This is a genomic window from Paraburkholderia metrosideri, from assembly GCF_904848625.1.
Lineage (GTDB): Bacteria > Pseudomonadota > Gammaproteobacteria > Burkholderiales > Burkholderiaceae > Paraburkholderia > Paraburkholderia metrosideri.
In genome coordinates this window covers 1-45,887 of the sequence record NZ_CAJHCP010000025.1, presented here as the reverse complement: position 1 = coordinate 45,887, position 45,887 = coordinate 1, and the positions used below count along the sequence as shown (strand labels likewise).

At 59.7% G+C, this 45,887-nt stretch carries 39 protein-coding genes and 6 pseudogenes; 18 read left to right on the top strand and 27 right to left on the bottom strand.

Features of this window, described 5'->3' with window-relative positions; all coding sequences use genetic code 11:
• From LMG28727_RS32960 to LMG28727_RS32930, 7 genes and pseudogenes are all read right to left on the bottom strand, one after another.
• Positions 1 to 237, bottom strand: a pseudogene (locus tag LMG28727_RS32960) (ABC transporter substrate-binding protein); the annotation flags it as partial.
• Positions 238 to 778: 541 nt separating this feature from the next.
• Positions 779 to 1,978, bottom strand: coding sequence for an MFS transporter (locus LMG28727_RS32955; protein ID WP_268960570.1), 1,200 nt, complete (start codon positions 1,976 to 1,978; stop codon positions 779 to 781).
• 476 nt (positions 1,979 to 2,454) lie between these two features.
• The gene (locus LMG28727_RS32950; protein ID WP_201646489.1) at positions 2,455 to 2,985 is read right to left on the bottom strand and encodes a carboxymuconolactone decarboxylase family protein; all 531 of its coding nucleotides are present in this window, start codon (positions 2,983 to 2,985) and stop codon (positions 2,455 to 2,457) included.
• Between the two features lie 125 nt (positions 2,986 to 3,110).
• The gene (locus LMG28727_RS32945) at positions 3,111 to 5,150 is read right to left on the bottom strand and encodes a tripartite tricarboxylate transporter permease (RefSeq protein ID WP_201646488.1); all 2,040 of its coding nucleotides are present in this window, start codon (positions 5,148 to 5,150) and stop codon (positions 3,111 to 3,113) included.
• Positions 5,151 to 5,377: 227 nt separating this feature from the next.
• A complete protein-coding gene (locus tag LMG28727_RS32940) occupies positions 5,378 to 6,241 on the bottom strand; it encodes an amidohydrolase family protein (RefSeq protein ID WP_201646487.1) in 864 nt (287 codons plus the stop codon).
• A gap of 131 nt (positions 6,242 to 6,372) precedes the next feature.
• Positions 6,373 to 7,374 (bottom strand): Bug family tripartite tricarboxylate transporter substrate binding protein, encoded by a 1,002-nt coding sequence (locus LMG28727_RS32935; RefSeq protein ID WP_236592554.1) that lies wholly within the window; start codon positions 7,372 to 7,374, stop codon positions 6,373 to 6,375.
• A 375-nt stretch (positions 7,375 to 7,749) separates the two neighbouring features.
• A complete protein-coding gene (locus tag LMG28727_RS32930) occupies positions 7,750 to 8,730 on the bottom strand; it encodes a LysR substrate-binding domain-containing protein (protein WP_201646485.1) in 981 nt (326 codons plus the stop codon).
• Positions 8,731 to 8,947: 217 nt separating this feature from the next.
• On the opposite strand from LMG28727_RS32930, the gene LMG28727_RS32925 reads away from it, so the two are divergent.
• Entirely contained in the window at positions 8,948 to 10,051 is a 1,104-nt protein-coding gene (locus tag LMG28727_RS32925; protein WP_236592550.1) for an ABC transporter substrate-binding protein, read from the top strand.
• A 117-nt stretch (positions 10,052 to 10,168) separates the two neighbouring features.
• On the opposite strand, the gene LMG28727_RS32920 is transcribed toward LMG28727_RS32925, so the two are convergent.
• The 3 genes from LMG28727_RS32920 to LMG28727_RS32910 all read right to left on the bottom strand — a co-directional run bounded on the left by LMG28727_RS32920 (position 10,169) and on the right by LMG28727_RS32910 (position 14,394).
• The gene (locus tag LMG28727_RS32920; protein WP_236592548.1) at positions 10,169 to 11,299 is read right to left on the bottom strand and encodes a porin; all 1,131 of its coding nucleotides are present in this window, start codon (positions 11,297 to 11,299) and stop codon (positions 10,169 to 10,171) included.
• A gap of 654 nt (positions 11,300 to 11,953) precedes the next feature.
• Positions 11,954 to 12,925 (bottom strand): PhnD/SsuA/transferrin family substrate-binding protein, encoded by a 972-nt coding sequence (locus tag LMG28727_RS32915; RefSeq protein WP_201646484.1) that lies wholly within the window; start codon positions 12,923 to 12,925, stop codon positions 11,954 to 11,956.
• Positions 12,926 to 13,410: 485 nt separating this feature from the next.
• Complete coding sequence (locus LMG28727_RS32910) at positions 13,411 to 14,394, bottom strand: LysR substrate-binding domain-containing protein (protein ID WP_201646483.1); 984 nt, start codon at positions 14,392 to 14,394, stop codon at positions 13,411 to 13,413.
• A 460-nt stretch (positions 14,395 to 14,854) separates the two neighbouring features.
• On the opposite strand from LMG28727_RS32910, the gene LMG28727_RS32905 reads away from it, so the two are divergent.
• From LMG28727_RS32905 to LMG28727_RS32895, 4 genes and pseudogenes are all read left to right on the top strand, one after another.
• Positions 14,855 to 15,187, top strand: coding sequence for a hypothetical protein (locus tag LMG28727_RS32905; RefSeq protein WP_201646482.1), 333 nt, complete (start codon positions 14,855 to 14,857; stop codon positions 15,185 to 15,187).
• 172 nt (positions 15,188 to 15,359) lie between these two features.
• A pseudogene (locus LMG28727_RS34900) lies at positions 15,360 to 15,446 on the top strand (KUP/HAK/KT family potassium transporter); the annotation flags it as partial.
• A pseudogene (locus tag LMG28727_RS34895) lies at positions 15,445 to 15,528 on the top strand (hypothetical protein); the annotation flags it as partial. The pseudogenes LMG28727_RS34900 and LMG28727_RS34895, both read left to right, overlap by 2 nt.
• Positions 15,529 to 15,783: a MarR family winged helix-turn-helix transcriptional regulator gene (locus LMG28727_RS32895; RefSeq protein ID WP_201646480.1), complete on the top strand. Its 255-nt coding sequence runs from the start codon at positions 15,529 to 15,531 to the stop codon at positions 15,781 to 15,783. It abuts the pseudogene before it with no gap.
• Between the two features lie 30 nt (positions 15,784 to 15,813).
• On the opposite strand, the gene LMG28727_RS32890 is transcribed toward LMG28727_RS32895, so the two are convergent.
• Together LMG28727_RS32890 and LMG28727_RS32885 are read right to left on the bottom strand one after the other, a co-directional pair.
• Entirely contained in the window at positions 15,814 to 16,668 is an 855-nt protein-coding gene (locus tag LMG28727_RS32890; RefSeq protein WP_201646479.1) for an NAD(P)-dependent oxidoreductase, read from the bottom strand.
• A 36-nt stretch (positions 16,669 to 16,704) separates the two neighbouring features.
• On the bottom strand, positions 16,705 to 16,842 hold the full coding sequence (locus LMG28727_RS32885) for a hypothetical protein (RefSeq protein WP_201646478.1): 138 nt from the start codon (positions 16,840 to 16,842) through the stop codon (positions 16,705 to 16,707).
• 20 nt (positions 16,843 to 16,862) lie between these two features.
• Here LMG28727_RS32885 and LMG28727_RS32880 point away from each other — a divergent pair, with 20 nt between their 5' ends.
• Positions 16,863 to 17,012 carry a hypothetical protein gene (locus LMG28727_RS32880; RefSeq protein WP_201646477.1) on the top strand — a complete coding sequence of 50 codons (150 nt, stop codon included), beginning with the start codon at positions 16,863 to 16,865 and terminating at the stop codon, positions 17,010 to 17,012.
• A gap of 405 nt (positions 17,013 to 17,417) precedes the next feature.
• Here LMG28727_RS32880 and LMG28727_RS32875 read toward each other — a convergent pair whose 3' ends face one another.
• Entirely contained in the window at positions 17,418 to 17,738 is a 321-nt protein-coding gene (locus LMG28727_RS32875) for an EthD family reductase (protein ID WP_201646476.1), read from the bottom strand.
• Between the two features lie 70 nt (positions 17,739 to 17,808).
• Between LMG28727_RS32875 and LMG28727_RS32870 the strand changes: the two genes are divergently transcribed.
• Entirely contained in the window at positions 17,809 to 18,417 is a 609-nt protein-coding gene (locus LMG28727_RS32870; RefSeq protein ID WP_201646475.1) for a TetR/AcrR family transcriptional regulator, read from the top strand.
• A 283-nt stretch (positions 18,418 to 18,700) separates the two neighbouring features.
• Here LMG28727_RS32870 and LMG28727_RS32865 read toward each other — a convergent pair whose 3' ends face one another.
• From LMG28727_RS32865 to LMG28727_RS32855, 3 genes are all read right to left on the bottom strand, one after another.
• Positions 18,701 to 20,143 (bottom strand): MFS transporter, encoded by a 1,443-nt coding sequence (locus LMG28727_RS32865; protein WP_201646474.1) that lies wholly within the window; start codon positions 20,141 to 20,143, stop codon positions 18,701 to 18,703.
• Between the two features lie 116 nt (positions 20,144 to 20,259).
• Entirely contained in the window at positions 20,260 to 21,252 is a 993-nt protein-coding gene (locus LMG28727_RS32860) for a PDR/VanB family oxidoreductase (protein WP_201646473.1), read from the bottom strand.
• 36 nt (positions 21,253 to 21,288) lie between these two features.
• Entirely contained in the window at positions 21,289 to 22,632 is a 1,344-nt protein-coding gene (locus LMG28727_RS32855) for an aromatic ring-hydroxylating dioxygenase subunit alpha (RefSeq protein WP_201646472.1), read from the bottom strand.
• Positions 22,633 to 22,914: 282 nt separating this feature from the next.
• Here LMG28727_RS32855 and LMG28727_RS32850 point away from each other — a divergent pair, with 282 nt between their 5' ends.
• Together LMG28727_RS32850 and LMG28727_RS32845 are read left to right on the top strand one after the other, a co-directional pair.
• Positions 22,915 to 24,033 (top strand): FAD-dependent monooxygenase, encoded by a 1,119-nt coding sequence (locus LMG28727_RS32850; RefSeq protein ID WP_201646471.1) that lies wholly within the window; start codon positions 22,915 to 22,917, stop codon positions 24,031 to 24,033.
• A 40-nt stretch (positions 24,034 to 24,073) separates the two neighbouring features.
• Complete coding sequence (locus tag LMG28727_RS32845; RefSeq protein WP_201646470.1) at positions 24,074 to 24,856, top strand: IclR family transcriptional regulator; 783 nt, start codon at positions 24,074 to 24,076, stop codon at positions 24,854 to 24,856.
• 91 nt (positions 24,857 to 24,947) lie between these two features.
• Here LMG28727_RS32845 and LMG28727_RS32840 read toward each other — a convergent pair whose 3' ends face one another.
• Complete coding sequence (locus LMG28727_RS32840) at positions 24,948 to 25,184, bottom strand: hypothetical protein (RefSeq protein ID WP_201646469.1); 237 nt, start codon at positions 25,182 to 25,184, stop codon at positions 24,948 to 24,950.
• Between the two features lie 37 nt (positions 25,185 to 25,221).
• Here LMG28727_RS32840 and LMG28727_RS32835 point away from each other — a divergent pair, with 37 nt between their 5' ends.
• Complete coding sequence (locus LMG28727_RS32835; protein ID WP_201646491.1) at positions 25,222 to 26,292, top strand: porin; 1,071 nt, start codon at positions 25,222 to 25,224, stop codon at positions 26,290 to 26,292.
• A gap of 83 nt (positions 26,293 to 26,375) precedes the next feature.
• Positions 26,376 to 27,362 (top strand): AraC family transcriptional regulator, encoded by a 987-nt coding sequence (locus tag LMG28727_RS32830; protein ID WP_201646468.1) that lies wholly within the window; start codon positions 26,376 to 26,378, stop codon positions 27,360 to 27,362.
• 271 nt (positions 27,363 to 27,633) lie between these two features.
• Here LMG28727_RS32830 and LMG28727_RS34890 read toward each other — a convergent pair whose 3' ends face one another.
• Both LMG28727_RS34890 and LMG28727_RS32820 read right to left on the bottom strand, forming a co-directional pair.
• The gene (locus LMG28727_RS34890; protein WP_201646467.1) at positions 27,634 to 30,153 is read right to left on the bottom strand and encodes a diguanylate cyclase; all 2,520 of its coding nucleotides are present in this window, start codon (positions 30,151 to 30,153) and stop codon (positions 27,634 to 27,636) included.
• Between the two features lie 856 nt (positions 30,154 to 31,009).
• Positions 31,010 to 31,636 (bottom strand): annotated as a pseudogene (locus tag LMG28727_RS32820) (tyrosine-type recombinase/integrase).
• Positions 31,637 to 32,164: 528 nt separating this feature from the next.
• Here LMG28727_RS32820 and LMG28727_RS32815 point away from each other — a divergent pair.
• From LMG28727_RS32815 to LMG28727_RS32800, 4 genes are all read left to right on the top strand, one after another.
• Positions 32,165 to 33,151: a hypothetical protein gene (locus LMG28727_RS32815; protein ID WP_201646466.1), complete on the top strand. Its 987-nt coding sequence runs from the start codon at positions 32,165 to 32,167 to the stop codon at positions 33,149 to 33,151.
• 37 nt (positions 33,152 to 33,188) lie between these two features.
• Positions 33,189 to 33,395: a hypothetical protein gene (locus LMG28727_RS32810; RefSeq protein WP_201646465.1), complete on the top strand. Its 207-nt coding sequence runs from the start codon at positions 33,189 to 33,191 to the stop codon at positions 33,393 to 33,395.
• Positions 33,396 to 33,407: 12 nt separating this feature from the next.
• Entirely contained in the window at positions 33,408 to 34,346 is a 939-nt protein-coding gene (locus LMG28727_RS32805; protein ID WP_201646464.1) for an SEL1-like repeat protein, read from the top strand.
• 306 nt (positions 34,347 to 34,652) lie between these two features.
• The gene (locus LMG28727_RS32800) at positions 34,653 to 35,606 is read left to right on the top strand and encodes an HNH endonuclease (RefSeq protein WP_201646463.1); all 954 of its coding nucleotides are present in this window, start codon (positions 34,653 to 34,655) and stop codon (positions 35,604 to 35,606) included.
• Positions 35,607 to 36,031: 425 nt separating this feature from the next.
• Here the strand turns inward: LMG28727_RS32800 and LMG28727_RS32795 are convergent, their stop codons facing one another.
• Entirely contained in the window at positions 36,032 to 36,754 is a 723-nt protein-coding gene (locus LMG28727_RS32795; RefSeq protein WP_201646462.1) for a sulfite exporter TauE/SafE family protein, read from the bottom strand.
• 91 nt (positions 36,755 to 36,845) lie between these two features.
• Here LMG28727_RS32795 and LMG28727_RS34610 point away from each other — a divergent pair, with 91 nt between their 5' ends.
• Positions 36,846 to 36,977 (top strand): hypothetical protein, encoded by a 132-nt coding sequence (locus LMG28727_RS34610; RefSeq protein WP_268960569.1) that lies wholly within the window; start codon positions 36,846 to 36,848, stop codon positions 36,975 to 36,977.
• A gap of 318 nt (positions 36,978 to 37,295) precedes the next feature.
• Here the strand turns inward: LMG28727_RS34610 and LMG28727_RS32790 are convergent, their stop codons facing one another.
• The 6 genes from LMG28727_RS32790 to LMG28727_RS32760 all read right to left on the bottom strand — a co-directional run bounded on the left by LMG28727_RS32790 (position 37,296) and on the right by LMG28727_RS32760 (position 43,392).
• Positions 37,296 to 38,066, bottom strand: coding sequence for an alpha/beta hydrolase (locus LMG28727_RS32790; RefSeq protein WP_201646461.1), 771 nt, complete (start codon positions 38,064 to 38,066; stop codon positions 37,296 to 37,298).
• A gap of 165 nt (positions 38,067 to 38,231) precedes the next feature.
• Entirely contained in the window at positions 38,232 to 39,635 is a 1,404-nt protein-coding gene (locus LMG28727_RS32785; RefSeq protein ID WP_201646460.1) for an NAD-dependent succinate-semialdehyde dehydrogenase, read from the bottom strand.
• 97 nt (positions 39,636 to 39,732) lie between these two features.
• Positions 39,733 to 40,539 (bottom strand): helix-turn-helix transcriptional regulator, encoded by an 807-nt coding sequence (locus LMG28727_RS32780; protein WP_029969150.1) that lies wholly within the window; start codon positions 40,537 to 40,539, stop codon positions 39,733 to 39,735.
• 375 nt (positions 40,540 to 40,914) lie between these two features.
• Complete coding sequence (locus tag LMG28727_RS32770; protein WP_201646459.1) at positions 40,915 to 42,072, bottom strand: alkene reductase; 1,158 nt, start codon at positions 42,070 to 42,072, stop codon at positions 40,915 to 40,917.
• 162 nt (positions 42,073 to 42,234) lie between these two features.
• Complete coding sequence (locus tag LMG28727_RS32765) at positions 42,235 to 42,924, bottom strand: type 1 glutamine amidotransferase domain-containing protein (protein WP_201646458.1); 690 nt, start codon at positions 42,922 to 42,924, stop codon at positions 42,235 to 42,237.
• A gap of 162 nt (positions 42,925 to 43,086) precedes the next feature.
• Positions 43,087 to 43,392 (bottom strand): DUF4148 domain-containing protein, encoded by a 306-nt coding sequence (locus LMG28727_RS32760; protein ID WP_201646457.1) that lies wholly within the window; start codon positions 43,390 to 43,392, stop codon positions 43,087 to 43,089.
• A 169-nt stretch (positions 43,393 to 43,561) separates the two neighbouring features.
• Between LMG28727_RS32760 and LMG28727_RS32755 the strand changes: the two are divergent.
• Positions 43,562 to 43,741 (top strand): annotated as a pseudogene (locus tag LMG28727_RS32755) (5'/3'-nucleotidase SurE); the annotation flags it as partial.
• A 379-nt stretch (positions 43,742 to 44,120) separates the two neighbouring features.
• Here LMG28727_RS32755 and LMG28727_RS32750 read toward each other — a convergent pair.
• Entirely contained in the window at positions 44,121 to 45,551 is a 1,431-nt protein-coding gene (locus LMG28727_RS32750; RefSeq protein ID WP_201646456.1) for an IS1182 family transposase, read from the bottom strand.
• Between the two features lie 220 nt (positions 45,552 to 45,771).
• On the opposite strand from LMG28727_RS32750, the pseudogene LMG28727_RS34435 reads away from it, so the two are divergent.
• Positions 45,772 to 45,887: pseudogene (locus LMG28727_RS34435) on the top strand (sugar ABC transporter); the annotation flags it as partial.

The window sequence follows — 45,887 nt, the reverse complement described above, 5'->3', positions numbered from 1 at the left end:
GAAAATCGGCAGACCGACAAACGGCGCGCCGTATGCGCGGGCGATGATGTAAGTCGTCGGCGCCAGTTCGCAGACGTCGAATTCGACATCGCGCACCATCCGGCGGAATGCGCCGATTTGCGGCTGAACCGTAACGAACTCGGCATCCACGCCCTCGATGGGGATGGAACCGTTACGGATGGCAGACGTGTGCGGATGCTCAGCGATAGCGATTTTGAGCGGGACGTTTCTGGTCAACGATATCTCCTGTTTCAATAGGTTTGTCGATCATTCGGCCGCGATCGCAGGTGGGGCCGAACACGGACCAACTGCAACGGCTGCAAATGATCTCGTTGACCGTATGATCTTGCCGGCCTGCATGCCCGTCTATTGAAATAAGAGGCGTATGTCTTAACCATTTGGTAAAGCCTCTGACCTCCAGCGCCACTCCGAAGGCAGAGTGTGATGACGACAGATGTTGGTGGAGCGCCTTTTGCCAGGTGCGGTCGTGTGGTCGCGCAAGCATAGTGCACGCGTTCGTCGGGGAGCCGGGGTGGGTGACTTTTTAATCGAAGATGACACGTCGAAAGGAGAAGCTAACGTCACGACGACAGTCGTGCCTTACCGTTCTACTTCAACGTCACTTATCACTTGCCGGAACGCCGAAATGGCTTGAACGGACAGGTGCGATAAGAATCCAGGCTGGGCCCTGATCGGTTAGGTTGCCGCGCCAGCTTCACATGCATGACCCCGCAGTCGGTCGCCCCTGCACAGCTCTCGAACGCCTGCCTCCCAATACTCAGTGCAAGTTATCGCGGTCGGCCAGCGACCTGAAAAGACGGCTCCATGCCAGACTGACGAAAATCGTCGCGCATCCACCAAGCACAACTGACCCGATCACGCCGAACGCCGTGGCGGTCACGCCCGATTCGAATTCCCCGAGTTGATTACTCGCGCCAATGAACAGCGTGTTCACGGCGGAAACCCGGCCGCGCATCCGATCCGGCGTTTCCAGTTGAACCAGTGTCTGCCGCACGACAACGCTGATCGCATCGGCAGCGCCCGAGATCGCGAGCAGTATCAGCGAGAGCGGAAACCATCGCGACAACCCGAATGCGCTGATGCAAAGGCCATAGACTGCAACTGCAACCAGCAGTTTCTTGCCGACTCCGCGCCGAATGGCACGCTGCGACAAAACGAGGCCAACACATAGCGCGCCCACCGCCGGAGCGGAACGCAACAATCCCAGTCCTTGCGGCCCGACATGCAAGATCTCTCTCGCGTAGATCGGCAACAGCGCAGTGGCGCCGCCGAACAGAACAGCAAACAGATCCAGCGAGATAGCGCCGAGCAATAGCGGACTGCTCCACACGAAGCGCAGGCCGGCGAGGACCGACACTGCACTGACGGGTTCACGCGACGGCGGCAAGTAGTCGTAACGCACAAATGCACACGTCGCAGCGCTCACGCTGAAAAGCGCGGCGCAGGTTAAGTAGACCGAGTTGACTCCAATAGCGAACAATAGTCCACCCACCGCCGGGCCGCCCACAACGCAAATTTGCTGGACAACCGTGCTAAGCGCCATCGCGCGCGCGAGCAGCGATTGCGGAACCAGCATCGGCAGCAGCGACTGCTGCCCTGTCATCTGGAACGGCCGCACAGCGCCGAGGAAAAGCGAGAAACCCAGCAGGACGTCGCGCGTCACAGCATGCGTCACAGTCGCCCCAACGAGCAACGAAGCCGTCATGGCCTGAGCGGCAAGACAACCCACGACCAGCCGGCCGCGATGCATGCGATCGGCGCAGTGCCCAGCAACAAGCGTCATGGCAAGGCCTGGCATGAACTGGAATAGTCCGACGAGGCCGAGATCCCATGCGCTGGAAGTCAGGTCATACATGTGCCAGCTGATCGCGAGCAACAGCATCTGTTGGGCAGTGATGGAGCCTATCCGCGCTGTCATGAACCGCCTGAACGATTCACGGCCTATCAAGGCTGCCATGCCTGTGTCCACGGCGACTGAATTCGGCGTTGTTTCGGGGGCGCGCGTCATGGGAGATTCAACTTTCCTGTTTTACTAGCGCCGGTATTAAAGCGCCTGTACCTCAGCATTAGTGACTTTAGAAAACTCATGCTGCGGCATTCTTCAATCCATGTGATCGTATCTGCCTTCGAAATCATTCGCGCGCGAAATGCAATTGCTAAACAGCAACGCCAGTAATTGCGAAACGTTTTGGGGGCGAATATTATCTAACTCAGGTTCGCGTGTCCGGCCGTTGCGGCCGGGAAATTGGAGGATCAGAAATCCCCCCACAGATTGCTTCAAGGGTCCAGTTCAGGCGATCCTTGGAAGGCGTTTCTTCGTCGAGGGCGCGACCGACATCCCGAATCAGACTGCACCTGAGCCACACCCTCGGAGTCCTTTGAGTCAAGCAACCTCGCGCCAGGCGATCAGGTCTTCCAGCGTGGGGCTCAACATCACTTCTTGGGCTCGAGAGCGTGCAACGTCATCGCGAGCGACACCGAAGTGAAATAGCCGATGGTAATCAGCAATTCGGCGATCAACGCGCGGCCAAGTTCGCTTTTATAACGATCGAACCGGGCGTCATCGACCGAAGCACCCGCGAGTATGGCGGATACCGCTTCGCACACCACACCGAGCCGTCCTTCGACCGACTCGGGTCGACGCTTTTCGAGGATTGCAGAGACTACCGACTCCGGAATGCCGGATTTAAGCGCGTGCCGACGGTGGTTGGCGATCACATACGGGGAATTCCAGAACACCGCCGTCGAGAGAATCGCCACCTCCGTCTCCGCTTCGCTGAGCACCGGCGAGTGATCGACATGCGTACCGATGATTTCCATCCCTTCGGCAAGACGCGGATTGTGTAGCCAGATATTGAACGGCGTCGGAATACGCCCCCGCCCTTCGCCCAGTCGCGCGATCACTTCCCGTTGCTTATCGCTGGTTTTCTCCGGGTCGATCGCTTCGAGTCTTGTGTCCACCATGTTCTCTCCTTCAATTGAAACGACATGGAAGCAGGATCCGCATCCATATGGCCTGTTACCAATACGAATCCGCCCCGACGATTGTTTTTTTGCGTGCGCAACGCCCGTCACATCAAACGGGTCCATCACGCGCCACCCACTGCCAGCATAGGAAAATACTGACCGAGCAGACTGCCTGGCCACGGGATGTGGATGACCTGCTCGAAGATTCCGTAGACGAGTGCCGTCACGCAGAACGCGATAATCACGCTCAGTCGCCACGACTCGCGCCCCTCAACACGCATGAATGCGACGATGATCAGAGGGATCGTCGGGATCATGCCGATCAGCGCCATGCACACGAGAAACGCGACAAACCAGCCAAGGAACTTCGCCGCCCGCAGCAATACAGTCCTGTTGGTCAGCAGTTCGTCGTTGCTGCTGGCTACATCCATGTGTATACCACCCGCGTGAGCCACCCCAGAAGGAAGAGGTGCAGCCAGAACTTTATTGGCCAGACTGAGGGTTGCTGCAACCAGCAGGATGCCTGCGACCACCGTCGGTCCTATCCTGGCCATGAAGAGCCAGCCCTGGGCGCTCGTCAGCATGTACAGACCCACACCGATAAAAAACAGGTAGGTGAGATCCTCGAGCTTGAATGCGATTTTCCCACTCGGCTTAAACCGCGCAAGTCCGCCACTACGAACAAGTTTGAACAACGGGTTCAGAAAGATTGCGGCAGCGAGAATCAGCAGGATTGTCACGCCAGGCCGCAATAACCAGTGCATGCCATAACGCATGAACGAGATGGTCATATAACGCTCCATCAGCACGCCGAGCACGAGACCGAGAATCAGTGGCGGACGTGTCCATTTCATTCGCTTCATGGTCCAGCCAATCACACCTGCAATCAACAGCACGAACAGATCACCCCAACTGCGCGAACCCTGAAATGCACCCACATAGATGATGGGCATGATGACCGGCAGAATGAGCGTGTAACGCAGTGTCGAAATCTTCGCGAATTGCCCGCTCAACAGAAAGCACAGACCGGCGCCGAAGATATTGGCAAGTGCAATCGACCAGACCATCGAGTAAGTCAGGTCCAGATGCTTCGTCAACATGTCGGGACCGGGGATGAAACCATGCACCATCAGCGCGCCGAGCAGGATAGCCTGCGCTGCTCCGCCGGGAACGCCGAAAGCAAGCATCGGCACGAGGCTTCCACCCTCTCTCGCGTTGTTGGCAGCCTCTGGCGCAATGACGCCGCGCACGTCACCGGTCGTGAATGTTTCCTTGGCACCTTTCGAGGTTTGCATCGCATGACCGTAGGCGATCCAGTCCGTTACCGCACCGGTGATACCGGGGATCGCGCCGAGTGCAGCACCAAGCGCCCCCAGGCGAAGAACCAGGAACCAGTTCTTCAGCGTGTCGACGATCCCCTGACGCATGCCCTCGCGTGAACTGAATTGAACGTTCTCCGCAATCGCGGTACGTCGGATAGCGAGTTCGCACAGCTCAGGCAGCGCGAAGATACCGAGAATGATCGGAACGAGTGGAACACCGTCTTGAAGATAAAGAAGATCGCCGGTCCAGCGCATTTGACCGGTCTCCACATTCGTGCCGATCATGCCGACCAGAATACCGAAACACGCTGCGACGATACCCTTCAGCGGGGCATTACCCGAAAGTGACGCCACCATCGAGATGCCGAAGATCGTAAGTCCGAGCATCTCCGGCGTGCCGATCGACAAAACGAATGGCCTGACCAGCGGCAAAGAGACGCCGAGGATCACGGCTCCGATCAGTCCGCCTAGAAGCGACGACATATAGCACGCGCTGAGCGCACGCGAGGCTTCTCCGCGTTTGGTCATCGGCAATCCGTCGAGAACGGTCGCCTGCGAAGCCGCGTGGCCCGGGACGCCGAACAGAACCGCCGGTATCACGTCCGATGTCGTGATAACCGACGCCATGCCGAGCAACATCGCAAACGCCGCATACGGATCCATCGTGTAAGTGAAAGGCACTAATAATGCAAAGCCGGTCAGGCCGCCGATCCCTGGCAACAGTCCGATTGCGAGTCCCACCACGACGCCGAACACGAGAAAGGTAAGACGGTGGAACTGTAAGAGCGTCGACAGAGCGTGACCTGCTGCCAACAAGGTTGCATCGTTGAAGAATTCCATAGGTCATCCAGATTGGCGAGCAAGCTCCAGAGGCTTACTCTGTAAGGCGGCTGGGCAAAATTGAGGCATCGTATCAGACGGGCAAACGATGAAGTCTCAAGCTGAGCCACTGTCAACGGTATTGCCGCCCGATTGCTCATTCAGCACAGACACCACAGCTAAGCGGAGTATCCAGCGAGTGCCCGTCGTCTCCTCATACATTCCCGATGCCTGAATCTCCAACCCGATTACAAGCGCTCATCGGCCAGAGCGGGATAAAGAACTTTTGCCGTGCCGCCCCAGACCCACGCGCGCTCTTCGTCGCTGAGGGATGCGAAGCACGTGTGCCCCTGATCGATCAGCTTCTTCAACGGGCCCGCCGACGCCGGATAGTTGGAGCCAAAAGCCAGGTGCTCCGCGCCGAATACTTTCACGAGATGCGGGAAGAACGCGTCCGCTCCACCAAGCGCGGCCTGAGCGAGGTCGAACGTGCGCGGCGTGATCTTCATATAGACATTGTCGTATTTCGCCAGGTTAAACAGTGCCGCACAGGCGGCATACGGCGGCCCTTCTTCGAGAACTGGTCGCGCGCAATGATCGACCGCGATACGCACGTCTGGAAAGCGGGTTGCCAGTTCGGCCACCATCGGCACACCGGTCAGCGTTGTCTGTACCACCATCGTCATACCGATCTCTGCGCAACGCTCCCAGATCGGGAACGTTGCCGGATCGACCAGCCATCTCCCGTCCCCTTGATGGGTCGCGCCGCCCGTAAAAAGTCGAATGCCGCCCATGCCACGGACAAGCCAATAGTCGAAGGTTTCCAGTGCGTCTGCCGCCAGAAGATCGAACGAATACACGCCCGTGAAGCGCTCCGGCTGCTGTGCGACGCAGTCGGCGACATAGGCGTTGTTATGACCGTAGGTGGTCGAAGAATGCACGATCGCAGCCTTCGATACGCCCGCCTCATCCATCTCGGCGATCATCTGCTCGAACGTCACCGGACGCGTGGCGGACCAGTCCGAACGATGTCCATGCTGCGGAGCAATCGGGTAGCGGTCCGTGTCTTTTGACACTACATGGGGATGAATATCGACTATTTCTGTGTTCATCGGTTAGTACCTCTAAATACTGTGTAGTTAATTTTTGCCCGGATACATTCACCCGCCCGACTCGTGTCTATATCAGGGACAAGTGCAAGCGCGCGAACCTGAATTCTCGATCCGCGCGCTGCGGATTTTTTTCAACCAGGACTGAAGATGAGTTTGCGCGCGCTTTCCAATTGCGCCTCCGGTGTCGCGTAAAGCTTGTCGACGATCTGCTCTACCGCTGTGCCGTCGATCGGCTCAATCGGAAAACCAGCGTTTTTCATCATCGTCTGGAACTCAGGATCGGCGATCGTTTTGGCGAACGCTGAACGCAACGCGGCGAGTCGATCTGGGGGCACACCCGGAGGGACCGCAATCGGGCGCCCTGCTTCGAAAGGCAGCAGAAACAGATTGAAAACCGCCTTGACCTCCGGCTTGGTGATATACGCGCTCAGGTTCGGCGCATCAGGAAACTCCGGAGGACTTTTCCAGCCGAATTCCAGCAGTACTTTCATCTTTCCGTTGGCCAGAAGCCGCACCGGATCGCCCTGCTTCAGTCCATCGACCGTCGACGCCCAACCATCGACTTCACCGCGCTGCATGGCGAGATAAACCTCGCCTCGTCCTGTATAACCCGGCACGATGCTCAACTTCGTGCCGAGATACTCATTCAGTAGTGCAGGCAAGGTTCGGTCTTCGTTCGAAAACCCGGTTGCACCACTGAACATCCTCTTTTTGAACAGATCATCTGCGCTCGTTACGCCTGAGCGGGTCATTGCCACCATGCAGTAGTCGACCTTATTCAAACTACCGAGCCACTCCACCTTACGCGGGTCGAATCGGCTCTGTCTGGGATCCAGCAGCGGAATATAGAGGTTGTTGCGCTGAAGGAAGCCGACCACGGTGCCATCGGCGGGCTGGCGGGACTGAAGTGAAGACGCCGCCACCATGCCGCCTGCCCCGACCACATTCATCACCACGGCTTGCGGATGCCCGGGCATGTACTTCACGAAGAAGCGCGCAAATTGCCGCGCGATGATGTCGGTGGGCGTCCCTGCATCGGCACTGACCACGAGCGTGAGGGTCTTGCCGGTGTAAAACTGCTCGACTGACTGATCAGAAGCCGGGGCGGCAAGCGCAGTCGTGGCCATGCCCATCAGCACCGCGAAAGTGCGTAATGCGGTCCTGTAATTCATAGTTCTCCATGTCTCCGATTGTTTGCGATCCCTGATCACGGCAAGCCGTGCATGGTCGCCGCCACCGTTGGTCGCTCGTGTTGTCGCTCATGATTCGCGCATCAACGAATTGAATTTTTGCGAATACGCCGCTTTCCGTCAATTGATAAAAAGAGGGGTGCACTTGAGCAAACGGTCAATCCGCAAGTGAAGACATGATGGCAGGATTCCGCCCCTCCTGCAGAGCGGTTCGCATCATCGAGCGGGTAGCTTTGCGGGCAAGAAGGGTTAGCCCCATGGAATCGAGGAAGTAGTAAGACGTCGCGCAGATGTTATCGACTCGCGCCGAGAAAACGTTTACATCCCCTTGCGCGCCGCCGACACGCTGGGAACCGCCCTGTCAGATGCGTCCGACAGGCTCTGCGCAGCCTCGTCCAGACAGGTGAGCATAAGCTTCGCGCTGGGCGTCAGTCCGCGATTACGATTCCATAACACGCCAGCAGGCCGTAGCAGTTGCGGCAAACTCAGGGGCAAGGTATGAAGACGCTGCCCCGTATCGTTCACAGGCGTGCCAGCCATCACGGCAATGCAATCGGACACCTGCAGATGGGCGCGCGCGACGTGCATCGAAAGTGTCTCGATGTAGTTGTTGGTCAACGGCACATCGTGCGCTTCGAGCGTCCGTTCCAGCGGATCGCGAAGTATCGAACCGGGTGGCGGCAGGATCCACGGATAAGGCCGCAGGTCCGACCATTTCAACACCTTTTTGCGCGCCAGCGGATGGTGGCAGCCGGTCATCAACATCACGGGCTCTTCGACAAGCTCCTTTTCCTCGAAACTGCCCAGCGTGTCGGTCGGCGGCAGCCGACCGACGACGAGGTCGAGTTGGCCTTGCCAGAGTTCGGGAAGCAGCAAGGCCGTCGTCCCTTCGGTCACCATGACGTTGGTACCGGGCGAGCGCTGCTTCAGCAGGTTGAGCGCCGTGGACAGCAGCATCGACGCGGAAGCCGGCAGCATACCGATGTGAACCTTCCCCGCTGTTCCCGAGTTGAGCGCCTTCAAGTCGTCGCTGGCCCGATGCAGGATGGTCAGGATCGTTCGCGCGTGTCGAATCAGGCATTCGCCATACGGCGTCGGCACAATGCCGTGCGTGGTGCGCTCAAACAGCGTAAGGCCCAGTCCGCGTTCGAGCTCGGCCAGTGACTTGGACACCGCCGGCACGGACACGTGGGTGGCCTCTGCGACCTGCGTCAGATTGCGATAGGTGTCGATTGTGACGAGCAAACGTAGATGCCGCGCCTTCACGTTGATCTTAAGGTACCAATCGAGCTCTGACACGTCGTGTATCCCCTGCAGGTTTTACCATCTGGTTAAGTCCAAAGTTGATTTATTCAATCGACCCAAGGAGCGAGTCGGGCGCAAGATCCGGATCTTTCAGTAAACGTCGATCGCAGACTGGATCCTTGCGCCCGGAACAGGCTTGACGGCTATGCCGACATGAATTCCATCCGGCGACGTTACGAGAAGGATACCTATCGATGCATGGGTACTTCAATTGAATTCGACCGGCTACCGCTGTCGTGCTGTGCACGCAGGCGTAGCTCCTCAAGAAATGGCGCCGACAACATGGACGGAGACTCACATGACGCAAACTTTAAATCGCCGCCATTTCTTGCGCAACACGGGCCGCCTCGGCTTAGGCCTGTTGACGGCCTCACTAGCTGCGCCCTACGTCGCGAAGGCCAATGCCACCCAACTGAGGATCGTCAGCAACCCGGGCCTGGAGAATGCAACGCTCAACCTGTTGATGGAAAAACAGGACTACCTCAGGCAATTCGGCGCAAATGCGCTCATCGTCGAGGCAGCCGGCACGAGCGGACCATTCGACGCGATTACCGCAGGCGTCGCGGATATCTGCATGATATCGGGCTCCAATATGGTGCTGCCAAGAATTGCCGAAGGTGCGCCGGTGAAGATTGTCGGTGCTGGAATGCGCAGGTGTGCGCTGACCTTATTCGCGCGGTCTGGCGACATCAGTACGCTGACTGATCTGGAGGGCAAATCGGTCGCCGTGGGTCCTCCAAAAGGGTTGTTGCATATGTTGACGGTCCAGCTCTTGCGGGAAGCCGGCATCGACGCTTCGCAGGTGCACTTCATCGACAAGGGAGGCAATGACGAATGTCATGCAGCCGTCGTGAAAGGCGAGGTCGATGCTTGCTGCTCGAGCGTCTCACATCTGAATGACAACGACGGACTGGTGACCATCCGCGGTGCCGACATGTGGGAGGCGTTACCCCGATGCATCTTCCAGACCGCTTATGCATCGGAGTCCGCGCTTCTTAACCAGCATGCGAACATCGTCGCGGTCATGGCCGCTTATGGCTCGCTCTACGAATACCTGATGTCGCCCGCTGCACACGACGCTTTCTTCGAAGCCCGCAAGCAAGTGCAGAAGAAGTTCGACAACTCGTCTGCGCAGGCGGTCTGGAATTTCTATCAAACCCAGCAGCCTTACGCCCGCGATCTGTCGTTGACCAACGAAGAAATCAACTATCTGCAAGACATGGAGATCAACCTCGGCAACCTCACGCAGAGGCAGCCTGAACGCGCAATTGCAGACATGACAGCGGCGCACGACGCAGCTACTCTGATCCGCTGAAACAGCGTTAGTAAAGCAGGCTCACGCCTGCTCCTGGTCTTCGCACGACACCCCGTGGACTGTCTGTGCGAACTCGGTTTGCGTGTCACGATACGATCACGTTTTCGTCGTGTAGTTTCAGAATCGATGCTTGATGCCAGCGATAACCGAAAGTTGCGAGCCTCCCGGCGGCGGAGCTTCGACGGGCAGCATCGTGCTTGCTGCAAGAGCGAGATTGCCGCTGTTGTTTATATGATCCGCAGTTACGTAGAGCGATGTACGCTTTGACAGCGTATAGACGCCGCGCAGTACTTCAACCAGCGCCTTATTCGGCGAATGATCGTATCTGAGGTTGGCCACCATGCCATCGATAGAGATGTTGTGACCTACGGGGACCGTTCCTGTTACCCACACAAGATCGCTCCTCGGCGTCGCAATACCCAGGTTGATGCGCCTGATCCAACCCACGCCGAACCTAGCGCCGTCTACGTTGAGATACCCACCCAATACGTAGCGGCTATCCGTCAGTTCAGGGGATGTGAGGCCACCATATGTCGCCTTGGTCCCACCGTTGTTTCGCTCATAGGCAGTGGCCGCGCCCCAGTTGTTACCGGTATACTTGAGCAGCGCTGACCACTCTTTGCATTCCTGGTAGGGAGTGGTTTCTCCCGGGCAATTACTTCCGACCACGCTGACAGGCGTGGCAGCGACGCCATCGCGCCCGAAACTGTAGTTCACACCGCCTTCCAGCGCACCGAAGTGGACACGATAGCTGACCGCGTTGTCTGCACGAGGGTTGGCCACGCCATTGTCGAGCGTAGTCAGACCCTGTGCACCGTCGCCAAACGGATTGATCGCGGACATCGCGTAAAAGCGCATCGTGTATTGGCGCCCAAACGTCAGCCTACCGTACGGCCCGTCGAGACCGACGTACGCCTGCCGGCCGAACAGACGTCCGCCCTGACTCGATGTACCGTTCTGCGGCGAATAACCGCCCTCGAGATTCCAGATGGTCTGCACACCCGCGCCGAGATCTTCCGTCCCGCGCATACCGAAAAACGAGGTTGCCATGCCTGAACCTACCTGGAAGGCGTCGCCGGTCGTTTTACCAGTGGCGGCGTGGCTGAGGTATTGCACACCCTCGTCGATCGAGCCGTACAAGGTTACCGAGCTTGAGCTGATTTCCTGAGCCGACGCCGGTGCGACATTGATGAGCGCCACGCAAGCGCACAATGCGAGCTTGTGATTCATGTCTGCTTCTGTCTCCATGTATTAATCCGCAATCCATCGTCGTGGCGCGTCAAGGACGCGACCCGTTTCTAACGGATTGGGTTGTCTCCGGTTTTGCTTTTGAATCGAAGCACCGTAATTCTTGCTAGCTTGTCGCCGTAGGTCTATTGAAATAATCTGGTCGTGGCTTGAGGAAATCGTCAAGCCGAATGCGCAGAAAGGGCGTGGACCTCATCATGTGGATGGCGAATAGTGCGACGGGCATCGCGCGTTCCCTATTGCTCTCGATCACACTCGTCAAAAATCTAGAGCAACGCAAATACCCGCCTTCGCTTGCCCGGAAGCAGGTGGAGTGTAGCCATTTCGGAATGACTTGAAACGAACTGCAGGATGATGCAAAAAGAAGCGGGAGACTCAAGCGCTTTAGTTACTGCCCTCGCCTTGGATTCCCGATAAGACAGCTATAGCGGATTTGCCGTCCGCGGCCGCGATCGAGCGGCCGCGCAAAGGCTCTCGTGTCGTCTGGCAAGGAGCGTCCTCGCCAGACGCATCGCTAGCATCAACGGATCAACGGATCAACGGATCAACGGCCGATCATCTTCTTTTACTCGTCCGAATAGCCTCACTCAGGACCCGGATTGCTTTCGCCTCACCCCATAGAACTGACCCCGCTCGCTCAATGGCGGCCGAACTTCATACCCGCAGGTCGAAGAACAACTCTTCCATCGACATACGGCGCGGCGTAAGGCCCTGTTTGAAGGCCGTCGTTTCCAGTGCCTCGATAGTCTTGCGGTTTTCCTCAATACCGTAAGGCAGCGGATCGTGGCCGACGATCTTGCGCAGCTTTAGATATTTGTTGTCCCCTGCTGTAAGAGACTGGCCCGCGTCGAGGCGTGCCAACCACTCGTTTTTTGCCTGTGCAAACGCGTTATAAATAGACTTGCCGATCCACGGGTGCTCGGCCAGCACCGAATCTTTCACAACGATGGTGCCGTGCATCGGATAAACGCCGGTGCGTGCGTAGTACTCGGTCTCGAGTTCGGTCGCATTAGGTAGGAGATCCGGATAGTCGGCCTCGACTTCCTTCCATCCGCCCGTCGGCGCGCCAGTGCGCCCAATTCCCGCGTTAGCGCCAAAGCCCGCTGCCAGTTCGCCTTTGGCCATCATGTCGGCCAGCGAACTGCCCTCCGGTGCATGAATCACGTTCGATGGCAGCGTCAGTTGCGTGACGTGCTCTTCATCATCGACGACCCATGTCACCTTCGACGAATCCAGACCGAATTCATCCATCAGCACCTGGCGGGTCCACACGCCAGTCGTGACCGAGTAAGCACGGACGCCGACCTTCTTGCCTTCCAGGTCCTTCGGATGCTTGATGCCGGCGTCCGGACGCACCAGCAGGCCACCGTGGTGGAAACGGCGCACCACGAAGATCGGCAGTCCTACAAATGGTGCGCCATATGCGCGCGCGATGATATAGGTAGTCGGTGCCAGCTCGCATACGTCGAATTCAACGTCACGCACCATCCGCCGGAACGCACCGATCTGCGGTTTGACGGTGACGAATTCGGCTTCCACGCCCTCTATAGGGATCGAGCCATCACGAACGGCTGATGTTTGCGGATGATCTGCGATTGCGATCTTGAGATGTACCTTAGTTGACATGCGTCTCTCCTGAATAGTTAGCTGTGGCGCACGAACGCTCGCGCGATCTCCTGCGTGCGTGGCGGTGCAACCCGACCAATGCGCGGCGCACCGTCAGAAAACGTTCTGGCTACTCCGGAATGGTCCTGCTGTGGGTTGCCGGTAGGTTGAGATCTGTTCGCGCTCTATACCCATGCCCCGGTGCCAGGCGATCAGGATGTTGCCAGTGCATCGCCATCCGGTCGATTGAATAAAATTACGTCAGTCTTAACCAGATGGTAAAACTTAGGGAATACGAGGAGTGAAGAGTTGTTCGTTGATCACTCGAATCAAAACTCGCATTGACGCGCTTGCCGCTGTTTGTGCGTAAACGCAATATTGAGGCGGGTAACTGATCGTTTCAGCACGCGAGCTGGCTTACTCCGGCAGGACCAAAGGCCGCATCTGGATCCGTTTGCAATCGCGTTCTCTGTAAGCGGGCCGCGAGCAGCCGCGCTTATCGTGGATCACCGTACCTCGGTATCGACGAGCCCCGCTGAGTGTTCCGCCTCAGTCGACAACAGCAATGGGCTGACTTCTTCCAGGCAACTCAGCATCAGCATTGCACTGGGTACGAGCGGTTTGTCCGCCCGCCAGGCGGCGCCAAGCGGAGATCTGACAAAACCGGGATCCAGCGGCAGAACATGGATAGGACTGACTTCCGCGTAGGGATACTGGATATCGATTGTGTACAGCGCGATGGCGTCTTCAGATTGAATATAGGCACGGCTGAGATGGGCCGAAAGTGTCTCGATGTAGTTCAGCGGCATGGACATGCCGTTACGCGCGAACGTGCTTTCGATCGGCTCCCGTAGCAACGATCCAGGCGGAGGCAGCACCCACGGGAAGTCCTGAAGATCTTTCCATCGAAGCGTCTTTTTGCCGACCAAAGGATGATTCGGGCCCGTCACCAACCTGACCTGCGAATACATGAGCACCTTGCCTTGCAACCCGACCATCGCCGACTGATTCGGCAGGCGTCCGACCACGAGGTCCAGTTCGCCTCGTCTTAGCTCCTGCAGCAAGGTCGTCATCGGTCCCTCGAAGATCGACACATTGGCGTGCGGCGACTGCTGCTTGAGCCTGACGAGCGCCTTCGGCATGATCGTCGGAATCAAACTGGGCAGCGCGCCGATGTGCACTTTCCCGGCTTGCCCGGTTTGCAGCGCCTTGATTTCCTCGGCAACACGCCCCAATCCGCTGAGGAGAACGCGAGCGTGACGCACTACGCACTCACCATATGCAGTGGGTCGCAACCCATTGACGGTACGCTCAAAAAGCTTGACGCCGAGTGCGCTCTCTATTTCGCTCAGCGCCTTCGACACCGCAGACACCGTGATGAAAGAGTTTGACGCGACCTCACTTAAATTACCGAAATCATTTACGGCTAATATCAAACGCAAGTGGCGCGCCTTTAAATTTGCTGTCAGGTACCAGTCGAGTTGACTCATCAAGTCTCCGTATTCGTAACCGTTATGGTCGCGTAAGCTTTCTTGCATTTTACTCTCGTACTAGTAGGCGATCGGGCTCGAGGCTCCAGCTGGATTCAGATCAAACTACCGCCTGCGCGTAAGCGCGTCGACATACTTGCAATTACCTAAAACTGCAGACGATTCTTCATTCGGTCGGACTGCGCATCCGCAATTCTACGTTTCGCAATATCACAGAGCGTCGCAGGGATCTTCTGAACAGACTCGTGCTGTGCGTCGTAAGCCCAAGTCGAGTTGTCACCAAACGAAGGAAAGTCGTCAACCCCCGGTCTTGCGAATCGCACACGAAGGTGCGATCAGAAGGTGCCTCCATCGCGGAGTGGCAGACGTTCGATCCATCTTTTTCGCAGGGAATCATCCGTGCGCTCCTGTGCCGACGATGATTCACTTACCTTGAGTTCAAGAAAAGCTCGCGAACGTCATGGTCGGCTTTGGTCTCGCAAGCTGCGGTGGTTCCAACTCGATCGGCGCCACGCTCGCGACCGCCAACAGCTCGGTGACGTCAACCAGTCTGAAGGCGGGAGGCGCCCCCGAGATCGTCTTCCCGAGCGCGGTTGAAGGCTTCGGTGGCACCGTTCACGAAAACCCGCACGTCACAGTGATGGTTTTCGAAGCCAATAACACGGTCGCAATCGTTTCGGGGGTGCGGACAAAAAGCCTTTTGCTTCAACAGCGTCGGCTGAAAACAGCTGCGAAGCATCGGGATCAGGAGCCCTTTGATACGCGCCTTTTCTTCTGTACGCTGTCTCTGTGAGCTGGCCGCTGATCAGCCCATCGCGGCAAAACCTGCTTGACCACACGAGCCGACCGGCGCGTGCGGGCCGGCGGCGCACCGGTCGCAGGCTGAGGGTCGCGCCCGCTGAGAAGGAGCCATTCATGGAATCGTCTTCAGGCCCGCAAGCGGGCGCCCAGGCAACCATGGGTCGATGGCCGGGCTGGCACTGGGCGCCATCGGCATCGTGTTCGGCGACATCGGCACGAGTCCGCTCTACACCATGAGCACGGTATTCGATTCGGGGCTGCGACACGCCGGGCATCACGACGACGGCGCTCAAAGAACAGACACTGATTGAGAAGACGCTGCTGTCGAAACTGTTGTCGGATCTGATCGACAGAAAGCTGGTGCGGCGAACCATCCATCCGGACGATGCGCGGCACTTTCAGCTATCGGCGACAGCGGCGGGCGAGAAGACACGCGTCGCCAGCGACGAACTGGGACAGTCGCTGGAAGCGGAAATGCTGTCGATGCTGTCGCAGGATGAACGCGACGAACTCAATCGCATCGTCGACAAGCTGGTGGATGTGTTTCGCCGTTCGGCGAGTGGCGAGGATGCGAAACCAGCAGCATGAGGGTGAGCGCACCTCGCGCTCACGCGCGATTCACCGGTCCGTCGACTCGATCGTGAATTTCGCCATCGCCGACCAGTCCCGTTCACCGAATCCCGCCGCAATCGTGTCCGTCATCTGCCGATGCACAGCCGCGAGCATCGGCAACGAACGGCCCGCCTGCTGGGCGGCTTCGGATGCCAGCCGTAGATCCTTCAGGCCGAGCGTCGCCTTGAACCCAGGCTCGTAGTTGCTGTCTGCGATGTTGGCCGAATAGACCTGATACGAGCGACTGCCGAACAGCGTGTTCAGGATCACGTCGAAAAATCGCTCGCGAGGAAGGCCGTTGGCCTCCGTCAGCACGACAGCTTCTGCCATCGCCTCGATCGCCATCGTGATCATCATGTTGCAGGCGATCTTCGCTGCGTTCGCAGTCGGTGCGTCCGCGCCCATGTCCCAGATACGGCCTCCGATCACATCGAGCACAGGGCGCGCTTTCGCCACCGCATCGGGTGCGCCGCCAGCCAGTACGTTGAGTTCGCCCTTCGCCGCGACGTCCGGACGTCCGAGCACGGGGGCAGACACGAAACCGATGCCCGCTGCGTCGTGCAACGCGACCAGTTCACGGGCGAACGCCACGGAAATGGTCGAAGTCACGACATGCACAAGACCCGGTTTTGCGTGAGCCAGCACGTCGGGCTCGACGAGCGCCGTACGTATTACGTCGTCGTCGGAGAGCATCGTCAGTACGACATCGCCTTGGCATGCGTCGACGGGCGATGCGACCAACGTCACGCCTTCAACGTGTCCGCCGGAGCGGTTCCAGGCTTTCACGTCGTGTCCCGCGGCCGCCAGATTGCGCGCCATCGCGCGTCCCATCGCGCCAAGACCAATGATGCCGATTTCCATATGCGTGTTCTCCCAGGCAAGGTCGATTCAGTCAGTTCAGCCGGCGATGTCCGCTTGTTCCGTTTCGGTCTGCTGGATGAACCAGTCGAGCACGGGCGCGAGCGCCGCGTCGGAGCTTTTTTCGTAGATCAGTCCGTGGCCGTTGCCGTGCAAGCCGCGATCCGCGAGTTGCATCTATTCGGTCGACGCCCCGCATGCGTCGAAAAATGCCGCAGTCGGCGGACCGGCCGCCGCGAACGATGGACGCCGATCGCGCTGCCGCGCTGCTCGATCGTATCGGCCCCCCGGCGATGAATTCGTCCATCGCGGCTTCGTCGTCGGAGTCGAACGGCCACTGCGTGTGATGCGGGTCGTCGCCCGGAAAATAGATCTGCCGGCCGCCTTCGTACGAGAACACCGGCCCCATCGGCCCTACCGTATCCACGTGATACGGCGAGCGACGGTGACCCGGACGGTCGACCACGAGCACCGCGTATCCCGCCTCGACGAGACGCTGCGCCCAGCCTGGACGCCCGTCAGGCGTGTCGAACCATTCCGTGCCCTGAAACCCGCCGCCGCGCATCAGCACAACCGGCCTCCTGCGCTTGATCGTCTCGGGCGTTTCCCATTCGACGTACATCGGCGGCGTTTGATAAGTGTGCTCCCCAATCGTGACGCGGTCTCCCGGCACCCAGAAATGACCAGGACGGACCGTACGCGCGGGCGTGGTCATCCACGGTGCGAATCGATTGTTCATGCAGATCCCTTTTTTAGAGTGCCACTGCGCGCACGCGAATGGGCGCGATATCGGTGAAGTGCGGCACGTCGGCCATGACGGCGCGCGCTTCCGGCGATCCGAACGCGGCATCGACCGAGGCTGCGTTGCGAAAACGGCATTCGCAGATCGCGAGCGTCCCGGCCTGCTCGACTGCCGGAAAGAACGCCGCAACGCCGACGAGCCCGTATTGCGCCCAGTGATGCATGACGAGCGGCAAGTGATGCTCGACGTAATACGCGCGGTCGAAGGCCGCGCCGGCAGCGCCTTCGTAGGTCACATAGATCGTCACCGGTACGTCCTGTGTACGCGTCAAATCGGCCTCCTTGAATTAAATTAGCGATCACTATAAAATTCGCGCATCGGTAAATCAAGGAATTTGTGTAGTGACCACTACTTTAAATTCAAAGCCCAGGCCGGGACGTGGTCGGCCGCGCGCCTTCGATCCTGAAAAGGCGCTGGAGATCGGCCAGCGCCTCTTCCACGAGGCCGGTTACGACGCGGTCGGTTTGAGCGCGCTGACGGATGCGCTCGGCATCAAGCCGCCGAGCTTTTATATGGCGTTCGGCAGCAAGGCGGCCTTTTTTGGACAGGTGCTCGAGCGTTACGCGCGCAGCGAACTGTCGCTCGCGGAAATCCTGCGACCAGATCGTCCGCCGGCGGAGGCACTCGGGGAACTGCTCGAGCGGGCCGCGCAGACCTACTCGCGCGATCCGCAACGCACTGGATGTCTCGTGCTCGAAGCGGCGCGTGGCAACACGGAGAGCGAAAGTGCCGTACTGGCCCGCGAGATTGCGGGGCGAAGACGCGCGCAAGTGAGAGCGATCGTTGCTGCGACACATCCCGATGCAACCGATGCGGTGACGGATTTCGTTTCGACCGTCATGTCGGGGCTTTCGGGCAGCGCGCGCGAAGGGATGTCGGAAGCACGCCTGGTCGTGGTCGCGAATGCGGCGGGAGAGGCGCTGAAGTCCATGCTTCAGACGGGCGAATAGATCGCCTGGAAGCTCGCGTATGCATAGCGCCGCGCGCCCCACACGGGATGGATCAGCACTTTCTGGCCGGACACGGCGTTGCGTATGTCGTGTGCGCTCCTTAGTTCGTGGCGTTTAGAAGCAAATAAGCAACGAGCCCCGAACATAAAAAACGACGCTTTTGTCCGTCGGCCATTAGCAGCCAGCCGCCGCTCACGCCGCTCATTTGCAAGGCCGATAAACTGCGTGGTGCTGTAGACGCCGGGCCGCACCCTTGCGCGTGCCCGGCGCCGGCGTCGGCGTTTCATTGCCGATGCGAACGAACCGTCGTCTCGCCAGCAATCTCGTCGAGCGTTCTGCCGCGCGTTTCCATCGCGAACGCGGCGATCACGATCGCGCCGGCCAGCGACACAAAAGCGAAATAGCCAAACACGGCCTCGACGCTCATGTAAGTCAACAGCGCACCGATGATCATCGGACCGATCACCGACGACACACGCGTCACGGCTGACGCCGCACCCGCGCCTCGCGCGCGAACCCGTGTCGGATAGACCTCTGGCGCGTAGACGTAAATCCCGCACTGGACGATCGCGATCATCGCGACACTAAGCGACGCCAGCATCGAAACCTGCGCGGCGGGCACATGCGTGCCGCTGAACGCGAGATAAAGCATCGGCAACGCCGCGCCGAGAAACGCCAGCGCGAAGGTCTTCTTGCGGCCGAGCCAGTCGATCACAAAGACGCCGACCAGCGTTCCGATCAGCGTCGCGATCATGCTCACCATGCCGTATCGCAGCGCGACGTTCAACGGCAGGTGATAGACGGTGCGGTAGAGCGATGGCAACCACACGAGAATGCCGTACGTTGTCAGGCTGCCGCAGCACGCCATCAGCCACACTACCAGCGTGCGTGTGGCGAAGCCTCGCTGGAACAGGGCGCGAAACGGCGCCTTTCTCTGATCGACAGGTATTCCAGTGACCTGCGCTGCAGGCAGCAAGGCGTACAGATCGCGCGGCACGGACTGCTCGATCGTCCCGACGATGTGTTCCGCTTCGTCAGCACGGCCACTGATCGCCAGCCAGCGCGGCGACTCGGGCGCCATGCGCGGCAGGATTGCCGCGAGCACGATGGGCAACGCGCCGACGAGGAACATCACCTGCCAGCCATACGCAGGAATCAGCCACAACGCGGCGACAGCAGCAACCAGATTGCCGACAGCGAAGGTCGATTGAAGAACGAAGATCACGCGTCCGCGAATTTTCGCGGGACACAGTTCGTTCATGTAGGTAGCCGACACAGGCGACTCACCGCCCAGCCCAATGCCCTGAAAGAGCCGCAACGCGATGAACACGGCATAGCCCGGCGCATACGCGGACGCGAGGCTGCCCAACGCGAGAATCACGAGCAGCCAGCGCAGCACGCGCAGCCTGCCGAAACGCTCGGCGGCGGCGCTGAATAGCAGCGCGCCGATTGTCTGTCCGACATAGCCGCCCGATACCAGCAGCGCTGCATCGCCCGGCGACAGATGCCACAAGCCGATCAGCACGGGCATGACGAAAGCGATCGTCAGTGCATCGAACGCATCGGTCATATGCACGAAACCGACCACGCCCAGCACGCGCGCATGCCAGCGCGTGAACGGCAGCCGTTCGATACGCGCCGAAATCAGCGCGGCGTCCTGCGGATCGCCAGTGCGCGACATGGCGTTCGCGTCGACCTGTTTCACTGTGCTCGATAGATCCATCATGTCCTCAAAAGGGAAATTGCGGGGTCCGTAAGGGAGTGAGCCGCTTCGAAAACGAGCGGCTTCTGTTTTCAAGTCCGGCATTCACGCTGCAGGAACGCGCGCACACTGCGCTCGCGTCACGCGAGATCGAGCACGAGCGTCGAGCTTTGCGCGCCGGACACGCAGACCATCATCACCGCGTTCGCGGCGCGTTCGGACTGTGTCAGCACCGCGTCGCGATGCGCTGGGCAGCCGCCCAGCACGCGCGTTTCACATGCGCCACACAAGCCCTCTCGACAGCTATGGTCGATATCGACGCCCGCTTCGAGCAACACGTCGAGCAACGCCGCGCCCGCTGGCACGACCAGACGCCGGCCGCTTTTCGCGAGTTCGACTGTGTAGCCATCCTGCTGTCTTTCGACGATGGGAGCGCCCGCAGCGAAGCGCTCGATGTGTACATTGGCAATGCCCGCGTGTGCGCACGTGGCTTCAAACGCATTCAGCATTGCGTTCGGTCCACAGCAGTACGCGTGAACGTCGGCAGGCTGCTGTGCGAGAAATGCGGCGAGATCGAACGGACGGCCTGCATGTTCGGCGTCGAAATGCAGATGCACGCTGCCGTCGGATGCGTCGAGTTCATCCAGATAAGCGGCCTGCGAGCGTTCACGCGCGCAGTACACGAGACGCACCGTGCGACCAGCTTCGCGCAGGCGCCGATACATGCACAGCATCGGCGTGATGCCGATGCCGCCTGCGATCAGGACCGTCGACGCGGCGCTTTCATCCAGTGCAAAGTTGTTGCGCGGCGCGCCGATCGTCAGGACTGCACCGCAGCGCAACTGCTCGTGCACGTAGCACGAGCCGCCGCGGCTATTCGTGTCCGCGAGCACGCCGATCACATAGCGATCCACGTCGTCCGGCGAATTCACGAGCGAGTAGCTGCGCGTGATGCCAACCGGAAGGTGCAGATCGATATGCGCGCCTGGCGTAAAGCGCGGAAAGCTTCCGTTATCCACCGGCACCAGTTCGATGCCCAGCACACGCTCCGCTTCGTAACGAAGCGTGCGCACGCGTGCTTCGATGCGCGTCTGCGCGCGATTTGCGGTCGCATCGCCTGTTGGCTGTTGCATGGTTGCAGACTCTCGTTGGATTGATGACACGTGTGCTTACGATTCTTCGTCCACAGGCGCGACATCGCACGCGTCCTGCAAGGAAGCCTGCCGCGCGCCATGTACCGAGAAGAACCGCGCACGATTCACCTTCTGCCCGATGGCGGCCTCGTAGGCCTTGCGCACGCTCCCCGGCTGTCCGTATTGACCGATGAAATCGCGCAGATACGCGCCGAGCAACGGATGCGCGGACAACTCTGCGAGCGTCATGCCGTTGATCATTTCGTCGCGGCACGCCGAGGGCAAAAACACGTTGTGATTAGTCGCGCTGTCAGTGATGAGGCCCTTCGGCGTCGCGCCCGCAGCGACTGCTTCGAGCTCCTCGAAGAAGCGCCTGCGCAACATCACGATGCCGCGATCGCTTGCGCCGAGCGTTTCGCGCGTACGATCGGTGATCGCGCCCTGGCCAACCCATGCCGCAAAGTCCTGATTCGCGACATGACTGGTGATCCACTCGCCGTTCTCGTCGCGCAAAGGTCCATACCATGCCGGTATGTGCTGCTGGACATATGGTTCCTGCTCTTTCGGTACCTTGTTGTAAACCCACAGCACGCTCAGCGTGTTTTCGTCGTCGATTGGCACGCGCCATTCGAAATGATGTCCGAGATAAAAGGCGTTTGGCCACAGCGTGACGCGCCCCGTCGTCCACATCGGGTTCTGCTCGGTTTCGTGCGCGCGTAACCGTTTGTAGATGAAGCCATACTCAAACTCTTCGTACTTCGTCTCGAGGTGCGTCGGTACGTGTTGGGAGTGACTGTTCTGCTGGCGCTCAGTCCAGTTGTTGTGCGTCCACTCGAAATGGATCGGGTCGATCGAATTTTCCTGGCACTGAAACCAGTTGCACGGAATCTCTGCCATCACCACCTGCGCGAAGCCGTTCGTGTAGCCGAACGGCTCCCAGTCCGGCAATTCAGGCGCGGGCGACGGCCCCATGTACGCCCACACCATGCCTGCCTTTGCGCGCACCTTGTAGGCCGTCACACGGGTCTTCTGACGCAGACGCGCCTGCGTGTCGACGATCTCCTCGTACGGCTGATGCGTGCATTGGCCTTTCGCATCGAATTCCCAGCCGTGATACGCGCAGCGCAAACCGCATTGCTCGACGAAACCAAACGCGAGGTCGGCATTGCGATGCGGACAGCGACGCTGCACGAGCCCGAAATTGCCGCTCAAATCCTTGAACAGCACGAGATCTTCGCCGAACAGGCGAATCGGACGCACGGACTTGTCGTCGAACTCGGCGACACCCGCAACGGGATGCCAGTAGCGACGCAGATAGCTGCCCATCGGCGTGTCCGGGCCCACTTCGGTAAGCAGCCTGTTCTTTTCCTGACTCAACATGTTCTGTGTCCTCGAATGTCGGTAACGCCGCCCGCCCTACCCGGCGAGGCTCCAGCGATGAGCGAATTCTTGGCGACCCATGCGAGCCGCACAACCTCTACAAAATCCAAAAAGGTTGCCGTTCGTCCAGCGCACGCAGCATTTCTGGGGACAGATATACAGGTTTCACAGGATGCGTTTTTCCCTTGCGATCAAAAATAAATCATCGCACAATCATCGTTCATTTTTGTTCTATCTGTTCATTATTGAACGAAACAGCAACGGCTCTGGCGTGAGGGCAGCATGAAGATCGGCATTATTGGCGGTGGGATCGGTGGGTTGGCGGCAGCCATCGCGCTGCGCGAAGCGGGACATCAGGTGAGCGTGTTCGAGCAGGCAGAGCGCTTCGGCCGGGTCGGCGCAGATATCAACCTGACGCCGAACGCAGTGCGCGCGCTCGACGAGCTCGGCGTGGGCGCGCAGTTGCGGGAAACGGCGGCGCGTCCGAACGCTCGCATCAGCCGGATGTGGGACACGGGCGAAGAAACCTCGCGGCTCGCGATGTCGGATGAAGCGGAGCGCAAATACGGCGCTCCGCAGCTGACAATGCACCGTGCGGACGTGATGGCCGCGCTGGAGCAGGCCATGGCGCCGGGCGAACTGCACCTCGGTAAGCGCAGTGTCGCCTTCGCCGATGCCGACGGCATGGCGAGCGTCACGTTCGCCGACGGCTCGACGCACGCGTTCGACCTGCTGATCGGCGCCGACGGCATCCATTCCGGCGTGCGCAAGTTCCTGTTCGGCGAAGAACATCCGCAGTTCACAGGCATCGTGTCGTATCGCGCGGTAGTCCCCGCTGAACGCCTGAGCGGCAGCGATATCGGCGCGTTCGTCAAATGGTGGGGGCCGACTGACGATATGCAAATCGTGACGTTTCCGCTCAATCGCGGCCGCGATGTGTTCATCTTCGCGACCACGTCGCAGGCCGACTGGACGCACGAGTCGTGGACCACGCCCGGCGATGCCGATGCATTGCGCCGCGCCTACGCGAACTTCCATCCACAAGCACGCGCGCTGCTGGACGCCTGCGACACCGTGCTCGCGTCGGCGCTGTATATTCGCGATCCCCTGCGCAGCTGGACGGGCAGGCGCATGGCGCTGCTCGGCGACGCATGCCATCCGATGATGCCGTTCATGGCGCAAGGCGCGGGCATGGCGCTCGAAGACGCCGTCGTGCTGTCGCGTGCGCTGACGGGCGTCGAAGCCAGCGGGCTCGGCGCTGCGATCAAGCGCTACGAAAGCGCGCGCCAGGAACGCACCGCGAAGATCCAGATCGGTTCGCGCGGCAATAACTGGCTGAAGACGGGGGGCAATGCGGACTGGGTTTACGGGTACGATGCGTGGTCCGTGGCGCTGCCCTGAGCCTCCGCGCGCCATTCGAACTAACCAGAAACACCCGAAGATGACCAAGCCATCGGACCCATCCGGCAGCGCGGACGCGTCGGCGTCGCCCGTCGAACGTGCGTTCCGCCTGTTGCGCTATATCGCCGACGGCGGCTCGACCGCTAACCTCAGTGACGTCGCCCGCCAGATCAACGTGAACCGCGTCACGGTGATGCGACTGCTCGAATCGCTGAAAGCGGCCGGCCTGATCGAAGCCGTTCCGTCAGGCGGCGCGCATCGACTCGGCATGCCGTTCCTGACGCTAGCAGCGAGCGCGCTCGGCTCGGCGGATCTGACCTCGCGCGCACGCCAGATCCTGCCCGGACTGGTCGCGACCACGGGCTTGTCGGCGTATCTGGCCGTGCTCGAAGGCACCGAGCTGATCTATCTGTTGTGCGAGACGCCCGAAACCCCGCTCGTCAGTCGCATCCGGGTGGGCAGCCGGATTCCGGCGCACCGCGCAACGCCCGGACTCGCGATGCTGGCGACGCTCGACGCTTTGGCGCTGGCCGATCTGTACGTCGGCCATCCCGCTGCTGACGCCGCTGATCAGCCGGACTGGAAAGCGCTGAACGCCGTGCTCGCCAAGGTGCGCGAGACAGGATGCGCGTGGAGCTTCTCGGGCCTCGAAGCGGGCATCGATTCGTGCGCGGCGGCCGTCATGGATAGCCGCGGCAACGTGCTCGCCGCATTGAGCGTGGCCGGTCCGAATACCGCGTTCGCGAACGATGTGTCCCTGCGCGAAACGGCCGAAGCAAGCGTCAAGTCCGCTGCGAGCGAACTGTCCCGTTCGAGCCTCTAACGGCCCACTTTCGCTGCCACTTTCCTCCCCCCGCTTCGTCCCTGAAACGCCGCGTTTCGCCCGTGGTCGCCCTCGTTTGACAACGAGACGATCAGCTACTTTTCAGAGAGCCACGGTCCTTGGCGGCGTTTTTTGCGTCGCCAAGAATTTCCCCATTCGTCCACTGCAATTGCCGCTCGCATGTAGCGCGATTGCGGCGGGCGATGCGCAACGTACGCGACGGCACCGGAACCGTTTGACGCACGCCGCGTTTGGGGAGGCCGGTCGTTGCAACGGTCTCCAGACCCACAACGATAAGCAGAGCTGCAAACAAAGGCTTGGTGAACATGAAAGTCACACGAACGAGAAAGGCTGTCTCCACGGCAATGCTCGCCATCATCGGCACGACAGCAGCGCTCGGCGCCCCCAGTGCGCGCGCGCAAAGCAGCGTGACGCTATACGGCATCGTCGATACGGGCGTGCAGTACTACAACAACGCGTCGGGCGGCGGCTCGGTGGTCGGTATGCCGACGCTCACGGGCGAAGTGCCGTCGCGGTTCGGCTTGCGCGGCCTAGAAGATCTGGGCGGCGGCTACAAGACCTTCTTCGTTCTGGAGAATGGTTTCGCGGTTAATAGCGGCGCGCTGAACTACGGCGGACGGCTGTTCGGCCGTCAGGCAAACGTCGGCGTGAGTTCGCCGTATGGCGCGCTGACGCTCGGACGACAGATGAACATGTCGATGTACGTGCTGCAAAACGCCGACGTGATCGGCCCGTCGATTCATTCGATGGCAAGCTTCGACAGCTATCTGCCGAATGCGCGCAGCGACAACGCAGCCGGTTATCTCGGCAAGTTCGGTGGTCTGACAGTAGGGGGTACCTACAGCACAGGGCGCGATGCAGCCGGGCCCGCGGGACCGTCCGCTACCAATTGCGCGGGCAACGTGGCAGGCGACCCCGTCGCGTGCCGACAGTACACCATGATGCTCGCGTACGACGCCGCACAATTCGGTGTGGCAGCTTCGTACGACGTGATGCGCGGCGGCACGGGCGCGGCGGCGCCGCTGTCGAACCCCGCCTACACCGACACACGCACGATCGTCGATGCGTATGCGAATGTCGGCCCGGCGAAGATCGGTGGCGGCTGGATTCGACGCAATACGTCGGCGGCCACGCATGGCCAGTCGGACATCTATTTTGTCGGCGCGACGTATCACGCGAGCGCCGCGTTATCATTCGACACACAGGTGCTGCGCTATCTGCTGCGCGCAACGTCGGACTCGACGCTGTTCGTCGGCCGCGTGAACTATCTGTTGTCGAAGCGCACGACGGTGTATACGTCGGTGGGCTACATGGAAAACAGTTCGCGCGGTGCCGCGGCTGTGGCGGCAGGAGGATCGGTCGGCGCGGGGCAGAACCAGCTGGGCGTAATGGCGGGCATCCAGCAGCGCTTCTGATACATCGGCGCGTTCGATCTGGTAAGGCACACGCATACGGGCCCACCACATAAAAGCCCGATGCGGACAACGGAGACAAACCCATGGCAACCGACCTGCTGAGCGACATCCTCGCCGACCTGCGCGCGGACGCCGTCGTCACCGGCCGTTTCACGTTGAGCGCGCCGTGGGCGATCCGCAAGCCTGCCGTGTCGGGTGCGCCGTTTCGCATATGTTCTGGCACGCCGTTCTATCTGTCTGTCGCTGGCGAACCACCGGTGTATGTCGAACCGGGCGACTTCGTGCTGTTGCCTCATGGGCACGAGCACGTCATGGCGTCATCGCTGGAAGAGCAACCTGTGCCATTCGATTCGCTGATGGCCAACAAAGGAATCCAGCCGCGTTTCGACACACCGCTCGAATTCACGGCGGGCGGCGGCGGAGAGACTAGCGATCTCTACACGGGCATCGTCGTGTATCGCGACATCATGCGCAGCCCGCTTTTCTCCGTGTTGCCGCCGCTGATTCACGTACGTGCAAACGATGCCGCCGTCGCGCCGTGGCTCGCGAGCACGCTGCAAACCTTCATTCAGGAATCGATGACGTGTCAGCCCGGCTGGGCGATTGCGGCCGCGCGGCTCGCGGATGTGCTGTTCGTGCAGTTGCTGCGCGCGCATCTGCAATCGACGGCCAATCACACTGGCTGGCTGCGCGGCCTCGCCGATCCGCAGATCGGCCGCGCAATGGCGCTGATCCACCGCGATCCGCGCCGCGAATGGAGCGTCGCGAGTCTCGCGGCGGCCGCGGGCATGTCGCGGTCACGCTTCAGCGCGCGTTTCGTCGAACTGGTGGGCGACACGCCGATCGGTCATCTGACTTCGTACCGCATGTACCTCGCAAGCGGTGAACTGACAAACGGCAAACGCAAGCTGATCGAAATTGCCGAACGTGTCGGCTACTCGTCCGAGAAGGCCTTTTCTCGCGCGTTTCACCGCTGGTCGGGGATGGCGCCGAGGCGCTACGCGCGCAGTCCACAAGATCTTCACGATCTGTCGAAGTCGACTGTCAATGCGACCTCGTCGAACACTTGAGGGCGAGCACAACGCTTCCGTCGAGCACGCGGTGACCATCACCAATACGATTCGAATTCCGCATACGAGATCGACCACACCGGTGAAACTCCTTTGAGGTTCTGGAGCGACGTCTGCACATGGCCAGAACTGCAAAATGGTCGATGGCTTAGTTCGACCCGCAACGGTCCGCCGGTGCAGCGCCATATTCAAGGCTGCTTTCAACGGTACAACGGACGTCTGCGTCCGGCGATGTGTTGCCGGACTGGACGTTCCGGTCCGTTTACAGCGTCTATCCAACCTCGACGCGATTCCGTCCGGATTTCTTCGCACGGTAAAGCGCTCGGTCTGCGCGCTTCATCAATGCGTCAACGTCTACCTCCCCTGCTTCACGTGTGACTACGCCGATGCTAACGGTGAATCGAATCGGTTGGTGGCGCCACATGTGCTCGAAATCCTGTCGTTCATAGCGCTGCCGCAGGTCATCCGCGATCCTGTGCGCAAGATCTGCGTCCGCGCGTGGCAGGGCGGCAACAAACTCCTCGCCTCCCCATCGAGCGCACAGACTCGGCCCGTCTGTCATTGACGCCCCAACGTTGGCCAGCACACGTAAAACCTCATCGCCAGCATCATGGCCGTGTTGATCGTTGATCTTCTTGAAAAAATCGATGTCGAGAACGAACACCGCCAGATCGTCGCCGGTACAAAGGACTTTTTCCAGGAATTGGACAAACCCGCGCCGATTCGGGAGACCTGTCAGGGCGTCTGTCGTGGCCTCTTTTTTCAACAGCTCCATGAGTCGGGCGCGATCGCTGATGTCGCGGACGGCCGCCATGAATTCGATCCTACCGTTCAGGTCGATTTTGGACACAGAGATTTCGACCGGCATCACCGATCCGTCACGATGCCGACCGTACACACTGTTGCTCTCGTCCATCCGCGGTGGGGTCGCCTGCCGCGCGCTCGGATCGTACGAGTCCGCGAACTGCCGCACCTTATGCGGATGATTCGCGCGAAACTTCTCCGGTAACAAGGTTACGATTGGTCGCCCCAAGACTTCCGCTGCCGAGTAGCCAAAGAGATTTTCGGCTGCGCGGTTGAAAAGTGTAATGTTGTGCTGATCATCCATTGTCACGATCGCGTCGTAGGCCAGGTCGATCAACGCGCGATAGCGCGAGGCATGAACTTCCGGCTCCAGCGACAGACCTGACTTCGCAGCCCTGCCGCAACCAGTCACAGAAATGTCGCGACCGCTAAACTCTGTGATTGTATTTCGGATAGGTTCCAGAAGTAGATGCCGCCCCTGCTTAGCTTCGCCGAAGCCGTGACACTGCTCCGCGCTCCGTGATCGCGCCGGACCTTCGCCGCGCCGGCGCTCCCTGAGATAAGCTGAGACCTGATCTGCCGACATGGGCTTACCGAACAAATACCCTTGTGCAAAATCGCAGCGTTGGGAGGACAGCCAGTGCGCAGTGTCCTGTTGCTCGACACCTTCGGCGACCGCTTTGATCCGGAAGCTATTCGCGAGGCCCAGCACGGCGGAAACAACTTTGTCGTGGCCACGTACACCAAGGTCCAGGAAAGAGCGGTCTATTTTTATCTTGTCGATTGCAAGCTGCGTCAGATGGTAGATACCAGAATATCCAGTGCCGAAGTCGTCGAGTGCGATGCTTATCCCGCGCGCGCGAAGTTTTGACAGACTTTCACTCACTGCCGCGATGTTAGTGACAAGCGCCTGCTCGGTAATTTCCACTTCGAGTCTGCAAGGAGAGAATCCATGCTGGACCAGCGCATCGTGTAATCGGTCCGCAAAGCCAGCGTCTTCCAGCATCGACGCTGTAACGTTGATCGCCAGCATCAAGTCCTGAGGCCAGAGCTTCGCGTACTCGATGGATTTTCGCAGCAACGAGAACGTCATGCACGGGATCATGCCCAAACGATCCAGGATCGGAATAAAAGTCGAGGGCATCTGCATACCTCGCTGGGGATGCGGCCATCGGGCTAGTATTTCGAATCCTACGACTTCTTCGTCTGGCAGATTGACGAATGGTTGAAAGAACGGTTCGATCTGATCCTGTTCAACAGCGCATGTCAGCTCGAATTCGAGCTGCTTTGCAACCTGCTGCTCGCTCTCATATCCCGGATCGTAAAAGCGGAATGTCGCGCGTCCGGCGCTTTTGCCCCGACACATCGCATGGTCTGCGCAGTGCAAGAGCGCATCGGGCAGGATCGCGTCAACGTGTGCGATGCTGATCCCGATTGTCGCGCTGATTGATGCCGCGCCTTCGAGCGAAACGAGGGGCGTGCATATTTCCCGCAAGATGCCTGCTGCCAGACTCGCAAGCGAGTCCTTGTCGGCATCGCTGACGATCATCGCGAACTCGTCGCCCCCGAATCGGGCAAGGCTTGATGTCGACCGGTCGGGAAAACCCGTGAGTCGCTCGGCAATTTCGCACAACACCTTATCCCCAATCGCGTGACCGTACGAGTCATTAATCAGTTTGAACCTGTCAAGGTTGATTAGAAATACCGCGATTTCCTTTCGGTCTGCCTTAAGTATGGCCGCCAGCCGGTCATTGAAGACACGGCGGTTAAAAAACCCTGTCATAGCGTCGTGGCGCGCCAGCGATTCGCTCAGCGCCTTTTCGTGTCTTAATGCGATGCAGCTCTCTTGCTCGTTGCGTAACAGTCGACTCAGCCACATTGCGGGGACGATAAGCGCAATTCCCGCAAAGCTGGTGGACGTCAGAATGAAACGCCACCGCTCGGCAGTCTCGAACGACGGCTCATAGACCAAGCTGAGCGCGTGCATGGTCCAAGCTTCCAGCTTAATTTCCCAAAAACAGGACAATGCGAAGACGGTCGCAAGCACCGTCGTAGCGAGGCCGATGACCAGCCGGGCTCTCGGAAAGGGAAAGGGGCGCATAACTTGGGCGAAGCTTTGGGGAACGTGGTCCCATTATCGGCACGAAAATGAGAAACTGAAGCGGCGGAGCGATTTCAGTCCCCTACGGAAATCGGAGCATAAGCGGGCTTTGGTGCGAGCCGTCGAATCGGTAATTTTGGCTTCTTCTATTACGCCGATGAACTGGTCCCGTCTGGCGGAGGGCCATGGCCGGATAGCACCTTTCGCCGGTACGGTGGCACCGCGAACACATCCGCAGATGCCCACCGCGACCGGCGCGAACGGCGCACGCCGGAAACATGACATTTACGTCCAATGTCGATTGGACAGGATCGGCATTGTTGATGCTGCGGCTCGGATGAGCGCGCCAGTCTCATCCCCGACATGCGTGTTCGGGCCAAACGGCGTGTGGGTCATCCCAGTGGGCACCACACATCTTGTGCTGCAGTGGCAAGCGGAACAACCCCATAGCAGGCCCGCGTTGCCCCTGTGGTTCCGCTTGCGCATCTAACTAGCGGAGCTTGCTGCTGCATGAGACCGTGTAAATGCGCGGCGCCGGTGCCTCGTTCCCAACACCAGTCCGATGGGCTGGCCCGGAGCGCGCTGAATGGGCAGTAGCGTGGGCGGGACGCCCGTTAGAACGGGTTTTGAGCTTCGTTGCGGCCGGTTCTGTCGGTGGGCCGGTCGTTAGAACGACGGACTTATGTGTTCGGCCAACGGCGGATGTTGGCCGGCAAGCGTCCGCTCGCCGGCGAAGTATCAATCAGACTTCAGTTTGCTCAGCCATCTCGAGCGCGTCATCGACCTCGATCCCGAGGTATCGGACGGTACTTTCGAGCTTGGTATGGCCTAGCAAAAGCTGTACAGCGCGCAGATTCTTTGTCCGTCGATATATCAGTGAAGCCTTGGTGCGGCGCATCGTGTGAGTGCCGTATGCGGCATCATCGAGCCCAATCGATGCAATCTAACGGTGAACGATGCGAGCATACTGGCGAGTCGACACATGAGGCGAGGCGCTGATCCGGCTCGGAAACAGAAAGTCGACAGGTTTCAGCCCTCGTGCCGAGATCCATGCTGCAACGCTCTGGCGCGTCAGTTCGGTGATTTCGAACTGCACCGGCCATTGAGTCTTCTGCTGCAAAACGCTCGCTCGCGAGAGCACGTGACCTCCCATGCAAACATCCTGAACCTGCAGCTGCGTCAGATCGCACGCCCGAAGCTTACTGTCGATCGCTAGGTTGAACATCGCCAGCTCCCGAACGTTGCACGACATCTGCAGTCTCGTTCGAATCGCCCAGATCTCTCGAAGTTTTAACGGCGGCTTTTGGCCGGTCAACCTTCCTTTGTTCCACGGTACCTGACGAGCACCGGAAGAATTAAGCGCTTCCATGACAATCTCCTTTTCGAAGAAAGGGAGATCGATTGTGCGCTTGCTATAGCGGTCGATCTTCGACCCGAAGCAGCCGATCATTGTCGTCGCCGAAATGGGCCGCTTTGCAAGATAGAGCGGCCATCCGTGGACACCACCTTCTTTGCGGCCCCATCGTTGACGCGTGGAAACTGACGCGTCAGCATTCCTCAGGCGACGCTTATGGATGGGCTGCTCACTGTTCTGCCAAGTGCCAAGCGTTCGTCGCTCCGGCCCGGTGCTCCAAATGGTATCGCCCACTGCATTGCTTTCCACGCTCTTTACCGCGGGAATTGCGGCCGATTCCAGAGGGTACTGTTCGTCGGCTATCCGCCTTCTGCACCTTTAGCTAAACCGAGTTTTCACGGTTCATCCCTCAGAAGTTTGCCTTTCTAGTTGACCGGATTCCGTCTGACCACTAGCATTCACTTCGCTTACGTGTGAGGGCGTATGTGTTTAAACAACAAGACCTTGCACCGACGATCGAGAGCCACGAGGCCACACGGGAATATGAAATTTAAAAAGTTGGGGGTGCTGTTTCTCTTGTCGACGAGTTTGCTCAGCGTCGCGCAGGCAGCGGGATCGAATTGGGTTCAGGCCGGCGCCACCCCTGATGGCGCTCGCTATTTGATCGACCTTAATAACGTGACGGTCGCCGGCGAGAAAACCTGGTTCTGGACGAAAATGGCTGACGCACCCACTAAGGATTACGACGTGGTGTTGGCCAAGAACTATGTGGACTGTGCGCACCGCGACCAAGCCATCATCACCAGCCAGAGGTTCTACGACAAGAACGGCAACGACCTCGGCACGTCACAGAAAGCCCGAACGATTGAGGTCGAGAACGGCTCACCCATGGCCAGTTTCGTGAAAGGCGCCTGCACTATTTCTGAAGCACTGCAGCCAACAGCCAAGCCGGATAACCCGGTGCCCGCATCAGAATTTCGTCGACTCGATCTGGCCTACGGGATCTCGATCGAAATCCCTTCCCACTGGGTGGTGCTAGACCAGGCGACCAGAGAAAACCTTGGGGCTGCCGGTACGGCAATCATGACCAACGCCGGAATCGAAGACTCTGGCGGGAAGAAGGATCGACTGCTCTCGGTCAACGCGACGCCCTATCCGACCGGCTCCATGGTTCGAGTGAGCGTTACTACCCCAGCTGACTACAGCCAGGATGACCTCGCAGCAGCGACGTCTGCCGACTTCAAGGGCGTCGAGGAAGAGATGCGCCGCGGCTATGCGCAAGCGGAAGGCTCTGGAATGCCCAAGCTTCTCGAAATGCAACGCGTGCATACCGAAAGTTTCAATGGGAGGCTCGCATTGGTGGTTCCGTACATCCGCGCGGACAGATTCGGGCCCTCGCCGTGGCAAGTCACGATGTACAAGATTCCGGTCTCGGGCCGCCTCACCGAGATCACGCTCTCTCAGCGTCAGTCGGACGCGCCGATGTGGCGACCCATCCTCGAACGAGTCAAACGCTCCGTGCGCTTCTGATGCCGCTCGAAGTTTTCAATAAAATAGGGATCTATCAATGCGCCTGTTGTCCAAAATCATCGGCATCTTCCTTCTGTTTGTTGGCTTCTTCATCCAGAAGAACCTTCACTACGAAGGCGAACCGGACATGCAGCACCTCCATACGATGGTGGTCTGGGGTGTGTTTATCGTCGCCGCGATATTCCTTGCCCTCGGCCGGAAGAAAAAGAAAGAGCCGGCGCGCCCGAGGGCCAACAACTCATAAGATGAACTTCTCATGGAACTCGCGCAAGAGCTTGAACGTCGCAAAGCGCTCGAGGCATTGCTTGAAAGTGGGGCACCCGCTGAGAGCTTCGAAAAGCATTTTAGGCTGATCGAGAACCACTTGATGCGGGATGACGATCTCGCTCAGTTTTACATGCCGACGCTGGTAAAAATCGCCGACCGTGGTTTCGCCACGGCCAATTTGCACGTTTCCCTATTCTACTGCTATAGGATGGGGCGAGGCATCGAACCCAGCGCAGTCAAGGCGCTGGAACACATCCATCTCGCGATGGAGATGGGCAGTAAAAAGGCAGTGTGGTGGTACGCCAATGCCCTGCGCAACAACGAGGGACTCGAGGGAGTTCTGGAGAAGGACCTTGGCGAAGCCTTGCGTCTGTACCGAAGGCTCGCCGACGCTAACGATGGTTCAACGTCTCAGTCGCTCGCCCTACCCTACGCGATCGACATCATGATTGAGAACAAGAGGGCCATTGATTGCTCACCGGAATACGTTGCCGCCGTTGACCGGTATGTCCAAGACGGTGAAACATGCCGTGTTCTGTTCAACCGGCACTATCACGCCCTAGCGTTATTTTATACCGACGGCCTCGAGTCCACGGACTACGCAGGCCGCGAATACGCGAAGGCGCGCAAGCTCCTGATCGAAGGTCTGGAGGCGAGAGATGAGACGGTGCGGGCCGAGTGCCAACGCCTGTTGGAAGCGTGGAAGCAAATACCAGTTCCTGAGCCGGACGTGACGTTTTCTTCGTTGTCGGTGGCCGAGAAGGCGACCGTCTTTTCGATACCGTTCATCCTGATTTTCTGGGCGTTGGTCAGCTCGGCACTTCTGGCAGTCGTCTCGGCCATTTCGATACCCTTTGGCCTGTTTCTGCTTGTAGGCTTGCTTGTCTTTGGCCTCTCGAAGCTGGGGAAGAAACAGGCTAAGCCGTAGCACCGGCGAGCAGACAGAAAAATCCCCGGAAGCAACGGCGCTTTCGGGGAAGAGAGTACTTTGAGCTGAGACTCACCGCGTTCGGTCTAGGCACGTTCGAGCGTTGGACAGTACATCGGCCACACGACGGAATGTGTTGGCAACACGATATGCTCACGCATTCCCGCACCCGTTCCCACGCACTCCATGTTAAAACACCTAGACTTAGACGATGACCTTGAAGCTGAAGGTCTTGCTCTTCTCGCCCGCCTTACGTCCCGCGGGTACGACGGAGACCGGCTCGCCGCCTGTTCACGAACTCGCCGATTGCTGGCCGCACTCGCGCGCGAGGGTTTCAAGATTCGGTCGAGCGGCCGCGGCCTTTCAGAGAACGGCAAGACTATTGTTGTCGAATGGGAAGAAGGACCCGGCAAGTGCCACTATGTCGGGTACGAGCCCAACGACATGCAGCGAATGGACTTTCTCCTCGGAATCCCGTTTCTGACTTCGGAAGGTGGCTCCCGCAATCGCAAGACGATTGGGTTTGACCTTGCTGCGCTGGCCCAAGCAACAGGCCTACCTGTCGCACATCTTCATTTGACTCCTGAGAAACCTAAGGGGCAGCGAAAAGATGGGGTTGAAGAGCAATATCTTCGAGTGAGCGAGCACCACTCTGCGATGGTATTGGTGCGCGCCATTACGGCTGCCCTGTGTTCATCCTATCAGCCGCCCGAAGTTGACTCGGAGGAGACCCTCGAGGAGCGTGCATGGGCTGAGCTGCAGAAGCGCCGGCCAAGCTTAGGCGCAGCGATGTACGAGAGGGTCTCGAAGGCGAGAAGGGGGCAGGGCCGCTACCGTGATGATTTGATGCGGCTCTTTGGGGGCCAGTGCGCGGTGAGCGGCCTGGGCCTTTCTGCGGCGTTACGAGCTTCACATTCGCTCGCATGGGCTCGGTGCGAAACCGATGAGCAGCGCGTTGATGCGAACAATGGGCTTCTCCTGTCTGCAAACCTGGATGCGCTATACGACCGATATCTCATTTCGTACACGCCCTCGGGGGCGGCCCTTGCGTCCGAGTCGCTGAGCGCCGAAGACCTAAACAAGCTGGGATTCATCGGTGGCTTGCGCGTGACGCCTACCGCCGCTCAAGCTGAATATCTTGAGATGCACCGAACGGAGTTCGTCAGAATGGAAGAGCTGCGCAAGCAGAAGAGAGCGGGCGTCAACGCCGTATTTGATGTCGGCAATCCCGTGACGAGGGAGCTCGTGCTGAAGGAGTGAATCGGGGGCTTGTGTTCTTGAGGCACAGATGCGGCCGGTACGATGGAATGACCGCGTTCAGGCTTACTGTCGCATGCGGGCTCGTTCTGGTTAGCGTTGAAAATGCGCATTCGCTCGACGCGAGTGCGACATTCGCCACTGCCGACGTGCGAATGTCGGAAATGCGACGCAAGACCGCCTCGTCATCGCCGACTGCCGAGCGTCGGCTTTGGCCGACAAGCGCGCGTCCAGAATCGGGCGGGTTTCGGAGTGGACCAGCCGTTCGAGGGACTACTGCATAACTCAGGCGAACGGCAGAAATTGGCCGCGTGCTGTCCAATGCAACTGGCAAGAGCTGCCTAGAACCGCACACCTGCCTTTCGACACTCTCTACGCTTCATGAACGGCTGATTCGACGTCGTGGCGACGGCGATCTACATTCAATTCTAGCGTGCCGCTGCCCAAAGTAGCGATAGCCCGGACGACAGCATTAAACCATCTACGACAAGCTTGAACGTACCCGGACTCATACGGGCAACGAAACGGCGTGCGACAAACGTTCCGGCGATCAACGCCGAACCGGTAATTAACCCGTCAAACACGACGGATAACGGCAGTGCGCCAAAGTGATTAAAAACCACAACTTTGGCGCCGTAGACTGCGAGAGAGCCAGCTGCTTCAGTCGCAAGAAATGCACCTTTCACCAAGCCATATCCCATGAATACCGGCACGGTTATGGGGCCGGTCGAAACAACAATGCCGGTGAGAAAGCCCACCACCGCCCCGATTGCCGCGAGTTGCGGCAGCGAGAACTGGATCGCATGACGAGATAGCCAGCGTCGTGCCGGAACCATTGCTATAAAGAACACGCCAAGCGCCAGTTCGACAACGTGCGGCGGCAACGCAAGCAACGTGCGCACGCCTAATGCCGCTCCTGGAACGGCTGTCACGCAATAGGCAGAGCACGCGCGCCAGTCAATCTCGCGCCACCAGGAAAGTACCTTGCCGAAATTACCCATAATTGCGGCAATCGCCATGATGGGTACGGCCTCTTTCGGACCATGCAGCACAACCAGGACAGGCATGAGTAACATCGACGATCCCGTGCCGATCACGCCACTCAATGTTCCTGCAAGCAAGCCGACGCAAAGCACCAACAGGTATCCCATCTCAGGACCTCCATCGCGCAAAAACCGGTTCTATAGTTATGGTCGTCAGGGGCACTCATATGCGTGCGAAACCTAACGACGGAGACAGTTTATGAGCAAAAGCTTTCAGGTCGCTTTGGGGCTTGCGTCTCTAGCGGGGAAAATTGTTGATCGCGCCTATCTTGCGGGTCTGGTGATCCCACATCCGACGATCTGCAACACGCGTACGCAAAAAATCGACTAGGTCGTCGACTTGATGATTGAAGTAACCGCGGTCGCCTAGATTCCGCGTTGCAGGTTTCGCATGCCCGACGCGGCTGCTGCGATTGTTGACGATCTAGGAGACGCAGTGGAGTGGCCGCTCCTGGCCGGTTGCCGAAGATCGCTCGTGACGCGCACGTATCGCCGGCGACTTCGGCTCTAACCTTCGGACCCGACTCCTGGCGGCCCTTCGACGGCCGGCGTCTCTTGATAGAAGAGAGAAGCGGCCGCCGGTCGGCCGCTGCGTCCCGGCACGCGGCTCGTCCAGTTTACCTACGCACCAGTAGCCGGCCCGATCCCCTCAGCGGCTGCCCGTTGCAGTGGCCGCCCGCTCGATCACCCGGGCGACTTCTGCCGGATGCGACAGATACGCGACATGGCTCGACGGAACCTCCACGACCGTGCTCTTCGCGCGGCTCGCCATCCAGCGTTCGAGATCGGGATTCACGGTTCGGTCCCGAGTCGCCACGACGGCCCAGCTCGGCTTCGTTTTCCAGGCCGGCTGGCTCACCGGCGCGGTGAACGACTCATGCGCCGGCATGACCTGCGAACTCGCCATGAATGCGGCCTCCGCGACGGGTACATCGGCAGCGAAGTCGGCTCTGAAGTGCTCTGCGTCGAAGTAGAGGTGGCCATCGTCGGTTGCCTTGATGGCTTTCGTCGCGGCCGGCATTTTCGTCGTCAGGTCCTTGAGGCTTTCGCCCGCGTCCGGTTCAAACGCGGCGATGTAGACGAGGCCCGCCACGCGCGCATTGTTGCCCGCCTCGGTAATCACCGCTCCGCCATAACTATGGCCGACGAGGATTGTCGGGCCGTCCTGCGCATCGACGATACGCGTAGTCGCGGCGACGTCTTCCTTGAACGACGTCTCCGGCTCCTGAACCACCGAAACGTTGTAACCGTCCCGCGTGAGGATCTTCGACACGGCTTGCCAGCCCGAGCCGTCGGCGAAATACCCGTGAACCAGGACGATGTTCCTGACAGGTGCGGCTTCGGCGAACTGCGTGGCGAATGCGCTGGCGCCAATGGTCAAGGCTGCGGCAAAACGGCGAATGTTGTTGATGGTTTTCATTTTCGACTCCAGATGCTAACGATGATTGGACGATTGGTTGCAATGGTTCAGCTTGCAGGCTGCCGCCGATGACCCGTTAGCGTACGGGTCATGCGAAAGCCTGCGCGAATGTTTTGGATGCCTTGACGATACGTGAGGTGATCGGGCGAACGGGGGAACGTCGGATCAATCGATGGTCTTGGCCCACACCGCCTGAGCGTTGGTGAACTCGCGCAGACCGAAGTGCGACAGTTCACGGCCGTATCCGCTCTTCTTGACCCCGCCCACCGGAATGCGCGGATTCGAAGCGGAGAAGCCGTTGATAAAGACGCCGCCCGTTTCCAGCCGGCGCGCGATTCGCTGCGCACGGGCGACGTCGCGGGTCCACAGGCTGCCGCCGAGACCGTAGTCGCTCGTGTTGGCAAGTTCGATAGCGTGCTCGGCGTCGTCGGCAACGGTGATTGCGGCGACCGGGCCAAAGGTTTCTTCGTCGAAAGCAGCCATGCCGGGGGCGACATCCGCGAGCACGGTCGGCTCGTAGTAATTCCCGGCGCCTTCTACCTTGCTGCCTCCGAGCAGCAGCGTCGCGCCTGCTTCGATGGTGCGTTGCACCTGGCCGTGCAGCTCGTCTCGCAAGTCGGCGCGCGCCATCGGCCCGATGGTGCTTGCCGGATCGTGCGGATCGCCCGCCACGACCTGACGCGCGGCGGCCACGAACTTGCGCGTGAACTCTTCTGCAACGGGCCGCTCGACAATGAACCGCTTTGCTGCGAGACAAACCTGGCCGGCGTTTTGAAAGCGAGCCTCGATGGCCGCTTTCACGGCCAGATCGATGTTCGCATCGGCCAATACGATGAAGGCGTCGGCGCCGCCGAGTTCCAGCAGCGTCTTCTTTAGCGCGCGGCCCGCCGTGGATGCGACGGCGGACCCGGCCCGCATGCTGCCGGTCAGCGTGACGGCGGCAACGCGCGGATCTTCGATCACGTGGGCCACGGTTTCGTTATCGGCACTCAGGTTGGCGAAGAGTCCGACTGGAAAGCCGGCGGCTTCATAAGCGTCCTGCAATGCGTACGCCGAGCCCATCACATTGGCTGCATGCTTGAGGATGAAGCCGTTGCCCGAGAGCATGATCGGACCCGATGCGCGAATCACCTGCCACAACGGGAAGTTCCACGGCATCACGGCAAGGATGGAACCGATCGGCAGATAGGAGACATGCACCTGATCGTCGCCTTCGACGGGCGCCGGTTCGTCGGCGAGGAAAGCGGGACCATGCTCTGCGATCCAGTCGATTGCGCTGGCGCATTTTGCGACTTCGGCTCGTGCGGCGGCGAGCGTCTTGCCCATCTCCTGAGTAATCAGCGCGGCCAGCACTTCCGAACGCTCGCGCAATGTCGCGGCCAGGCGGCGGTAAGTTGCCACGCGCACAGCCATGGGCGTCGCGCGCCACAGCCGGTAGGCCGCGGCGTTGTCCTCCAGCATGCGCTCGACTTCGTCGGCGGTCTGAAACGGATAGTGCGCGATGAACTCGCCGGTTGCGGGATTGCGCGACGTTGCGCCGATGGCGGTGGGAAGGTTCAGGTTCGACATGTTTGCCTCGATTGAGTGAAGTGACGAGCAGTGGAAAGTCGCTGCAGTGGTGTCACTTTATGCAAACCGGGGCGGGTCAAGAAGGCGTCTTGTGATCCTATGAGTCGGACTCACTGGCAGAGTGCCGGGGAATGTAAGTCACGAGCGACAGGTCCGGTCTGCCGGTGGGCGTCAACGCAACGTAAGTGAATTCGATGTGGCCGCCAGCTGGATGACGAAGCCGTTTGTCGCCTTCATCGAAGCCTTTGACCTCGGTGTCCTGCCACCAGTCGCTGAACTCGGGGCTCAGTTCCGTGAGCTCGTCGATGAGGCTATCGAACGGCGCCTTGTCCGGCGCCTGCGCGCGCGCGGCGCGGAACGCGGAGATCATGCCGCGCGTCATCTGCTCCCAGTCGAGAATCAGCGTGCGATAGGGTTTGTAAAGAAACAGCAGGCGCAAGGTATTGCGCTCGTGCGGCTCCAGCGATCCATAGTCGACGAAAAGGTCGGCAATGGCATCGTTCCACGCGAGAATGTCGAGCCGCGTGTTGCGGACATAGGCCGGAACGTTGATCGAGCGAACCAGTCGTTCGAGGCCTTCGGTGACGCCGCTGCCGGTTGCTACCTGCGAGAGCTCGCGCGATGAAAGCGCGAACAGATGCGCCGACTCCACGGTGTCGAGCTTGAGCACGCGCGAGATTCTGCGCAGCGCATCGGCGGACGGTTGAATGTCGCGGCCCTGTTCGAGCCAGGTGTACCAGCTGACGCTGACGCCCGCGAGGACAGCGACCTCTTCGCGGCGCAGGCCGGGGGTACGGCGGGGGCCGTCGGGCAGGCCGAATTCGGCAGGTTGCAGGCGGCCGCGGCGGCTTGAAAGAAACGCGCCAAGTTCGCGTCGCTGCTCGGCAGAGGGTCTTCTGGACATAGTGTCTCGGTTAACGGCGAATGGGCAGGCGGGCGGACGTGCTGGGCATCGTCGCGAGGCAGCTTACGACCAGCCAACTGACGGCCCGGGCATGCCTGGCTCGACCGGGAATGCAAACACTATCACGGCAAAATATCCAGGTTGTGCCACGACGACTAGCGGCGCTTCATACGAACGCGTCGAAACCGCTCTCGAATGAAGCGCCGCATTTGCGTGAGGGCCACGCACAATGTCTTGCGCGTGGCCCTGTCGCTGGAAAGTGTAAGTCAGCGTTCGCTCAGAACTCCTGGCTCGTGGGACGAAGCAGGATCTCGTCGATGTCGACGTCGTCGGGCTGCCCGATCGCACAGGCGATGGCCCGCTTCGACTCTTTGCTCATGCGATCACCTCGTCTGCCTGAACGGATAACGATTCCGCGTAGGCCGGATAGTCCGTGAGTCCTTCGTCCCCCCCGCCATACAACGTTGCCGGATTCACGGCATTGAGCGGCCAGCCGTTCTCGATGCGCTCAGGCAGATCCGGGTTCGCGATATACGGGCGGCCGAATGCAATCAGGTCCGCAAGGTTCGCCTCGATCAGGCGCGCGCCGCGCTCGGCCGTGTAGCGACCCGCGTAGATGATGCGGCCGCTGAACACCCGGCGGACTTCCTCACGAAACGCCGCCGGCAGATCGGGGGCGTTATCCCAGTCGGCTTCCGCTATTGACACATAGGCCGCACCGGCAGCTTCCAGCACCTTGATTGCCTCGATATACGTGTGATGAGGATCGCCTTCGACGAGGCCGATGTACACGCGATCCTGATCGGTGCTCGTGAACAACGGCGTGAAGCGCACGCCCAGCCGTTCAGGCGCGACCACCGCGGCGACTGCCCCGACGATTTCGCGCAGAAAGCGCAAGCGGTTGTGCAGCGAGCCGCCGTACTCGTCCTCACGCCTGTTCGAGTGCGCCGAGATGAACTGATTCACGAGGTAGCCATTGGCCGCGTGAATCTCGACACCATCGAAGCCCGCACGCAGCGCGTTCTGCGCTGCCTTTGCGTAGAGGCCGACTAACTCGCCGATCTCGGCGACGCTCAACTCGCGTGGCACCGAAGGCTCGACCAGCGTGCCGCTGCCGGGACCGGTCTCGATGAACGCCTTGACCTTCTGTGCCGCGATCGGCGAAGGCGCAACCGGCGCTGCGCCGTAGGGCTGCAACGCGGTATGCGAGACGCGGCCCACATGCCACAACTGCGCGAAGATCACGCCGCCTTCGGCGTGCACCGCGTCGGTCACGCGAGCCCAGCCTTCGACCTGTTCGTCGCTGTAGATGCCGGGCGTCCACGCGTAGCCCTGACCGCGCCGTTCGATCTGCGTTCCTTCGCTGATCATCAAGCCCGCGCCAGCGCGCTGGCCGTAATAGAGCGCGCTCGATGCGGTCGGTATGTCGCCGGGCTGGGCGGCTCTCTGGCGCGTCAGCGGCGGCAGCACGATACGGTTGCGCAAGATGTGCCGCCCGAGCTTGAGCGGCGTGAAGAGTGAAGGATATTCCATGTTCTTTTCGCTCCCGAATGAACCCTGGTCGCGCGTTGCGACGGGCTCGATCGAGCCGGCTGCGCGCGATCATGGCGATCCTGCGCGATCAGCTAACTGGCTCTCTGGTGAAAATGCCGCGCGCTTGCCCGAAGGCAACGCGCGTCGGCGGACAGGCGGTTTTTATTGCGCGGCGAGCGCCGGGTGCTGCATCAGAATGGCGGCAGCGGAGGACGACGAAGCCGGGTTTTGTCCGGTAATAAGCAGGCCGTCGGTGACTACGTACGGAGCCCAGTCGACGGTCTTCGAATAAATGCCGCCCTTGGCCTTGAGTTCGTCTTCAACGAGGAACGGCACGATCTCGGTGAGGCCCACCGCGGCTTCTTCCGAATTCGTGAAGCCCGTCACCTTCTTGCCTTCGACCAGCGGCTTGCCGTCCGCCGTGGTGACGTGGCGCAGTACGCCCGGTGCATGACACACGAGTGCAACGGGTTTGCCGGCGGCGATGAACGACTGGATCAGCGCGATCGAATGCGGGTCTTCGGCCAGATCCCACAACGGGCCGTGGCCGCCGGGATAGAACACCGTGTCGAAGTCCGCCTGGGAGACGCTGTCGAGGCGCACGGTTGCCGCGAGTTGCGCTTTGGCCGCCGCGTCGTTTTCAAAGCGGTGTGTCTGGTCGGTCTGACTGGCCGGCTCGTTGCTCTTCGGATCGAGCGGCGGCTGGCCGCCCTGCGGCGAGGCCAGCACGATCTCGGCGCCCGCGTCCTTGAACGTGTAGTAAGGCGCCGCGAGTTCTTCCAGCCAGAAGCCGGTCTTGCGGCCGGTGTTGCCCAATTGATCGTGCGAGGTCAAAACCATCAGTACTTTCATGTCGTTCTCCAATGCGTGATAGCTGAGTTGCGAATTTGAGTTGCGAATTGCCGGCAACGCTGTCATGACGACACGGCTATGTAGTCAGTGCTTCGCCTCTGCAATCGGTTAGGGCGCAGCAAGGTCCGTTTATTTCGTCGTGACATCGTTCGCGACGTTGAATCAACGGCCGGAATACAGAGACCGGACGCCGTTGGTCGCCGATGCGCCACTGGCGGAGGAACCGCTGCTTACACCGCCGAAGCCGCTCGCGGACTTTTCCTCTGCAGCCACACGTGCAGTGGCGGCCTCGATTTGAGCCGGATAGAACGCTTGATCGCCTTGGCCAGCACGGTATCCAGCATTCTGGAGTTGCACCAGTTCATGGCGAACCTGCGCACGGGTGACCTGATCATTCGACTGAGCGAACGATGCTGCGGGGATGCCAAGGGCGGCGGCGACCGCAACAGCATTGATGAGCGATTTCATGATTTCTTCCAAAGGTTGTCGTTGAATAAAGTGGCGAAGTAACTGTGCTTGCAGCAGCGGGACAGAAGGAAGCTGCTGCAGTGGTGTCACTTTAAGCAAACGAAACCGAGGGAAGAAGGCGTCTTGTGATCCTATGAGTGAGGGTCACAGGCAGGAGCACATCTGATGAAGGCCGCGCCCGCCCACGCTCGTTTTGTCGGGCATCAATCGCGGCGTGAACCTGGGCATGGAGACAATGTTCTCCGGCACCCGTCGGTGCAGCGATGACGGGCCTTCTGCCCGGCCTGCCTTCGATCGCGCTCAGTCACGCGTTTAGCGACCGCAAAGCGTGCGCTGCGACACCGCGCGTGAATGGCGCCAGATAGCGAAACGGCCGCCGTTGCGTCGACGCGCATTTCGTGTGACGCCGCTGCACTTCGACTGCACCGCCTTGCAGACCTTCGCGACACTTCAGGCCGGCTTGCAAGGAAACAGGTTTTAGGCCGGGAAAGACCAAAGCGCAACCACAGGCCTACTGCGATAAGTGGCCATTCAGTGACGCAAAGCAGACATCGGAAGGACTGTGAGCAACTGCCGGCGAATGGCTCCTAATGGCCCAGACTGTGTCAAAACTGGCGGCCACAAGAAATAACGAAACCGGTCTGATCGGACGTTGCATCTTTCCGATTTCGACACGCCGAACGAAACCCGGCGAGCAGTTGCAGAGGTTCGACAACCCAATGCGGGCATCACGCCCGCATTGCTGTTATAAGCGTTTCTGAACCGAGTAACCGGATCACTCGCTTCATGTTGTACGCCAACACGTGCAAGCTCATTTCAGTGCTCACTCGTTCGATGGTCCGTGTGAGGAAATGAGTGGCCCCCATCCATGCCTTAATCGTGCCGAAGGGATGCTCGACTGTTTGTCGCCGGGTCCGCATTATCTCAGGAGCATAATCAAGTCGCGCCTGCATTTCCTCGACAAGGGCTTCGTGCTCCCAACGGGTCATTCGCCGCTCAGTGCCCGGCGTACATTTCTCTTTTAACGAGCACTGCTGGCAATTCGAACTCCAATACTTGCCGAGCTTCAGAGCGCGCTCTATGGTCCAGCATCGCCAGATGAGCCGCTCACCGGCCGGACACCGATATTCGTTCGCTTCCGGGTTGTAAATAAAATCGTCCCTGCTAAAACGGCCATGTGCCGTGGCCGTTGATGTCACCGTCTTTGCCACGAATACAGTGATGTCAGCTTCATGGCATGCAAGTATCTCTTCGCTCTTGTAGTAGCCTCGATCCGCGATCGCAGTGAGTTTGCCTACACCCATTTCCGTTCGGGCAAGCTTCGCCATCGACGTCAGTTGATCAGGATCAATGCCGTTGTTAGTTACCTCCTGTGCGACGATCAAATGGTGCTTCGTATCCACTGCCGTCTGGACGTTGTAGCCGACAACGCCGTTCCCACGCGCCTTCATTGAACGCGCGTCCGGGTCAGTAAGCGAAACCTGCTTGTCAGGTGTCGCGTTCAGTCGCACTTCGATCTCTTTGAGGCTTCGCATCTGCTCCTTCAAGGCCGCAATCTTGTCTCGCAGTCGCTGCGTCCTAACCTTCGCGATTGCCGGCTCCTGACGATCCGCTGTGTCCATTGCCTCGAGATAGCGAGCGATACTTGACTCGATGTCGCGCATGCGTCGTTCAAGCTTCGCGCTCGTGAAGTTACGGTCGCGGTGATTCACCGCCTTGAACTTGCTGCCGTCGATCGCAACGATCGCTTCGGCGAAGAGGTCCAGACGCTGGCACAGCACGACGAACTGACGGCAGACGCTACGGATCGCTTTGCCGTTGTCTTTACGGAACCGCGCAATGGTTTTGAAGTCTGGTGCCAGGCGACCCGTAAGCCACATGAGTTCGACGTTGCGCTGGGCCTCGCGTTCAAGGCGGCGGCTCGACTGAATTCGGTTCAGGTACCCGTAGATATAGATCTTGAGCATCACCTCGGGATGGTACGACGGCCGACCGGTCAACGCTGGTTCGACGCCTTCAAACCCAAGCTTATGAAGATCAAGCTCATCGACAAAGACATCAACTACGCGCACGGGATTGGTGTCCGTCACGTAGTCATCAAGCGCGTCAGGGAGGAGAGAGCTTTGTGTACGATTGTCGCCTTGAACGAACCGTTTCATGTTGCTCATCCCTCCCTATCGGATGGCAAATTTTAACGCTCCAAAATCCGTTTTGACACAGTCTGGGCCGACAAGCGAACGCTCGCCGGCCACCCGTTATCACACCTCAGTCTGCTCGGCCATCTCGAGTGCGTCGTCTACTTCGATCCCGAGGTATCGAACGGTACTTTCAATTTTTGTATGGCCCAACAGCAGTTGCACGGCGCGAAGATTCTTGGTGCGTCGAGGCGGCGGCAATTTCGCAAGGTGGCAGCAGCACATCACCGACTGGCATCGGAACCTCTACAGCGATATCGGCCTTGCGCCAGCGGTGAATGCTGACGAACTCCTCGTGCT

Coding starts and splice junctions, on each gene's coding strand:
- LMG28727_RS32845 (WP_201646470.1), top strand. CDS start 24,074: ATGACCAAGCCATCGGACCCATCCGGCAGCGCGGACGCGTCGGCGTCG.
- LMG28727_RS34890 (WP_201646467.1), bottom strand. CDS start 30,153: ATGCACGCGCTCAGCTTGGTCTATGAGCCGTCGTTCGAGACTGCCGAG.
- LMG28727_RS32915 (WP_201646484.1), bottom strand. CDS start 12,925: ATGTCAACTAAGGTACATCTCAAGATCGCAATCGCAGATCATCCGCAA.
- LMG28727_RS32860 (WP_201646473.1), bottom strand. CDS start 21,252: ATGCAACAGCCAACAGGCGATGCGACCGCAAATCGCGCGCAGACGCGC.
- LMG28727_RS32885 (WP_201646478.1), bottom strand. CDS start 16,842: ATGCAACTCGCGGATCGCGGCTTGCACGGCAACGGCCACGGACTGATC.
- LMG28727_RS32905 (WP_201646482.1), top strand. CDS start 14,855: ATGGTCGGCTTTGGTCTCGCAAGCTGCGGTGGTTCCAACTCGATCGGC.
- LMG28727_RS32795 (WP_201646462.1), bottom strand. CDS start 36,754: ATGGGATACCTGTTGGTGCTTTGCGTCGGCTTGCTTGCAGGAACATTG.
- LMG28727_RS32770 (WP_201646459.1), bottom strand. CDS start 42,072: ATGGAATATCCTTCACTCTTCACGCCGCTCAAGCTCGGGCGGCACATC.
- LMG28727_RS32955 (WP_268960570.1), bottom strand. CDS start 1,978: ATGGCAGCCTTGATAGGCCGTGAATCGTTCAGGCGGTTCATGACAGCG.
- LMG28727_RS32880 (WP_201646477.1), top strand. CDS start 16,863: ATGCGTCGAAAAATGCCGCAGTCGGCGGACCGGCCGCCGCGAACGATG.
- LMG28727_RS32805 (WP_201646464.1), top strand. CDS start 33,408: ATGGAACTCGCGCAAGAGCTTGAACGTCGCAAAGCGCTCGAGGCATTG.
- LMG28727_RS32815 (WP_201646466.1), top strand. CDS start 32,165: ATGAAATTTAAAAAGTTGGGGGTGCTGTTTCTCTTGTCGACGAGTTTG.
- LMG28727_RS34610 (WP_268960569.1), top strand. CDS start 36,846: ATGAGCAAAAGCTTTCAGGTCGCTTTGGGGCTTGCGTCTCTAGCGGGG.
- LMG28727_RS32910 (WP_201646483.1), bottom strand. CDS start 14,394: ATGAGTCAACTCGACTGGTACCTGACAGCAAATTTAAAGGCGCGCCAC.
- LMG28727_RS32785 (WP_201646460.1), bottom strand. CDS start 39,635: ATGTCGAACCTGAACCTTCCCACCGCCATCGGCGCAACGTCGCGCAAT.
- LMG28727_RS32750 (WP_201646456.1), bottom strand. CDS start 45,551: ATGAAACGGTTCGTTCAAGGCGACAATCGTACACAAAGCTCTCTCCTC.
- LMG28727_RS32890 (WP_201646479.1), bottom strand. CDS start 16,668: ATGGAAATCGGCATCATTGGTCTTGGCGCGATGGGACGCGCGATGGCG.
- LMG28727_RS32935 (WP_236592554.1), bottom strand. CDS start 7,374: ATGGGCATGGCCACGACTGCGCTTGCCGCCCCGGCTTCTGATCAGTCA.
- LMG28727_RS32855 (WP_201646472.1), bottom strand. CDS start 22,632: ATGTTGAGTCAGGAAAAGAACAGGCTGCTTACCGAAGTGGGCCCGGAC.
- LMG28727_RS32840 (WP_201646469.1), bottom strand. CDS start 25,184: ATGTTCACCAAGCCTTTGTTTGCAGCTCTGCTTATCGTTGTGGGTCTG.
- LMG28727_RS32760 (WP_201646457.1), bottom strand. CDS start 43,392: ATGAAATCGCTCATCAATGCTGTTGCGGTCGCCGCCGCCCTTGGCATC.
- LMG28727_RS32780 (WP_029969150.1), bottom strand. CDS start 40,539: ATGTCCAGAAGACCCTCTGCCGAGCAGCGACGCGAACTTGGCGCGTTT.
- LMG28727_RS32765 (WP_201646458.1), bottom strand. CDS start 42,924: ATGAAAGTACTGATGGTTTTGACCTCGCACGATCAATTGGGCAACACC.
- LMG28727_RS32790 (WP_201646461.1), bottom strand. CDS start 38,066: ATGAAAACCATCAACAACATTCGCCGTTTTGCCGCAGCCTTGACCATT.
- LMG28727_RS32945 (WP_201646488.1), bottom strand. CDS start 5,150: ATGGAATTCTTCAACGATGCAACCTTGTTGGCAGCAGGTCACGCTCTG.
- LMG28727_RS32830 (WP_201646468.1), top strand. CDS start 26,376: ATGGCAACCGACCTGCTGAGCGACATCCTCGCCGACCTGCGCGCGGAC.
- LMG28727_RS32920 (WP_236592548.1), bottom strand. CDS start 11,299: ATGGAGACAGAAGCAGACATGAATCACAAGCTCGCATTGTGCGCTTGC.
- LMG28727_RS32940 (WP_201646487.1), bottom strand. CDS start 6,241: ATGAACACAGAAATAGTCGATATTCATCCCCATGTAGTGTCAAAAGAC.
- LMG28727_RS32835 (WP_201646491.1), top strand. CDS start 25,222: ATGCTCGCCATCATCGGCACGACAGCAGCGCTCGGCGCCCCCAGTGCG.
- LMG28727_RS32850 (WP_201646471.1), top strand. CDS start 22,915: ATGAAGATCGGCATTATTGGCGGTGGGATCGGTGGGTTGGCGGCAGCC.
- LMG28727_RS32810 (WP_201646465.1), top strand. CDS start 33,189: ATGCGCCTGTTGTCCAAAATCATCGGCATCTTCCTTCTGTTTGTTGGC.
- LMG28727_RS32865 (WP_201646474.1), bottom strand. CDS start 20,143: ATGATGGATCTATCGAGCACAGTGAAACAGGTCGACGCGAACGCCATG.
- LMG28727_RS32950 (WP_201646489.1), bottom strand. CDS start 2,985: ATGGTGGACACAAGACTCGAAGCGATCGACCCGGAGAAAACCAGCGAT.